Annotated in this window: 54 protein-coding genes (2 of these 54 only partly in view); 33 read left to right on the plus strand and 21 right to left on the minus strand. The window is 65.2% G+C overall.

Annotated features, from left to right (window positions below):
- On the plus strand, positions 1–988 hold the 3' end of the coding sequence (locus M2650_RS13685) for a hypothetical protein (RefSeq protein WP_249475431.1). It extends 1160 nt beyond the left edge of the window; the window shows 988 of its 2148 coding nt (coding positions 1161–2148); the start codon falls outside the window, past its left edge; its stop codon occupies positions 986–988.
- Positions 989–1140: 152 nt separating this feature from the next.
- On the opposite strand, the gene M2650_RS13690 is transcribed toward M2650_RS13685, so the two are convergent.
- On the minus strand, positions 1141–1563 hold the full coding sequence (locus tag M2650_RS13690) for a PepSY domain-containing protein (RefSeq protein ID WP_249475433.1): 423 nt from the start codon (positions 1561–1563) through the stop codon (positions 1141–1143).
- A gap of 187 nt (positions 1564–1750) precedes the next feature.
- Here M2650_RS13690 and M2650_RS13695 point away from each other — a divergent pair, with 187 nt between their 5' ends.
- The 5 genes from M2650_RS13695 to M2650_RS13715 all read left to right on the plus strand — a co-directional run bounded on the left by M2650_RS13695 (position 1751) and on the right by M2650_RS13715 (position 4143).
- Positions 1751–2035 carry a DUF4031 domain-containing protein gene (locus tag M2650_RS13695; protein WP_249475436.1) on the plus strand — a complete coding sequence of 95 codons (285 nt, stop codon included), beginning with the start codon at positions 1751–1753 and terminating at the stop codon, positions 2033–2035.
- Positions 2036–2146: 111 nt separating this feature from the next.
- A complete protein-coding gene (locus M2650_RS13700) occupies positions 2147–2920 on the plus strand; it encodes a HipA family kinase (RefSeq protein ID WP_249475438.1) in 774 nt (257 codons plus the stop codon).
- Positions 2907–3311 (plus strand): DUF3037 domain-containing protein, encoded by a 405-nt coding sequence (locus M2650_RS13705; protein WP_249475440.1) that lies wholly within the window; start codon positions 2907–2909, stop codon positions 3309–3311. Before M2650_RS13700 ends, M2650_RS13705 begins: the two co-directional genes overlap by 14 nt.
- 54 nt (positions 3312–3365) lie before the next feature.
- Positions 3366–3833 (plus strand): peptide-methionine (R)-S-oxide reductase MsrB, encoded by a 468-nt coding sequence (msrB, locus tag M2650_RS13710; RefSeq protein WP_249475441.1) that lies wholly within the window; start codon positions 3366–3368, stop codon positions 3831–3833.
- A 49-nt stretch (positions 3834–3882) separates the two neighbouring features.
- Entirely contained in the window at positions 3883–4143 is a 261-nt protein-coding gene (locus M2650_RS13715) for a DUF3297 family protein (RefSeq protein ID WP_249475442.1), read from the plus strand.
- A 54-nt stretch (positions 4144–4197) separates the two neighbouring features.
- Here M2650_RS13715 and M2650_RS13720 read toward each other — a convergent pair whose 3' ends face one another.
- On the minus strand, positions 4198–4515 hold the full coding sequence (locus M2650_RS13720; protein WP_249475443.1) for a carboxypeptidase-like regulatory domain-containing protein: 318 nt from the start codon (positions 4513–4515) through the stop codon (positions 4198–4200).
- Between the two features lie 170 nt (positions 4516–4685).
- Positions 4686–5120 carry an Lrp/AsnC family transcriptional regulator gene (locus M2650_RS13725; protein WP_249475445.1) on the minus strand — a complete coding sequence of 145 codons (435 nt, stop codon included), beginning with the start codon at positions 5118–5120 and terminating at the stop codon, positions 4686–4688.
- A gap of 120 nt (positions 5121–5240) precedes the next feature.
- Here M2650_RS13725 and M2650_RS13730 point away from each other — a divergent pair, with 120 nt between their 5' ends.
- From M2650_RS13730 to M2650_RS13745, 4 genes are all read left to right on the plus strand, one after another.
- Positions 5241–5591: an antibiotic biosynthesis monooxygenase family protein gene (locus M2650_RS13730; RefSeq protein WP_249475447.1), complete on the plus strand. Its 351-nt coding sequence runs from the start codon at positions 5241–5243 to the stop codon at positions 5589–5591.
- 20 nt (positions 5592–5611) lie between these two features.
- The gene (locus tag M2650_RS13735; protein WP_249475448.1) at positions 5612–6169 is read left to right on the plus strand and encodes a cysteine hydrolase family protein; all 558 of its coding nucleotides are present in this window, start codon (positions 5612–5614) and stop codon (positions 6167–6169) included.
- A 136-nt stretch (positions 6170–6305) separates the two neighbouring features.
- The gene (locus tag M2650_RS13740) at positions 6306–6680 is read left to right on the plus strand and encodes a YciI family protein (RefSeq protein ID WP_249475450.1); all 375 of its coding nucleotides are present in this window, start codon (positions 6306–6308) and stop codon (positions 6678–6680) included.
- Between the two features lie 142 nt (positions 6681–6822).
- Positions 6823–8100, plus strand: coding sequence for an acetamidase/formamidase family protein (locus tag M2650_RS13745; RefSeq protein WP_249475452.1), 1278 nt, complete (start codon positions 6823–6825; stop codon positions 8098–8100).
- A 4-nt stretch (positions 8101–8104) separates the two neighbouring features.
- On the opposite strand, the gene M2650_RS13750 is transcribed toward M2650_RS13745, so the two are convergent.
- Both M2650_RS13750 and M2650_RS13755 read right to left on the minus strand, forming a co-directional pair.
- Positions 8105–8536 (minus strand): hypothetical protein, encoded by a 432-nt coding sequence (locus tag M2650_RS13750; RefSeq protein WP_249475454.1) that lies wholly within the window; start codon positions 8534–8536, stop codon positions 8105–8107.
- A 164-nt stretch (positions 8537–8700) separates the two neighbouring features.
- Positions 8701–8913, minus strand: coding sequence for a DUF2188 domain-containing protein (locus tag M2650_RS13755; protein WP_249475455.1), 213 nt, complete (start codon positions 8911–8913; stop codon positions 8701–8703).
- A gap of 308 nt (positions 8914–9221) precedes the next feature.
- Here M2650_RS13755 and M2650_RS13760 point away from each other — a divergent pair, with 308 nt between their 5' ends.
- On the plus strand, positions 9222–10163 hold the full coding sequence (locus M2650_RS13760) for a tetratricopeptide repeat protein (RefSeq protein WP_249475457.1): 942 nt from the start codon (positions 9222–9224) through the stop codon (positions 10161–10163).
- Positions 10130–11122 (plus strand): hypothetical protein, encoded by a 993-nt coding sequence (locus tag M2650_RS13765; protein ID WP_249475459.1) that lies wholly within the window; start codon positions 10130–10132, stop codon positions 11120–11122. Before M2650_RS13760 ends, M2650_RS13765 begins: the two co-directional genes overlap by 34 nt.
- Here the strand turns inward: M2650_RS13765 and M2650_RS13770 are convergent.
- A complete protein-coding gene (locus M2650_RS13770; RefSeq protein ID WP_249475461.1) occupies positions 11072–11839 on the minus strand; it encodes a DUF72 domain-containing protein in 768 nt (255 codons plus the stop codon). The two genes, M2650_RS13765 and M2650_RS13770, sit on opposite strands and share 51 nt — an antisense overlap.
- 210 nt (positions 11840–12049) lie before the next feature.
- Between M2650_RS13770 and M2650_RS13775 the strand changes: the two genes are divergently transcribed.
- Positions 12050–12274: a hypothetical protein gene (locus M2650_RS13775; RefSeq protein WP_249475464.1), complete on the plus strand. Its 225-nt coding sequence runs from the start codon at positions 12050–12052 to the stop codon at positions 12272–12274.
- Between the two features lie 69 nt (positions 12275–12343).
- On the opposite strand, the gene M2650_RS13780 is transcribed toward M2650_RS13775, so the two are convergent.
- A complete protein-coding gene (locus M2650_RS13780; RefSeq protein WP_249475465.1) occupies positions 12344–13555 on the minus strand; it encodes an MFS transporter in 1212 nt (403 codons plus the stop codon).
- A 224-nt stretch (positions 13556–13779) separates the two neighbouring features.
- On the opposite strand from M2650_RS13780, the gene M2650_RS13785 reads away from it, so the two are divergent.
- Positions 13780–14997: a serine hydrolase domain-containing protein gene (locus tag M2650_RS13785; RefSeq protein ID WP_249475466.1), complete on the plus strand. Its 1218-nt coding sequence runs from the start codon at positions 13780–13782 to the stop codon at positions 14995–14997.
- Between the two features lie 47 nt (positions 14998–15044).
- Here the strand turns inward: M2650_RS13785 and M2650_RS13790 are convergent, their stop codons facing one another.
- The 8 genes from M2650_RS13790 to M2650_RS13825 form a co-directional block, all read right to left on the minus strand.
- Positions 15045–16631 carry a serine hydrolase gene (locus tag M2650_RS13790; RefSeq protein WP_249475468.1) on the minus strand — a complete coding sequence of 529 codons (1587 nt, stop codon included), beginning with the start codon at positions 16629–16631 and terminating at the stop codon, positions 15045–15047.
- Positions 16631–17770, minus strand: a complete 1140-nt coding sequence (locus tag M2650_RS13795; protein ID WP_249475470.1) for a YkvI family membrane protein — start codon at positions 17768–17770, stop codon at positions 16631–16633. The genes M2650_RS13790 and M2650_RS13795 overlap by 1 nt, the downstream gene beginning before the upstream one ends.
- A 19-nt stretch (positions 17771–17789) precedes the next feature.
- Positions 17790–18830, minus strand: coding sequence for an N-acetyltransferase DgcN family protein (locus M2650_RS13800; protein ID WP_249475472.1), 1041 nt, complete (start codon positions 18828–18830; stop codon positions 17790–17792).
- A gap of 61 nt (positions 18831–18891) precedes the next feature.
- On the minus strand, positions 18892–21240 hold the full coding sequence (locus tag M2650_RS13805; RefSeq protein WP_249475475.1) for a TonB-dependent receptor: 2349 nt from the start codon (positions 21238–21240) through the stop codon (positions 18892–18894).
- A 37-nt stretch (positions 21241–21277) separates the two neighbouring features.
- Positions 21278–22429, minus strand: a complete 1152-nt coding sequence (locus M2650_RS13810; protein ID WP_249475477.1) for a dipeptidase — start codon at positions 22427–22429, stop codon at positions 21278–21280.
- A 75-nt stretch (positions 22430–22504) separates the two neighbouring features.
- Positions 22505–23821 (minus strand): peptide MFS transporter, encoded by a 1317-nt coding sequence (locus tag M2650_RS13815; protein WP_249475480.1) that lies wholly within the window; start codon positions 23819–23821, stop codon positions 22505–22507.
- Complete coding sequence (locus M2650_RS13820) at positions 23818–24819, minus strand: dipeptide epimerase (protein WP_249475482.1); 1002 nt, start codon at positions 24817–24819, stop codon at positions 23818–23820. The genes M2650_RS13815 and M2650_RS13820 overlap by 4 nt, the downstream gene beginning before the upstream one ends.
- 74 nt (positions 24820–24893) lie before the next feature.
- Positions 24894–26864, minus strand: coding sequence for a serine hydrolase domain-containing protein (locus M2650_RS13825; RefSeq protein WP_249475484.1), 1971 nt, complete (start codon positions 26862–26864; stop codon positions 24894–24896).
- Positions 26865–27137: 273 nt separating this feature from the next.
- Between M2650_RS13825 and M2650_RS13830 the strand changes: the two genes are divergently transcribed.
- The 6 genes from M2650_RS13830 to M2650_RS13855 all read left to right on the plus strand — a co-directional run bounded on the left by M2650_RS13830 (position 27138) and on the right by M2650_RS13855 (position 33410).
- Positions 27138–27878, plus strand: a complete 741-nt coding sequence (locus M2650_RS13830; RefSeq protein ID WP_249475487.1) for a helix-turn-helix domain-containing protein — start codon at positions 27138–27140, stop codon at positions 27876–27878.
- 77 nt (positions 27879–27955) lie between these two features.
- Positions 27956–28969, plus strand: a complete 1014-nt coding sequence (ltaE, locus tag M2650_RS13835; protein WP_249475491.1) for a low-specificity L-threonine aldolase — start codon at positions 27956–27958, stop codon at positions 28967–28969.
- A gap of 208 nt (positions 28970–29177) precedes the next feature.
- Positions 29178–29615, plus strand: a complete 438-nt coding sequence (locus tag M2650_RS13840) for a VOC family protein (protein ID WP_249475492.1) — start codon at positions 29178–29180, stop codon at positions 29613–29615.
- A 237-nt stretch (positions 29616–29852) separates the two neighbouring features.
- Positions 29853–30200 carry an excalibur calcium-binding domain-containing protein gene (locus M2650_RS13845; RefSeq protein WP_249475493.1) on the plus strand — a complete coding sequence of 116 codons (348 nt, stop codon included), beginning with the start codon at positions 29853–29855 and terminating at the stop codon, positions 30198–30200.
- Entirely contained in the window at positions 30197–31180 is a 984-nt protein-coding gene (locus M2650_RS13850) for a DUF1570 domain-containing protein (protein ID WP_249475494.1), read from the plus strand. The genes M2650_RS13845 and M2650_RS13850 overlap by 4 nt, the downstream gene beginning before the upstream one ends.
- Positions 31181–31238: 58 nt before the next feature.
- Positions 31239–33410 carry an AAA family ATPase gene (locus M2650_RS13855; RefSeq protein WP_249475496.1) on the plus strand — a complete coding sequence of 724 codons (2172 nt, stop codon included), beginning with the start codon at positions 31239–31241 and terminating at the stop codon, positions 33408–33410.
- A 120-nt stretch (positions 33411–33530) separates the two neighbouring features.
- On the opposite strand, the gene M2650_RS13860 is transcribed toward M2650_RS13855, so the two are convergent.
- The gene (locus tag M2650_RS13860) at positions 33531–33779 is read right to left on the minus strand and encodes a hypothetical protein (RefSeq protein ID WP_249475499.1); all 249 of its coding nucleotides are present in this window, start codon (positions 33777–33779) and stop codon (positions 33531–33533) included.
- 417 nt (positions 33780–34196) lie between these two features.
- Here M2650_RS13860 and M2650_RS13865 point away from each other — a divergent pair, with 417 nt between their 5' ends.
- The 3 genes from M2650_RS13865 (at position 34197) to M2650_RS13875 (ending at position 37646) form a co-directional block, all read left to right on the plus strand.
- Positions 34197–35009, plus strand: a complete 813-nt coding sequence (locus tag M2650_RS13865; protein ID WP_249475501.1) for a phytanoyl-CoA dioxygenase family protein — start codon at positions 34197–34199, stop codon at positions 35007–35009.
- 44 nt (positions 35010–35053) lie between these two features.
- Positions 35054–36622, plus strand: coding sequence for an alpha-amylase family glycosyl hydrolase (locus tag M2650_RS13870; RefSeq protein WP_249475502.1), 1569 nt, complete (start codon positions 35054–35056; stop codon positions 36620–36622).
- A gap of 163 nt (positions 36623–36785) precedes the next feature.
- Positions 36786–37646 (plus strand): AraC family transcriptional regulator, encoded by an 861-nt coding sequence (locus tag M2650_RS13875; protein ID WP_249475504.1) that lies wholly within the window; start codon positions 36786–36788, stop codon positions 37644–37646.
- An 84-nt stretch (positions 37647–37730) separates the two neighbouring features.
- Here the strand turns inward: M2650_RS13875 and M2650_RS13880 are convergent, their stop codons facing one another.
- Together M2650_RS13880 and aceE are read right to left on the minus strand one after the other, a co-directional pair.
- Complete coding sequence (locus tag M2650_RS13880; protein ID WP_249475505.1) at positions 37731–38036, minus strand: hypothetical protein; 306 nt, start codon at positions 38034–38036, stop codon at positions 37731–37733.
- 367 nt (positions 38037–38403) lie between these two features.
- A complete protein-coding gene (gene aceE / locus M2650_RS13885; protein ID WP_249475507.1) occupies positions 38404–41094 on the minus strand; it encodes a pyruvate dehydrogenase (acetyl-transferring), homodimeric type in 2691 nt (896 codons plus the stop codon).
- Positions 41095–41428: 334 nt separating this feature from the next.
- Between aceE and M2650_RS13890 the strand changes: the two genes are divergently transcribed.
- From M2650_RS13890 to M2650_RS13905, 4 genes are read left to right on the plus strand one after another with little or no spacing between them, the layout of a single operon-like run.
- Positions 41429–43429: a SpoIIE family protein phosphatase gene (locus M2650_RS13890; RefSeq protein WP_249475509.1), complete on the plus strand. Its 2001-nt coding sequence runs from the start codon at positions 41429–41431 to the stop codon at positions 43427–43429.
- A gap of 2 nt (positions 43430–43431) precedes the next feature.
- Positions 43432–43854: an ATP-binding protein gene (locus M2650_RS13895; protein WP_249475677.1), complete on the plus strand. Its 423-nt coding sequence runs from the start codon at positions 43432–43434 to the stop codon at positions 43852–43854.
- A gap of 15 nt (positions 43855–43869) precedes the next feature.
- On the plus strand, positions 43870–44253 hold the full coding sequence (locus M2650_RS13900) for an STAS domain-containing protein (RefSeq protein ID WP_249475512.1): 384 nt from the start codon (positions 43870–43872) through the stop codon (positions 44251–44253).
- A gap of 15 nt (positions 44254–44268) precedes the next feature.
- The gene (locus M2650_RS13905) at positions 44269–45303 is read left to right on the plus strand and encodes a glycosyltransferase (RefSeq protein ID WP_249475514.1); all 1035 of its coding nucleotides are present in this window, start codon (positions 44269–44271) and stop codon (positions 45301–45303) included.
- A 58-nt stretch (positions 45304–45361) separates the two neighbouring features.
- Here the strand turns inward: M2650_RS13905 and M2650_RS13910 are convergent, their stop codons facing one another.
- The 3 genes from M2650_RS13910 to M2650_RS13920 are packed head-to-tail and all read right to left on the minus strand — an operon-like array spanning position 45362 to position 50610.
- On the minus strand, positions 45362–47182 hold the full coding sequence (locus M2650_RS13910; protein ID WP_249475517.1) for a glycosyltransferase family 2 protein: 1821 nt from the start codon (positions 47180–47182) through the stop codon (positions 45362–45364).
- Positions 47183–47206: 24 nt separating this feature from the next.
- Positions 47207–48238 (minus strand): glycosyltransferase, encoded by a 1032-nt coding sequence (locus tag M2650_RS13915; RefSeq protein ID WP_249475520.1) that lies wholly within the window; start codon positions 48236–48238, stop codon positions 47207–47209.
- A gap of 23 nt (positions 48239–48261) precedes the next feature.
- A complete protein-coding gene (locus M2650_RS13920) occupies positions 48262–50610 on the minus strand; it encodes an NADP-dependent malic enzyme (protein WP_249475522.1) in 2349 nt (782 codons plus the stop codon).
- A gap of 154 nt (positions 50611–50764) precedes the next feature.
- Here M2650_RS13920 and M2650_RS13925 point away from each other — a divergent pair, with 154 nt between their 5' ends.
- The 6 genes from M2650_RS13925 to M2650_RS13950 all read left to right on the plus strand — a co-directional run.
- Positions 50765–52075 carry a hypothetical protein gene (locus tag M2650_RS13925; RefSeq protein ID WP_249475524.1) on the plus strand — a complete coding sequence of 437 codons (1311 nt, stop codon included), beginning with the start codon at positions 50765–50767 and terminating at the stop codon, positions 52073–52075.
- Positions 52076–52231: 156 nt separating this feature from the next.
- The gene (locus M2650_RS13930) at positions 52232–54010 is read left to right on the plus strand and encodes a type IV secretory system conjugative DNA transfer family protein (protein WP_249475527.1); all 1779 of its coding nucleotides are present in this window, start codon (positions 52232–52234) and stop codon (positions 54008–54010) included.
- Positions 54000–54968, plus strand: a complete 969-nt coding sequence (locus M2650_RS13935; RefSeq protein ID WP_249475530.1) for a lysozyme inhibitor LprI family protein — start codon at positions 54000–54002, stop codon at positions 54966–54968. The genes M2650_RS13930 and M2650_RS13935 overlap by 11 nt, the downstream gene beginning before the upstream one ends.
- A complete protein-coding gene (locus tag M2650_RS13940) occupies positions 54958–56043 on the plus strand; it encodes an FG-GAP repeat protein (protein ID WP_249475533.1) in 1086 nt (361 codons plus the stop codon). The genes M2650_RS13935 and M2650_RS13940 overlap by 11 nt, the downstream gene beginning before the upstream one ends.
- Before the next feature lie 46 nt (positions 56044–56089).
- Positions 56090–56614 carry a lysozyme inhibitor LprI family protein gene (locus M2650_RS13945; RefSeq protein ID WP_249475536.1) on the plus strand — a complete coding sequence of 175 codons (525 nt, stop codon included), beginning with the start codon at positions 56090–56092 and terminating at the stop codon, positions 56612–56614.
- A gap of 16 nt (positions 56615–56630) precedes the next feature.
- A protein-coding gene (locus M2650_RS13950) for a peptidoglycan-binding domain-containing protein (RefSeq protein ID WP_249475539.1) crosses the window boundary here: on the plus strand, positions 56631–56755 show its 5' portion. Its footprint extends 1963 nt past the window's final position; only the first 125 of its 2088 coding nucleotides appear in the window; its start codon is at positions 56631–56633; its stop codon lies off the right edge, out of view.

A 56755-nucleotide genomic window follows, 5' to 3' on the forward strand; every position in this document is an offset into this window, starting at 1 on the left:
CTCCGTGCTGATCCGCGGACAGAGCCTGCAGGGTTCGGAATGGGAAGCGGCCTACAAAGCGTTCACCGTCGGCGGCAGCACCACGAATCTGGAGGGCATGGGTTTCGGCGTGCGCCGTCTCGAAGGTTCGGTGGTCGAGGTGTATTCCGGTCCGGTCAAGACGGTCGAGAACGAAATGTTCCTCGGCCTGGGCCGCCAGGGCACGCTCGCGATCGGCCTGGCCACCGAACACAAGTCCGAGACGCAGAACATGTCGGTCGCCCGCATCGACCTGAGCACCAGCGAAGGCCAGGCCGCCTACCAGCAGTTCATGAGCACCGGCCAAGTGCCCGGCTGGAGCCCGCCCGGCGTGCAGCAATCGGGCACCACCAGCATCTACACCGGCGAGCATGCGGCCTTCATCGGCGTGCAGGTCGGCGGACTCGAGCTGGGCGGCAGCAGCGACAGCCAGCTCACCATCGCCCGCACCACTTGGCAGGACGGCACCATCGAGCAGCGCAATACCTATGCGCTGGGCAACAACCACGTCAGCGACGTGAGCTTCAACATCGGGCCGGATGGGAAGCCGATCGATGCGCAGACGCAATGGCGCGTCGTGCTGGGCAATTACGATTCCACGCTGACCTCGTATCTCAACGACGCCTACCATCGCGACCTGTCGAACCCGCAGTCCTCGTACGGCCGCTTCGACGGCGACCAGCACGTGCAACTGACCTTCAGCACCGCCGACCTGATGGCGCTGCGCGACCAGGCCCGCGATTACGTGCGCGGCCTGCAGGGCCAGGAGAAGCTGGACGCGCTCGACCGCGATCCGGTGGTCGCGTTCGGCATGGAGGAATCGCTGGCCGCGGCCAAGACGCCGGAGGACGTGTACCGCATCGTCTCCAACGATTTCTATCAGTTCCACATGGCCGAGGACCTGCTCGGCATGAGCCTGCAGACGGGCCGCACGATTCCCGGGCAGATGGCGATCCGCGACGCGGGCTGACTTGCTTTTTCCTTCTCCCCTCGGGAGAAGGTGCCCGCAGGGCGGATGAGGGTTCGGCGAAGCCACGAACGCTGGAACATTCGCGACTCCGCCGAACCCTCACCCCAACCCCTCTCCCGATGAGAGAGGGGCTAAGAACTTCTGATACGCCGTCAATCCTTTTCCTTGCCGATCACCTTGCCGGTATTGGGATCGATCTTGACTTCCACATCCTTGCCGGCCGGATCGTCCGCCTCGGCGTTCCAGATGCCGTCCTCGTAGTCGACGTCGTGCACGTTGGTGTATCCCGCCGTCGCCAGCGCGGCGCGCACGTCGGCTTCGCTCATGTTGGCGATCTGCTCGTCCGGATAGACCCTACCGGTGGCGGGATCGATGCGTACGTCGACCCGGTTGCCGTTGGCGCTGCGCGCGTCGGCCTTCCATACGCCGTCCTCGAACTTGACGTCGTTGATCTTCGTATAGCCCTGTTCGGTGAGCTTGGCGCGCACCTGCGGCGCCGTCAGCGATTCCTGCGCCCAGGCGGCGCCGGACGCGAATGCCAGCGCCAGGGCGCATGCGGCGAAATGCTTCTTCATCGCAACCTCCTTTCCACTTTGCCGGAGACGGAGTCTTGTCCGCGCAGGAACAATATCGCGTGAATAAAGCGGTTCGCGAACGAGTCCGTTCAGGCGCGCGTTGCGAGCGATGCGCCGCGCGGCATTGTCTCCGTTCATCTTTCGCTATGCTGTGCCCCATGACGCGCAGCACCGCAACGGGTAGGCCATGACCGTCTATGTCGACGACGCCGTCACCTTGTGGCGCGGCGAACGCTGGGCGCACCTGATGGCCGACACGCTGGACGAGCTGCACGCCTTCGCGGCGGCGCTCGGCATCCCGCGCCGCGCATTCCAGGACAAGACCAGCGGCGCGCATTACGACGTCACGGCCGCGTTGCGCGAGCGTGCGATCGCGCTGGGGGCGGTGGCGATCTCGCGGCATACCGACCGGGATCTGGTGCGTGCCGTGATCCGCAAGGCGAAGGCGCAAGGCCGCCACGAAAGCCGCTAGCTTTCGTAGGAGCGGCTTCAGCCGCGAGCTCTTTCCCAAGCTCGCGCGAATTCGGGATCAAGCTCGCGGCTGAAGCCGCTTCTACGAAGAGCAAACGGCTATGCTTGGCCGATGACGCCGCGCACCGTCACCGCCACCCGTTACGTCACGCCGCTGCGCGAAGGCGGCTCGATGCCGGCCGTGGTCGAGGCCGACGACGACGGCCTGTACGTGCTCAAGTTCCGCGGCGCCGGACAGGGCGCGAAAGCGCTCGTGGCCGAATGGGTGGCGGGCGAAATCGCACGCGCCTTGGGCTTGCCCGTGCCGGAAATCGTGTTCGTCGACCTGGATCCCGGATTGGCGCGTACGGAGCCCGATCCTGAAATCCAGCACCTGATCCGCGCCAGCGCCGGCCTCAACCTGGCGCTGGATTACCTGCCCGGCGCGGCCGCCTTCGATCCGGTAGCGGAGCAACCCGACGCAGTGCTGGCCTCGCAGATCGTATGGTTCGACGCCTACGTCAGCAACGTCGACCGCACCGCGCGCAACACCAACCTGCTGGTGTGGCACCGGCGGCTCCAACTGATCGACCACGGCGCCGCGCTGTACTTCCACCATGGCTGGGACGGCAGCGCGGCCAATGCCGGCAATCCTTTTCCGCTGATCAAAGACCATGTGCTGTTGCCGTGGGCGGACAGGATCGACGAAGCCGATGCGGCGCTGGCCGCGAAGCTGACGCCGGAGACCATCGCCGATATCGTCGCGCAGTTGCCCGACACGTGGCTGCAGGACGCGGACGCCTTCGCCGCACCGGATGCGCAACGCGCGGCCTACGCCGATTACCTGGTCCAGAGGCTGGCGCAACGCGAACGTTTCGTCGAGGAGGCCGTCCGTGCGCGCGCATGACACCTACGACTATGCGGTGATCCGCGTGGTGCCGCGCGTGGAGCGCGAGGAGTTCGTCAACGTCGGCATCATCCTGTCGTGCGAATCGAACCAGTATCTGGAAGCGCGGATCGAACTGGATGCCGCACGCGTGTCGGCGCTGGACCCCGGCATCGACATCGAAGCGCTGCGCCGCCATCTCGACACCATCCCGGCGATCTGCCGCGGCGGCGCCGGCAGCGGACCGATCGGCCAGTTGCCGCTGCGCGCGCGCTTCCACTGGCTCACCGCCAAACGCAGCGCGATCATCCAAACTTCGCCCGTGCACATGGGCAAATGCGCGGACATGGCCGCGACCATGGAACACCTGCTGGACCGCATGGTCCGCGTGAAGTCCGCGCCGTCCCCTTGAATCACGGGTCCGCGGTCGCATCTCAGTAACCGAACGAACGCCGAGGAAAGCGCCATGACCGCCTTCGATCTGACCCCGCCCACCGATGCGCAGCGCAGCGATCTGACCGCCGCGCTCAGCGACGAAGAACGCCACGTGCTGCTGGCGCACGGCACCGAGGCGCCGTTCTGCGGCGTATTCCTGGACAACAAGCGCGACGGCGTCTACACCTGCCGCTTCTGCGGCCTGCCGCTGTTCCGCTCCAGCGCCAAGTTCGATTCCGGCACCGGCTGGCCGAGCTTCTTCCAGCCCTACGACGCCGCGCACGTGCGCGAGATCCGCGACACCAGCCACGGCATGATCCGCACCGAAATCGTCTGCGCGCGTTGTGGCAGCCACCTGGGCCACGTGTTCCCGGACGGCCCGCCGCCGACCGGAGAGCGGCACTGCCTCAACTCGGTATCGCTGGGCTTCACGCCGAACGGCGATGCCCTGCCCGATCCGCTGCGGCGCGGCGGCGCGGAAGCGGCGCCTGCGGCTTGATCGCGCGCCAGGCGTTATCCTTTACCAATTCCACCCGACGCGCAGACCGATGTCCGACACGCCGCCCGACCGCCTTTCCAGCGACGAACGCAGCCCCTTCCACGATGCCGCCGCGCTCGAACGCGGCGTCGGCGTGCGCTTCAACGGCGTGGAAAAAACCAATGTCGAGGAGTATTGCGTCAGCGAGGGCTGGGTGCGGTTGCCGGTGGGCAAGACCTTGGACCGCCGCGGCAATCCGATGACGCTCAAAGTGAAGGGAACGGTGGAAGTCTATTTTCGCGATCCTCCCGACGCGAGCACGGACCTGTAACGGACAAGGCCGGCGATCGCCGGCCTTGTCGCATAAGCGTCGGGCTTCAACCGATTATTGGACGCGCGCGGTGGTGCCCGACTGCACGCGGATCTGCTTGGTCGGTACGGTCTGGCTGCCGTCGGCATGCTTGACCGTGACTTCGTAGATGCCGATCGGCACGCGGCGCAGGTTGTACTTGCCGTCCTTCTCGACGCTGATTTCGCGATGGAAGCCGATCGCCGGGTTGTGCACCACGACGGTATCGCCGGCTACGGCTTCGCCCATGATGTTGCCGGAGGCTTGTTGCGCCTGGGCGCCGGCGGTAACGCCCAGAGCCAGGGTCGCGCCTAACGCAAGGCGCTTCAGATGATTGCGGATGGCGGAGTTCATTTCGGTTCTCGACTGGTGTCGCGGTGGGGTGATTCTCTTTCCTGGCGCGTTTGCGGCGCCAGACAGGCAATCGCTCGATCGCCCGCGGCGATTCTAAACAAGCGATGCTTCCGGAAACCGTGCCGAAGGTCACCGCGACAAGGGCGCATCATGAACGGTCCGCTGCAGCTTCAGCGCCGATCGAGCGTAGTGCGCAACACCGTCAACGTGGTGACGTCGTCGACGCCCTTGAGCATCGCGATGGCTTCGCGCAAGTCGGCCAGCTGCCCCGGCGTATCGGCGCATACCAGCACTACCAGATCGATTTCGCCGGCCACGCTGAACGCCTGTTGCACCTGCGGCAACCGCGCGAGCGAAGGCATGACATCGTCGCAGCTGAACCCGTCGGCGTAGCGCAACAGCAGCCAAGCCTGCAGGGGATCGCCGCCGCTGCCCAGACGCACGGTGTATTGCGCGATCACGCCTGCGTTCTCCAGGCGTTGCAGGCGCTCCTGCACGGTGCTGCGCGACAGGCCCACCGCCTTGGCGAGCGCCACCGTGGACAGCCGTGCATTGTCCTGGAGCAGCGCGATGAGCTTGCGGTCGATATCGTCGAGAGCTTTCATGCCGCACCGTTTTCCTGGAGGTGCGCCGGCGGATCGCCGGCGCCGCCGGCATTGTGCCGGGTTGAGACCGGCAGATGCGAACCGGCACAGTGCCGCATCCGCCGACCCGAGCAAAAACCGATGCCCTTCCCCCGCTTCGCGGCGCTGCCGGCGCCGCCGTACTACGCGGTGATCTTCTCTTCGCAACGGAGCGGCGTGGACGCGGCAGGCTACGAAGCCGCCGCGAACCGGATGGTGGAACTGGTGCAGGAACAACCGGGCTTTCTGGGTTTCGAGTCCGCGCGCGACGCCGCCGGTTTCGGCATTACCGTCGCCTATTTCGAAAGCGAAGCGGCGATCGCGCGCTGGCGAGACCACGCCGAACACATCGTCGCGCGCCGCAACGGAAATAACCACTGGTACGAACACTTCGAACAACGCGTCGCCCGCGTCGAGCGCGCCTACGGCGGCGTGCGCCGCGACCACGATTGACGCCCCAGGACGACATCGCCATGACTTTGGACAAGACCACGGTACTGATTCCCATCGATGTGCAACGCGGTTTCGACTATCCGCCGTGGGGCCGGCGCGGCAATCCCGCCATGGAAGCCAACGGCCGGCGCCTGCTCGCCGCTTGGCGCGCCAGCGGACGTTCCTTGATCCACGTGCGGCACGATTCGATCGTCGAGGGTTCTTCGTTGCGTCCGACGCATCAGGGCAACGCGTTCCGCGAAGGCTTCGAACCGCTGGCGGACGAACCGGTCGTCGGCAAATCGGTCAACGCCGCGTTCATCGGCACCGACCTGGACCTGCGGCTGCGTCGCCTCGGCGCGAGCGGCGTGGTGCTGTTCGGCATCAGCACCGACATGTGCGTATCCACGACCGCGCGCGTGGCCAGCAACCTGGGTTACCGCACGACCGTCGTCGGCGACGCCTGCGCCTGCTTCGATCTGCCCGATGGCGAGGGCGGCACCCTGGCCGCGGAAGACATCGGCCGCGCCCACCTGGCCACGTTGCGCGCGGAATTCGCCGACGTGCTCGACACGGACGATCTCATCGCCCGGCTGTAGCGATCGCGGCGTCCCGCCGGCGGGACAATCCCTGCATCGCATGCGTGGCCGTGAACGGCGAATGCGGCACCGGCCACCCGGCACTTGACCGCGGACACGCATCGCTTTACTTGTGTCGGCCTGCCTGGAGGACGCCATGCAATTCCTAGCCCTGATCTACAACGACGATTCGCTGCTCGAAGGCCTGCCGCAAAGCGAGGCCGACACCATGATGCGCAACTGCTTCGCCCATGCCGACGAGTTGCGCGCCAGCGGCCGTCTGCTCGAATCGCAGCAGCTGGAGGCGGCGAAAGCGGCCAAGACCGTGCGCATCCGCAACGGCCGCACGACTGTCGTCGACGGACCGTTCGCCGAAACCAAGGAGATCCTGGGCGGCTTCAACCTGATCGAGGCGGCGAACATGGAAGAGGCCGTCGAGATCGCATCCAAATTCCCGTGGGCCAGCACCGGTTGCGTGGAAGTCCGCGCGGTGAAGGACCTGGATGTGGTCAGGCGCGCCGTCGGCGCCTGATCGCCGCAGAACCGCCCCATTCGATGGGACCGGGCCGTCTGCGACGGTTCGGCGCCCGCAAACATCCATTCGGACTGCTGCCGCTATCGTTGCGGCGATCGCGGGGAATGGAATGCGGGAATTCATCGCTGGATGGCTTTTGTTGGCCGCAGCCGCGGCGCAAGCGCAGGACCATGCGCGCGAAAGCTGGGTCGTCGCCGTCGACCTGTGGGGCAACCCGGTCTACCAGACGCTCGAACTCGCGCAGGACCGCGGCGCACTGACCGGCACGCTGGACGGCGACGCGTTGCGCGGCATGCGCGACGGCAACCGGATCCGTTTCACCGTTACCGATGCCAACCGGGCGAGCGCCACCTATATCGGCAACATCGAAGACGATGCGTTAACCGGCACGGTCGACATGCCGGACACCAACGATCCGAAAGCGCGCGCCAGCCACGCCTTCCGCGCGCAACGCATACCGGCGCGTCCGCCGGGCCCGCCGCGGCGTCACGTCTACGCGCCGGATTCGTATTCCAACGAATTCTCCCCGCACCGCAAGCCGGTGCTGACGATCTGGCCCAAGGACAGCGTGCATACCACCACGCTCGATTCGGGCGGCGTCGACGAGAAAGGCATTACCAAGGCCTTGTTCGGCAATCCGCAGACCGGACCGTTCTTCGTGGCCGGCGCGCAGCCCGGCGACACGCTGGCGATCAGGATCGATCGCTTGCGCCTGAACCGCGGCTACGCCGACAGTCTGGACGGCATCGTCGGGCGCGCGCTCGGCCCGGGGCTCGCCGCCAAGGCCGGCGATCTGGGCAAGCCTGTGCGCTGGACGCTGGATCGCACGCGCGGCGTCGCCTATCCCGCCGGTGCCGCCGGCAAGCTCAAGCAATTCAGCGTACCGCTGCGACCCATGCTCGGCGGATTGGCTGTGGCGCCGGGTTTCGGCTCGGCGCCGATATCCACCGGCGACACCGGCCGCTTCGGCGGCAACATGGACTTCAACGAAGTGATCGAGGGCAATACCGTCTATCTGCCGGTCATGCAGCCCGGCGCGTTGCTGTACCTGGGCGATGCGCATGCGGCGCAGGGCGACGGCGAGACCTCGCAATACGGCTTGGAAACGTCGATGGACGTCGAGTTCACCGTCGACCTGCTGCGCGGCAAGTCGATCGCGATGCCGCGCGTGGAATCGCCGACGCAATGGATGGTGCTGGGCCAGGCCGGCTCGCTGGACGATGCGCTGCGCGCCGCGACCGGCGGCATGGTGCAATGGCTGCAGCAGGATTACGGCCTGACGCTGTCCGAATGCGCGCAGATCCTCGGCAGCGCCGTGCAATACCAGGTCGCCAACCTGGCCGGACGCAGCGTGGGCGTCGTGGCGAAGCTGGACAAGCAGCGTCTGGCCGGACTCGCCAGGATGCCGGCGAAATAGCGCGTTACCGGTAACCCGAATCCGCGTCCTGGCCCGTGCGCAGCGCGGAGTCCGACGGGAATTGCGCGCGGCTGGGCAGCGACGACAGCGCCACCGTGTTCGCCGACTTCGGACCCGACTGGTCCATCGCCGCCGCTGCGCCGCGCTGCGCGGCCTTGTGCGGAATGCGCCACAGCTCGTCGGGATCGTAGTACGAAGGACCGCGCGTCCAGCGCGCATGCCCGGACTTGGCCGCCTCGGGTATCGCCAGGCGATGATCGCCGCGGGTCTGGTACAGCGGCGTCCACAGGCCTGCGTTCGCATCGGCGGACAGACAGACGAAGTAATGCTGCGCGGCGGCAGCGTCGCGCGGCTCGACGGTATGGCTGGCGCCGAACTTCAGCAGGACTTCGGGATACATATGGAGCACCAGCCCGGGGGCATGGGTGTGCGACATGGTTCGGGGACTCGGGGAAGGAGCGACTTGAAGATCGCGGGCGCCGGCACTGGACGGCTGGCGGCGTAGGCGTGCTGCCGCCATGGTAGTCCTTCCGCGCCTGGCGCATGTGACGCCGGCCGCACAGCCGCCTGAATAGAGGACCCTGACACCTTGTCCCGGCGTTACGCCTCGGAACCGACCACGACCGTGCCGCCCCAGCCGTCCGGCATCTTGATCGCCACGGCGCGGCCGGTGGCCTGCTGGCGTTCCGACGCGCGCATGTACGCGGCCATGATGGCCTTGGCCTTGGTGGCGAAAGTTTCGGATGCGGTGCTGTCGTCGGCGACGCGCCAGCCGATTCCCGAAGATTCGATGACGATCAAATGGCGTTCCATCGCGACCCCCTTGCGTGACGGGCATTGCAAGCGGAATCAAGATGCCGTCACAGTTGCCTGGATGGCATAGGCTAAAGACGTGGGCGGCTGTAGGAGAACTCCTACAGGCGGGCAGGCCGCGGCGGCTGTCGACAGGCGCGTTCACCCCTCTTTAGCCAGTCGTCGGACTAGCCGTAAGTGGGTGATCGGTCCTGCATCGGCGGGTGTAACGTTCCCGTGCCGGCTATCGTGGCCGATGCTGTCCGAATCCGGCGAGCGCCCCCGCTCCCCGTCCTTTGTAGTGCCCTCACCTACCGGAGGAAACCGTCATGACTTCCGCACCGAAATTCGCGGGCGCCGCGCTCGGCGCCGCACTGCTGCTGTCCGCGCCGCCCGCACCGGCCGATGGCGGCGGCGGTGGCGGAAACGTGCAGCCCAACAGCGCCCCCAGCATGAGCGCGCGCAGCTACGACCCGACCGCCGAATACAAGAAAGGCCTCGAGGCCCTGCAGGCGCAAAACTACAAGGACGCCGACCGCGCCTTCGGACGCGTGCTGCAATCGCTGCCGCGCGACCCCAACACCAATTACATGGCCGGTCTGGCGCGTGCCGGCCTGGGCGAATTGAAGCAAGCCAGCCGCCTCTTCGAAAAAGCGATCAAGTACGACGACAACCTGATCCCGGCGCACCAGGAACTGGGCATCGCCTGGGCCAAGCTGGAAAAGCCCGACAAGGCCAAGGCCGTACTCGACGATCTCAAACAGCGCGCGGCGGCCTGCGCCGACGCCTGCCCGCAGGCCGCGGACCTGAAAGCCGCCATCCCCGCGGTCGAAGCCGCGCTCGGCGGCCCGCCCACGTCGCAATTGCCCGCAGCGCAGGATGTGCTGGCCGCCGGCGACGAACGCGGCGATCGCGCCTACCTGCAAGCGGTGTCGCTGATCAACGAGAAGAAGTACGAAAGCGCGATCGCCGCGCTGAACGATTCGGCGCGCACCTTCGGCCCGCATCCGGACATCCTCACCTACCTGGGTTACGCCAACCGCAAGCTCGGCCGTTACGCCGTCGCCGAAGACTATTACCGGCAGGCGCTCGCCGCCGCGCCGGATCACCTGGGCGCCACCGAATATTACGGCGAATTGATGGTGGAACGCGGCGACCTGGCAGGCGCGAAACGCATGCTCGCCAAGCTGGAGAACGTCTGCAGCTTCGGCTGCGCGCAGGCGGACGAACTGCGCCGATGGATCGCGGCGGCGAAACCCGACGCTTCCTGACCGGCGCGTTGCTGGCCGCCGCGTGCGCATCCGCGCTAGCGGCGGCGGCGACGCAGGCGCCGCTGCGCGCCGCGCGCTGGCTGCCGCCCGAGCGCCGGCTGCCTGCGCTCGCGCAGGCGCCGAGCGAATGCCTGGCGCCGAACGACGATCCGCAAACCGCGCGCCGCATCGCGATCGGCCGCGCCGCTTTCCGCACGCCTCTGCTGCTCGGCGGACAAGCCGCGCGCGCCGGCCTGTCCTGCGACAGTTGCCATCGCAACGGGCGCGGCAATCCCGATTTCAGTTTCGCCGGCTTGTCGGGCGCACCCGGCACGGCGGACGTGACTTCGTCGCTGATGAGTTCGCACCGCGGCGACGGCGTCGACAATCCGACCGCCATCCCGGACTTGGCCGGCCCCGCGCAAACACTCAAAGTCCCGAAAGCACGCGAGGGACGCGCGCTGGAAACCTTCGTGCGCGGCCTGATCGTCCAGGAATTCGATGGGCCCGAACCCGCCGCCCTGACTCTGGACGGCATCGCCGAATACGTGCGCGCAGTGTCGTCGCAGGCATGTCCGCCGGCGCAGTCGCAACCGATCGCACTGGCGACCTACCTGTCGGACGCGCGCGCCGCTGCGCAAGCCGCGCAATACGCGCTCGACGCGCGCGATCCCGCCACCGCGCACCTGATGCTGTCGGCCGCGCGAACGGCGTTAGGCATGATCGACGAACGCTATGCGGCGCCGGAGTTCGCGCGCGAACGGCGGTTCCTGCGCGACGCGGACCTGGAACTGGCCGCCCTGCAACATGCCGTCGGTGCCGGCCGGCCCGATGCGGCCTCGCGCATCGCGGCGTGGCTGGCGCGCATGCCGCGCTGGGGCGATCCGTTGCGCGATCGGGAACCGGAATCGCTGTTCGACCGGACGCGACTAGCGGCGGCGCTCGGCGGAGCGTCCGCTGCGCGCTCGCCCGGCGAATAACGACTGCAGGCGCAACGCGTCGCCGATCGCATGACCCAATGCGGTGTTGTCGAAGATGATCCAAGGTTCGGTTCCGGACATCGATTCCGCAGCGACGTCCGCGGCCAGCGCGCGCAGCGCCGCGTCCTCGTAAGCGCTGTAGTACATGCGCGGCGAACCATGCCAGCGCCAGTAGCGCCACGTTCCCGTCCCGGCTGCGACTGCGGCTTCATCGCACAGCGCAGGATCGGCTCCGACGCGCGCGATGCGGTAACGCCGCCAGAGCGCTTGCGCCGCATCGGAAAACCAGCTGCGGTGGCGGGGCTCGCAGGCGATTCGCGCGGAAGACCGCCGCCTTAGCATCCCGAAAAAATTCGCCGCGATCCGGGCATCGAACGCCAGGCTCGGCGGCAACTGCACCAGTACGCCGCCGAGCTTGTCCCCCAGGCCGCCGATTTCCTCCACGAAGCGATCCAACGCGGCGCCAGTCCGCTCCAGCCGCAGGTCATGGGTGATCGTCCTGGGCGCTTTGACCGAAAACCGGAAATGCGCCGGCACCGATCGCGCCCAGCGTTCGTAAGTCTTGCGCTGGTGCGGCCGGTAGAAGGATGAATTCACTTCCACCGCGTCGAACCGGGTCGCATAGCAGGCCAGCACGCTGTCGCCGGCGCCGAACAAGGGCCGATGCCGGGCTGGAATGGACCAGCCGGCGCAACCGATGCGCGGCATCGTTTTCATCCCGGCATATTCGGTATCGCCAGCATGGCCGCATGACAGCAGACGGGGTTCGCTGGCGGCGTGAACGGGCCCGATCCCCAGGATCGGCGAGGGCCGGTCGCCGCCGGCGATTTTTCGCAGAAGCTTGTCGATTCCGGCAGGCGCGGTTCGTCGCCCTTACAAAGCCCGACATTCGGCGACGAGCGCCGAGGGGCCCACCGGAGAACCGACATGCTCACCACCACTTTGGCCATCCGCGCCGTGCTGGCGCTATTGCTATCCGCCGCTTCCTTCACCGCCTTGCTGCGCGATCCCGCGGCAGCGGTTCCCGCACCGGCTTCCGCGCAGGAAAGGAGCGACATCGCGCCGCCCCCGGCCTACCGCACCGCCGTCGAGGCCGGCACGGCCTACGCCGTGATCGATGCGCCGGTTTCGGCCGGCCGCATCTGCCGCTGAACGCAGCCGTGCGCAGGCGGGCCGCTTCGATGACGATGACGCGGCAGATAAGGCAGCGCAGGCTGCGTGTCAGCAAGCCTCTTCGGCGATGCGCAGCCGGCGCGCATCGCGCACCGCCCAGGCGTAGATGAGCAATCCGCCGATGGCGGTGGCGGCGCCGACGTAGCCGGTCGATGTCCAACCGTAACCCGCGGTGATCGCCATGCCGCCGAGCCATGGACCCAGCGCGTTGGCGGCATTGAATGCGGAATGGTTGGATGCGGCCGCCAAGGTCTGCGCGCCGCCGGCGACATCCATCAGATGCGCCTGCAGCACCGGCGCCAATGCGCCCATGGTGCCGACCGCGACCACCGCCGGCAGAATCGTCCACATCGAATGCGCGGCGAACGGGAACGCCGCCAGCAGCAACGCCGACCACACCAGCACGATCGCGGCCGCCCGGAACTGGAACCGGTCGAACAACCAGCCGCCGGCGAGATTGCCGATGATGCCGCCCACGCCGAACGCCACCAGCCCGAACGGCGTCCACGACTCCGGTACGCCGGTCACGTGGATCATCGTCGGCGCCAGATAGCTGAACACGCAGAACATGCCGGCGAAGCCGATCGCGCCGATGCCCATCGCCAGCCATACCGGGGTGCGGTTGAAGTCGCGCAGTTCGCGGATCGGATCCTGCCGCGGCTCGTTCGGATCGGGCGGCAGCGTGCGCGCGACGAGCACCACGGTCAGCATCGCGATCATCGCCACCAGCACGAACGCGTAACGCCACTCGAACGTCTGGCCGAGCCAGGTCGCCAAGGGATTGCCGATCAGCAGCGCGATCGCCAATCCCAACAGCACCCGGCTGACGGCCACACCGCGTTGTTCCGGCGGGCTGATCGACGCGGCCACCAATGCGGCCACGCCGAAGTACGCGCCGTGCGGCAGGCCGGCGATGAAGCGGAACAGCAGCATGGCGTGGTAATTCGGCGATAGCGCGCTGGCGATATTGCCCAGCGCATAGAACGCCATCAACGCCAGCAACAACGGCCGCCGCCGCATGCGCGCACCGAGGATCGCCAGCAGCGGCGCGCCGATCACCACGCCCAGCGCATAGGCGCTGATCACGTGGCCGACCTGCGGCTCGCTGACCGCCAGCCCGCGCGCGATGTCGGGCATCAGCCCCATCACCACGAATTCGCTGGTGCCGATGGCGAAACCGCCCATCGCCAATGCGAACAGGATCAGCTGCACGCCGCGCCGGGTGAGGGGTGATGCCGATGCGGTGCCGGTGGCCGCCATGAAGTGTCCATAGAAAGGGGTGACGGTTATTATTGTGCATTGCAGCATCCATTAAAACCGCTATTCGCACACCACTGTGTCGCGTAGCCCGGGTAAGGCCGAAGGCCGCACCCGGGAATCGCGGCGCGACCTGGTCCCCCGGGTGCGCTGCGCTTACCCGGGCTACGAGCGGGCTACGAGCTTGTTCCGGTACGCTCGTTGTCGTCCACACATGAGAATTGACGATGACACGCAACCTGTCATGCCGTTTGTTGGCGGCGGCGATCGCACTTGCCGGCGCCGCCCACGCCGCCGAGCCGGTCGCCACCGTGCGCGTAGCCTTCGATCGCGACGGCATCACCGCGACCCGCGCCTCCGGCCTGGCCGACGTTGCGGCAAAGCGCGAAGTCGATGCCGACGACCCCGTGCGCGTCGCATCGATCTCCAAGCTGGTCACCGCGATCGGCGTGATGCGATTGGTCGAAGCCGGCAAGCTCGACCTCGACGCGGATGTCTCCAAACTTCTGGGCTGGACCTTGCGCCACCCGAACTATCCGGACACGCCGATCACGCTGCGGCTGCTGATGTCGCACCGCTCCAGCCTCACCGATGCGGCCGGCTATTACGCGATACCTCTCGACGGCCAGTTGCAGGACACCTTGAAGGACCCGCGCGCCTGGGACGGCGAGCACGCGCCCGGCAGCTACTTCCGCTACGCCAATCTCAACTTCCCGCTGGTCGCTTCGATCATGGAGAAAGCCACCGGCGAGCGTTTCGACCAGCTGATGGACGGCCTGGTGCTGAAGCCGCTGGATCTGAAGGCCTGCTTCAACTGGGCCATGTGCGATGAGGCCACTGCCGCGCGCGCCGTGGTGCTGTACGACGCCGGCGGCAAACCGGTCCGCGACGATCACCAGGGCCGCAACCCGGGATGCCCGGTCAACAAAGCCACCGATGGCAGCTGCGACCTGTCGCGCTGGCGCGCCGGCGCCAACGGCTCGCTGTTTTCGCCGCAGGGCGGCTTGCGCATTTCCGCGAATGGTTTGGCGAAGATCGGGCGCTTGCTGCTCGGCGACGGCAGCGTCGATGGCGTGCGCCTGCTCACGCCGGCATCGGTACGCACACTGACCCAGCCTGTGTGGACGTATGCGCCCGGCAACGGCATGACGTCGGAAGAAGACCTCGGCGGCGAACCGCCGCGGGGCTTTTTCTGCCGCTACGGCCTGGCCGTGCAAACGTTGGCGACGAAAGGCAAGGAGTGCCACGACGATCCGTTCGGCGACGGCGTGGCGCGCGTCGGCCATTCCGGTTCGGCTTACGGCCTGGTCTCCGGCCTGTGGATCGATCGCAAGTCCGGCACCGGCGTGGCCTATTTCGCTACGGGTCTGCCGGAAGCGCGGACCGGCGAAAAGTCGGCATTCAGCGCGGTGGAGGAATCGCTCGCGAGCGGCAACGCCCGATAGTCGCGGATGCGGCGCACGATCGGCGCCGCCGCCGCAACCACCGTCGCTCACTCATCCCGCTGGGGCGTGAACAACAGGTCGTGGTAGTCGTAGCTGAAGTCCGCCAGCGGCGACGACGCCTTCATCGTGATGCGATCCACCTTGCCTTGCGCATCGAGCGCGAAGGTGACATCGGCCGGCTCGATGCTCGGATCGTCCCAGCGCGTGCGGAAGGTGTCGTACTGCCGATGCTCGAGCGTCCCGGCCATGTCCGGCGTCTGCTTGAAATCGATCCGCAGGCGGCCGTTCTCATGGCGGATGACGATCGGGCCGTACCATGGGTCGGCGTAATTGCCGGCGTAACCGGCAAGCGGCAGCGACGGACGCGACGGCTTTTTCTGCGCATCGCCGCCGCCCGCTGCGGCCAGCATCTTGGCGTCGCGGGCCTTCTTGAAGGCGGCGAAATCGGCGACCCAATCGCGTTTCGGCGCGTCCAGGTAATGGTCGAGCAATTCGAACATCAGCCCGCGCAGCAGCACGCCGTCTTCCGAATTGATCTGCAGCGAGAAGCCGACTTGCCGGTCCGGAACCAGCACGACCATGGTCTGCACGCCGAACACCGCGCCGCCATGCTCGATGATCTTCGCGCCGCGATAGTCGCGCACGCTCCAACCCAACGCATAGGCGGAAAACTGCGGGGTGGCTTCGGCAATCGGCGCCGGGTAAGGCGCGATCGGCACCAACACTTGCGGCAGCCACATCTGACGCGAGGCGTCTTCGCTGAACAAGCGCTTGCCGTCGGGCAACGCGCCGCGCGCGAGCTGGATGGCCAGCCAGCGCCCCATGTCGGCCGCGCTCGAGGAGATGCCGCCGGCCGGCGCCGCATTGCGGCCCAGGCCCTTCCTTTCGTCGAGCACTTCCTGGTTTCCGATGCCGCGGAAACCGCCGTCCATGCGCGCATGCGGCTGCACGCGGTTGGCGGTGGCGAAATAGGCCGCATCCTCCGTGGTGGATGCGCTCATGCCGGCGGGCTTGAGGACGCGTTCGCGCACGAACGCTTCCCAGGTCCGGCCGCTGACTTCTTCGATCAATTGTCCGGCGACGACGTACAGCAGGTTGTCGTACGCGTAGCCGCTGCGGAAGCTGGTGGCGGGCTTGATGTAGCGCAGGCGGCGCACGGTTTCGGCGCGGCTGAGCGAGGATCGCGGCACGAACATCAGGTCGCCTGCGCCCAGGCCCAGGCCGCTGCGATGAACCAGCAGGTCGCGGATCGTCATCTCGCGCGTCACCCACGGGTCGTACATCTGGAAGCCCGGCAGATGGTCGATCACCTTGTCGTCCCAACCGATCTTGCCTTCGTCGACCAGCACCGCCAGCGCGGCGGTGGTAACGGCCTTGCCGGTCGAGCCGGTCGGGAAGATCGTGTCGGCATCGACCGGTTCCGGCGAACCCAACCGGCTCACGCCATAGCCTTTGGCGTGCACGACCTTGCCTTGCTCGACGATGGCCACCGCCATGCCGGGCACGCCGGTCGCGCGCATCGCCTCGGCGACCCGCGCATCCAGGTCCGGCGGCGCCTCGGCCGATGCGGCGAACGCGATCGACAAGCCTGCCGCGATGGCGGCCGCATGCAGCATTTTCGGAATGGAAGGCATCATGATCTCCGGAACGAATCGGAATGCGAGGGAACGACGGTGCGATACGGATGGCGCCACAGCCGCCAGACGCCGAGGGTCAGCAGCGGCAACACGTAGACGATCAGCAACGACCAGGCCAGCGCGCGATAGCCCTGCGCGATCAGCGCGACCAGGCCGAAGCGGTCGGCGATGAAGATCGATCCCACCAACAGGATGCCGGCGATGCCGAAACGGCCGAAATGGGGCAAGGCGCGGCCGCTGCGCGCGCGCCATGCCACCGCCACCCGTTCGTTGAGCGCATGCACGGCGCCGGTGCCGCTTTCCAGCAGCGCCGAGAAGATCATCGCTTGGAACAGCAGATGGAACAGCGGCCGGTCGAGCCGTTGCAGCATGAAATCCGACGGCAGCGTCTGCGCGCCGATCTGCGGATACCAGGCGATCATGCAGACGAAGAACAGCAGCGCCGGCAGCATCGCCAGCGGACCGGCGACCAGGCCGGCGACCAGCGCGTCGCGCCGGCCCAGGAAATGCCGCGCGATCGGCAGGATCACCACCGCTCCGATGATGTTGTAGCCGGCGTAGGTCAGTCCGCCCAGCGCCCAGCCGTCGGTGGCGACCGGCGCCGAGAAATTCTGCGCGACGCGGTCGCCGAACGCAGACAGCGCGAGCGCCACGAACAGCGCGTACACGCCGTACAGGAAAAACGACACCCACTTGAACAACCGCTCGACCGAACTGTTGCCGAACGCGGTGAACAGGCCGATGCCCGCCATCAGGCACAGCGTGCCGGCGATTTCCGGCCAGCCGAACATGGCCTTGACGATGGCGCCGGCCGCCGCGCCGAAGACGGCCAGGATCAGCACCATGAACAACACGTACGCCGCCTCGAACAAGCCCCAGAACGGGCCGAGCAGCTTGCGGAAGAAACTGCGGTAATCGAACGACGCGGTCGCCTGCGCGAACATGAAGGTGGCCGCGCACACCACGCTCCAGATCGCCATGGCGAGCAGCATGCCCATCACGCCGCCCTGCGGCCCGCTGGGCAGGAAGAATTCGGCCAACTCGCGCCCGGTGGCGTAGCCTCCGCCGATGACCACCGCCTTGAACGCGAAGCCCGGCAGCAGGAAACGCTGGAACCATGTCGGCGTCGGGGTCATGGCGATCGGGACGACGATTTCATGCTAGGCAATCCGTGACCAGGCGTTCGAACGCGGCACCGCCGCGCAGCGGATCGGCGACCGCGCAACCCAGGCGCTCGCGCTCCGCTTCGAACAAGCGTAATGCGTCCCGCTCGTCCAGGTGGGAAGTGTTGAGGCTGACGCCTCCGCAGCGGATCGCCGGCTGCGTGCGCCGTCCCAGCCGCAATGCCAGCTCGATGGTTTCCTCGATGCTGGGCAAGAAATAATCCGCATGTCCGAGCACGCGTTCGCGCCCGGGCCGGTGGCAGACGACGACGACATCGGGCTGGCTGCCGTGCAGCAAGGCCAGCGACACGCCGGCATAGGCCGGATGGAACAGCGATCCTTGCCCTTCGATCACGTCCCAGTGATCGGGCGCAGCATCGGGACTCAGCATTTCCGCGGCGCCGGCGGCGAAATCCGAGACCACCGCGTCTATGGGAATGCCTCCGCCGGCGATCAGTATCCCGGTCTGGCCCGTGGCGCGGAAATCGGCGTCGACGCCGCGTGCGGCGAACGCGCGCGCCAGCGCGAGTGCCGTGTATTTTTTTCCCAGCGCGCAATCGGTGCCGACGGTCAGCAGGCGCTTGCCGCTGCGTTTGCGCCCCGACGCGATGGCGATGCCCCGCGGCGGACGCCGGATGTCGATCAACTTTCGGCCCAGCCGCAACGCCGCCGCGCGCAACGCCGGAATCTCGTCCAGCTTCGCGTGCATGCCGCTGACGATGTCCAGGCCGGCGTCCAGCGCCTGCACCAGCCCGGGAATCCATTGCGGCGGAATCACCCCGCCGGCATTCGCCACGCCGATCACCAAGGTTCTGGCGCCTTGCGCATGCGCCTGGACCGGCGTAAGGAACGGCAGACCCGTGGTGACCGTGGCGGCTTCGCAAGCGAACTCGCCGACGCAGCGCTCCCTCGCCCAATCGCGCAGGCCGAACGCGGTCTTGGCGTAGCCGGGTTCGGTGACGTCGCCGAGGAACAGCAGATACGGCTGCGGGAGGACTTCGCTCTCGCTCGGCAGCGGTTGGACGCTCGGCATGCGGTGGCTCGCCATGGAATCGGGATGCGGATGCGCCCGCCCGCAACGGCGGGCGGGCGGTTCAGAAGCGGTAGTCGAATTCGATGCCGAAGGTGCGCGGCTGTATCGGCACCGCGCTCAACTGCACGAGCGCACCGGTCACTGCGCTGCTGGCGCTGCCGATCGAAGAATAGGCACGCTCGTCGGTCACGTTGTTGACGTAGGCGCGCAGCTCCCAGGCACCCTTGCCGATGCCCGCATACAGGTCGAGCGCCCGGTAGGCATCCAGTTCCGTCGGCGCGGTTATTTCTTCCTGCAGGACGGTCGAAGGATCGCCCGGCGCGGTGACGCGCTGGCGCTCGGTGGTGTCGTTGACGCGGTCGCCGACCGAGCGGAACACCGCGCCGACCTGGCCATGCCCGCCGCCGGCGAAGTCGAACGCGTATTCCGCGGTCGCGGACCACGCCAACTCCGGCACGTAAGGCATGCGGTCCCCGGCCAGGCCGGTATTGAGGATCACGTCGAATCCCGGCTGCGGAATCACGGTCGCCTCGAAGTCGTTCTTCACCTCGGCCTTGGTGTACGCGGCGTTGAGGCCGAACCGCAAGTCGTCCGTCGCGCGGAACTGCGCCGACAATTCCAAACCCTTGCTGGTCGCCTCGCCGCCGTTGACCAGGCCGCCGACACCGTTGAACTGGGAGGCCACCTGGATGTCGTCCCAATCGATGCGGAACGCCGCCAGATCCAGCTCAACGCGCCTGTCCGCGAACTGCGACTTCATCCCGATCTCGTAGCTCGCCAGCATCGACGAATCCACGCTCGGCGGCATGCCGGGCAGCGCGACATTGGGCCCGCCGGGCTGATAGCCGGTAGCGGCGCGCGCGTAGACCATCACATCCTTCGTCAACTGGAATTGCGGGCTCAGGCTCCAGGTGAACACGTCTTCTTCGGATGCGCCGGGCGCATTGCCGATCGGCACGAGTATGCCGGCGGTGGTGTTCTGGCTGAAGGCCTGCTCGTTGCGCGCCTGGCGCGCGCCGGCGTCGATCTTGAAGCGCTCGCTCAGGCGCCAGGCGCCGTTGGCGAACAGCGCCGTTTCCTTGTAATCGCTGGGCAATTCGAGCAGCGCCAGGACGCCGAACATGTCGCCCAGCGGCGCCGGCAGCGGCGAGCCGTCGCGCTGCCCCAACCACGCCAGCTGGCGTTGGAGCGCATCTTCCTTGGTGTGGTAGACGCCAAGCAGCCACTCGAAACGGCCGCCGCTTTTCGATGTGAGGCGGAATTCCTGGGTCAGTTTTTCAAGATCCAGGTTGTAGCGCACGAACGAACTTCCCGGCTCCGGCAGCCCCAGCTGCAGGTTCGCGAATTCGCCGAACTGGATCGTCGAATCGAGCTGGTACATCGACTGGGTATCGGACCATCCCGTCGCCGAAACGAAATCGGCCCAGCCCAGGTCCCAGTCCAAGGTCAGCGAATACAGGCTGAGATCCTTGGAAAAAGGCGTCGGCTGCCACTGCTGGTTCACCAGGTCGCCGAACATCGGGTTCCGGGTTGCCGGATCCAAAGCCACGCCGGCGCTGTTGTCGCTGTCGATGCTCTGGCGCAGCGCCGACACCTTCGCGTCGAAGGCGTCGCCATCCCAAACCAGGGCTGCACGCGCGCCGGTCTGGCTGCCGCTGTTGATGTCGTCGCTGCCGTCGACCGCATTGCCGATATAGCCAGGCAGCTCGTTGCGGGCATAGCTGACGCGCAGGCCCAGGCGGTCTTCCTTCAGCGGCAGGCTCGCGCCGAAGCGCACGTTCCAGCCATCGTCGCCATCGCTCACCGAAGACAGGCCGGCGCCGATCCGGAATTCGCTGTCCAGCAAATCCGGCGCGCGGGTTACGTATTTGAGCAGGCCGCCGATCGCGCCGGCGCCGTACAGCGTGCCCTGCGGTCCGCGCAAGACTTCGATGCGCTCGATGTCGTAGGGAAGCAGGTCCAGGTTGAGGATGTTGGCGGCCTGGTAGACGCCACTGGAGCCCACCGGCACTTCGTCGACGTAAGTGGCGACGGTCGCGCCGGACGACAATGCGGCGACGCCGCGCATCGAGATCGAAGTCAGACCCGGCGATCCGTTGTCCTGCACCTGCAGGCCGGGCACCAGGTCGGCGTAATCGGACAGGGAGTTCGCGCCCATGTTCTCCAGCTGCCGCTCGCCGATCACGCTGATCGACGCGGCCACCTCGCGCACGTTCTCGACGCGCTTGTTCGCGGTGACGACGACGGTCTCGAGATCGGTCACGTCCGTAGGACGCGTCTCTTCGCTCGCCGGTCCGGGCTGCGTTTGCTGGGCATGGGCCGCGGCCATGGAGGCGCACGCCAGCACCGCGACGATGGCGGCGGCCAACGGCCTGCGCTGCGCGACGCGGTAGGATCGATCGGTGGTCATATGCCGCACTCCCCGGGTTCGGTTGGAAGCAAGAAGATCAGGTCCAGATGCCGCCGAGCAGGCGGCGGAAATTGCCGCCCAGCACGGCTTCGATGTCGGTATCCGAATAGCCGCGGCGGATCAGCGCTTCGGTCAGGTCGTAGATTTTTTTCGGATGGTCGAAGCCGTCGATGTCGATCTTGTCGCGGAACGCGTAGCTGGCCTTGTAGGAAGCGCGAAGCTCCTTGAGCTGCTTGGGCTCCATGTCGTCGTAGCCGTTGAGATCCGCGTCCGAGCCGATGCCCACGTGCTCGATGCCCACCAGCTTGGCGACGTGGTCGATGTGATCGACCATGTGCTCGACGGTGGTGGGGTCGCGGCCGCGCACGAACATGCGCACGCCGGTGATGCCCATCACCCCGCCCTTGGCGGCGAGCTTGCGGATCGCCTCGTCGGTCTTCAGGCGCGGATGCGCGACCAGCGCGCGGCAGTTGGAATGGGTGATGGCGATCGGGCCCTTCGACAGTTCGATCGCGTCCAGCGTGGTGCGGTCGCCGCAATGCGATGCATCGATCAGCATGCCGGCCTCGTTCATCGCCTTGATGATGTCCGCGCCGTAATCGCTGACGCCGCCGTCGATGCGGTCGGTGCCGCCGGTGCCGACGAAGTTCTGGCTGTTGTAGGTCAGTTGCGCGCAGCGCTGGCCGAGCTGGTGGAATTTCTTGACGTCGTCGGCCTGGCGGAAATGGTCGGCGTTCTGCACGCCCATGATCACCGCGATCTTGCCCTGGGCCTTGGCGCGGTCGAGGTCCTGCGCCTTGTCGACCAGGCAGAACAGCTCGTCGTTGCGGCCGACGTAGCCCTGCCACGCGGCCAGAAAGGCGAGCACGTCCTCGTAGGCCTTCGCCCCGTCGAAGCCGACCGAGTTATGGAAGCCTGTGATGCCGCTGCCGCGGAACATCGCCGTTTCCTGCGTGCTGATGCGACCGGCGTAGGCTTCGGGCCGGAAGTCGAGCTTGAGCGGCGCCAGCATGTCGATCACCAAGGCGCGTTCGACCAGCGCGCGCGCCCGTGCCGAATAGGCGCGCGGATCGGCCGCTTTCGCACGGGCCACGGCGCGGAACGGATAAGGGAGCGAGACCGCCACCGTGGCGCCCGCGGCGGCTTTCAGCAGGCCGCGCCGGGCCGTGCTCGGACGATCGGTTGCCATTCGGCGCTCCTCCAACCCTATTGGGACATAATCGTCCTAATTAGAGAATTGTCAATCTGCACAGCAACATCCTGATTAGGGCGCAACCGCGCCGGAGTTGCCCGCGTGCGCCGCTTCGGCGCGCCGGGTCGGACGATCCAGCCGCCACAGCACCGCGCCCGCGACGATCGCCACGGCCGCCATCAGTGCGAAGAAGTACGACGCGCCGATCACGCTCCACAACGTGCCCAGCGCGCCCGCCAACAAGCTGCCGCCGAACGTGGCGAAGAACCACGCCGCGATCGTGGTGGCGCGATGGCCTTCCGGCGCAAGCCGCGCGAACAGGCCCAGCCCCACCGGCAGGATGAACAACTCGCCCGCGGTCAGCACGACGAAGAACAGCGCCAGCCACAACCAGCTCGCCTGTCCTTGCGGCACGGCGCCGCTGACCGCAGCGAGCATCAGGTACGCCGCGGCCACGCCGAGCGCGCCCATCGACATCTTCTGCGCGGCCGCCGGTTCCCTGCCTTTCCGCGCCTGGCGCGTCCAGTGCGCCACGAACAATGGCGTCAGCACGACCACCATCAGCGGGTTGAGCGCCTGGAACCACGTCATCGGGATCGAGAAGCCGCCGGCGAGCCGGCGGTCGATGCCGCTGTCGGCCCACAACGCGATGGTGTTGCCGACCTGTTCGTAAGCGCCGCGGAACAGCATCACGGTCAATGCGATGGCGAGCAGCACCAGCAGCCTTTGCTTCAGGTCTTGTCCGCGCAATTTCGACGCCGCGCGCGGCAGCGCCGCGGCCTTCGTCGCGCGCGCCGCATCGGGCGGCAGGTAGCGCGCGCCGAATACGTAGACCGTCAATCCGGCCAGCATGCCGATGCCGGCGGCGCCGAATCCCCAGTGCCATCCGTAGAGTTCGCCCAGCGTGCCGCAGACCAGCGGCGCGAGCAATCCGCCCAGATTGATGCCGACGTAATAGAGGTTGTACGCCGATCCGCGGCGCGGATCGTCCTTGGCGTACAGGCCGTCGATCTGGCTCGGCAGGCTGGGCAGGAACAAGCCGTTGCCCAGCGCGATCGCGAGCAAAGCGAAATAGAACAAGCTTTCCGAAGCCATCAGGAAATGGCCCAGCGCCATCACCGTGCCGCCGATGATCACCGCGCGCCGCCGTCCCAGCCAACGGTCGGAAATCACGCCGCCGAGGATCGGCGTGAAGTACACCGCCGCCGTGTACAGCCCGTAGATCAGCGACGCCTGCTGCTGGCCGAGCAGCAACTGCTTGGTCATGTAGTAGACCAGCAGCGCGCGCATGCCGTAGTAGGAAAAGATCTCCCACATCTGGGTCAGGAACAGCACGCTCAAGCCGCGCGGCTGTCCGAACCAGTCGCCGTGCGCCGGCGGTGCGTTCATTCGCGCGGACCGCCCCACACGTCGTCCGCACACTGGATATGGCCGTCGGCGTAGATCGCCGCCGGCGTGCGGTCGTGGGTCAGGAACAGCGCGCCGTCCAGGTCGACGATGTCGCAGTGCTGGCCCAGCACGTAACCCGGCGCCATCGCCCAGCTGGTGCCGACCATGTTGCCGACCATCACTCGCATGCCGAGCGCGCGCGCCTTCTGCGCCATCAGTAGGCCTTCGGTTAAGCCGCCGCATTTGTCGAGCTTGATGTTGACCACGTCGAAGCGGCCGACCAGCGCTTCGATTTCGTCCAGGCCTTGCACGCTTTCGTCGGCGGCGATCGGGACCGCGTGATCGACGCCGTCCAGATCCGATTCGCGGCCGCGCGCGCACGGCTGCTCGAGCAGCGATATCCGCGCCTGCACAAGCACCGGCAGCAATCGTTCGAGCGTCGCCGGCACGTAGCCCTGGTTGGCGTCGACGCCGATCCACGCATCGGGCCGTGCCGCGCGCACTGCGCGTACGCGCTCGGTGTCCAGATCGGCCTCGCCGGTCAGCTTGAGCTTGAGCGCGCGCGCCTGCGTGTAGGCCATCGCGGCTTTCGCCATCGCGGCAGGGTCGTCCGCGCCGATGGTGAACGTGGTGAGCAACGGCCGCGGCGCGGCGATGCCTGCGAGCTTCCACACCGGAACGCCCGCGCGCTGGGCTTCGAGTTCCCACAATGCGCAATCGAGCGCGTTGCGCGCGCCGCCCGGCGGCAGCAGCGTACGCAGCGCGTCGCGCGTCAATCCGGCTTCTATGCGTTCGCGATGCGCTTCGAGCGTGGCGAGCATGCCATCGGGGCGATCGTCGAGGTAATAGACGCCCGCCGCCTCGCCGCGGCCGGCGCAGGCGCCGTCGCGGACTGTCGCGATCACCACCGGCACATCGTGGAAGACATGCCCGGTGATGCGGAACGGCGCCGTCAGCCGCAAATCCTCCTGGCGAAGTTCGAGTTCGATGCGGCTCACGCGATTCTCCGGAGACGAGTGTCGGCAGGCCGCGGCTCCTTCCGGAACCGCAGCATGGCGTTTCGATGGGTGCGTCAGTAGTTGGCGCTATAGCCGATGACGCGGAAGACGACGCAGACCCAGAGGATGCCCAGGCACGACACCGCCAGCACGATGCTCCACAACTTGGCCGGCCAGCGGCGGCCGCTGCGCAGCACGGTCCATGCGTTCCAGACCGCAACCGCGGCGCCCAGCGGCACCACGACCGTTGCCAATAGGCGCAGCAGAGTGATGACGATGTCGTAGCCCGGCGTCATCAGCTCGAAGCTGCTCAGCATCGAAAGCACCATCGCGAACGCCGCGCCCGCCACGATCAGCACCGCCAACGATGCGATCCTGATCCATCGGTGCGCCTTGGCGTCGCGTCCGGACAAGCGATAGCCGACGCCGTAATGACGCCGCACCAGCGCCGACACCGGCCACGCCAGCACGGTCAGCAGCAGCGCAGCCAGTGCCACCACCAGCAATGGCATCAGCCAGCCGGCGGACCGCCACCAGGACGTGCGGTCGAACATCATGAACGCCGAGAAAGGATCGGTGCTGAAACGCTCGACGCGTCCGTTCACCACCTTCGCCGCGAGGCGGTCGTGGCCGGCCACGTCGCGCCAGACGTACGGCGCGATTTCGCGGAATTTCTTCGGCTGGCCGTTGAGCCCGGTCAACATCGGCACGGTGATCGTGCCGTCTTCGTTGGCCACCACTTTCACCTGGCCCATCAGGTAAGCCAGCGAGATGAAACTCGTCTCCGCGCGGCGGCTGTTCTCGTAGCGCCCGGCGATCTGTTGCGCATGCTGCTTGGCCGTTTCCGGGTCGACCTTCCCTTCCGCACGCGGACCGGGCAGGTAGCGGTCGGCGAAGCTCTCGAACAACGCCGTGCGGATCGCACCGGCAGCGCCTTCCTTGCCCGCGCTATTCACAGACACGTACAGGCCGACGTTGCGGTCGAGGAACAGGTGCAGGTAACTATGGAACCATTGCGTGTCGCCGCCATGGGCGATGACGCGATGGCCGTTGATGTTGGTCTCGTAGAAGCCCAGCAGCATGCGGTTGAGCGGCGGCAGGATCGTCAGCGCGGTGCCGTGCATCTGCTCGGCGGTGGCCGGCTGCAGGATGCGCCCGGAACCGTACGCGCCGTTCTGCAGGTGCGCGATCATGAAACGTCCCATGTCCTCGCCCGACGCGGCCAACGCGCCCGCCGGCGCGGAGGTGACGATCTCGTAGGGTTTGGGCTTGTCGTCCGAAGCGAGTTCGTAGCCTTTGGACATCAGCGGCTGCAACGCGGCGGGCAGCGGCTGGCGGAAGCTGGCATGGCGCATGCCCAGCGGCGCGAAGATGTGGCGGTCGAGATAATCGTCGAACGGCTCGCCCGAGACGCGCTCGACGATGTAGCCGGCCAGGCTGGTGGCGTAATTGGAATACGCCGGCGTGACGCCTGCCGGAAAGATGCGGACAGGCACCCAGTGCTTCAGGTAATCGCCGAGCGAGGGGATGTTTTTCGCATCGCTGGTAATCAACGCACGCGCGGTTTCTTCCATGCCCGTGGTGTGGGTCATGATGTTGCGCAGCGTGATCGGCTTGCCGTCGCGCGGCGGGATCTTGAAATCCAGGTATTCGTTGACGTCGCGGTCCAGATCCAGCTTGCCTTGCTCGACCAGCTGCATGACCGCGGTCCAGGTGAACAGCTTGGACACCGAGCCGGGGCGGAACAACGTGCGCTGCGGATCGACCGGCTTGCGCGCCGCGACATCGGCGTAGCCGTAGCCCTTCTGGAACAGGATCCGGCCGTCCTTGACCACGACCACCACCGAACCTGCGACGTCGCCGCGTTCCAGCGCGTACGGCATGAAGCCGTCGAGCCAGGCTTCCAGGTCGGCGCGGGTCAGCGATCCGGTGGCCGCGTCGGTCACGTCGGCGGGCGCTACCGGCGCCTGCGCCTTCGGCCGCTCCACGGTGACCGGCGGGCGCAGATCGGGGCCATCCTGCGCCGCGAGCGGCAAGGTCGACATCGCAATCAAAAGACCGGCCAAGGCTGCAATCGGACGCATAGCGAGGTGTCTCCCCAAGTCTGCCGAGCGGGCAACGCCGCCGCAGGTGCCCAGCGGCGAGGCATGCCGGTGATTGTCTGTTTCGCAATAATGATCCTGATTAGAGAATTGTCAACCCATTCTGGTCAATAGGCCCCCGACGCGGGATCATGTGCCCATCGCCTCAACCGAACCGCACCGACGGGCCGATCGATTCGGCCGGCCGTGCCCTGATCCGCAGGAGCCTGGAACCAGATGACCCCGCAACACCGCACCATCGGCAGCCTGTTGCGCGCCTTGCGCGCGCGCAACGACTGGACGCTCAAGGAAATGAGCGAGCGCTGCGGCATTCCACTGTCGACGCTGTCCAAGGTCGAACACGATCGCCTGACGCTCACCTACGACAAGCTGCTGCAACTCAGCCAGCGGCTCAACATCCGCATGTCCGAACTGTTCGCCGAACAGGACGAAGCGGCCGAGCAACCGGTGACCGCGCGCCGCAGCATCGGCCGGATCGAGGACGCGATCCGCGTCAACACGCCCAACTACGACTACTACTACATGTGCCCGGAACTGCGCCGCAAGCGCATGATTCCCGTGCTGACCCGGGTGCGCGCAAAAAGCATCGGCGAGTTCGGCGACCTGGTCCACCACTCCGGCGAGGAATACATCCACGTGCTCGAAGGCCGGGCCGAGGTGCATACCGAGTTCTACGATCCGATCGTGCTGGAGGCGGGCGAATCGGTCTACATCGATTCCAACATGGGCCACGCCTACATCGCGGCCGAAGGCTGCGAAGAGGTGTTGCTGCTGGGCGTGTGCTCGAGCGCGGACGAGCAGCTGATGGAGTCGCTGATGACCCTGCACGGCGAGGAAAGTCCCGCGCAGAAGGAGGCCGACCGCATCGGCGCGCCCGCTTCGCGCGATGCCAAGCCCGCCCGGCGTGCCGCCTCCAGGACGAGAACCTTGCGGCGCAAGACTGCGCCTGCGAAATGAGGTTTTGCGCGCACCCGCTATCGCCCGCGGACGGGCGCGATAGCCGGACGCGCCGCGCTTTCGCTTAACATCGCGCCATGGACTGGATCGACCTGCGCAGCGACACCGTCACCCTGCCCTCGCCCGCGATGCGCGAGGCGATGGCGCGCGCCGAAGTCGGCGACGACGTCTATGGCGAAGATCCCACCGTCAACGCGCTGCAACAGCGGCTGGCCGGGGATCTGGGCTTCAAAGCGGGCCTGTTCGTGCCCAGCGGCACCCAATCCAACCTGCTGGCGCTGATGTCGCATTGCCAGCGCGGCGACGAATACATCGTCGGCATGGACGCGCACACCTACAAATACGAAGGCGGCGGCGCGGCGGTGCTCGGTTCGATCCAGCCGCAACCGCTGCCGCAGGCGGCCGACGGCACGCTGCCGCTGGACGCGATCGAACGCGCGATCAAACCCGACGACGCGCACTACGCGCGCACCCGCCTGCTGTGCCTGGAAAACACCTGGCACGGCCGCGCGCTGCCGCAAGCGTACCTGGCGCAAGCGCGCGCGCTTTGCGACCGCCGCGGCTTGGCATTGCATCTGGACGGCGCGCGGCTGTTCAACGCCGCGGTATCGCAGGGCGTGGAAGCGCGGACCATCGCGCAGCATTTCGACAGCGTGTCGGTCTGTCTGTCCAAAGGCCTGGGCGCGCCGGTCGGTTCGGTGCTGGTCGGCACGCAAGCGCTGATCGATAAAGCGCGCCGCCTGCGCAAGATGGCCGGCGGCGGCATGCGCCAGGCCGGCATCCTCGCTGCGGCGGGCCTGTACGCGCTGGACTACAACGTCGCGCGTCTCGCCGACGATCACGCCCGCGCCGCGCGCCTGGCCGAAGGTTTGCGCGATCTGCCGGGCCTGCAGGTGACCGCCCAGCACACCAACATGGTGTTCATCGACGTGCCGACTGAGCGCCTGCAGGCGCTGAAGGCGCATATGGACGCCGCCCGCGTGCGGTTGTCGATCGGCTATACGCCCGCCATCCGCATGGTGCTGCACATGGATGTCGACAATGCGGGCGTGCGGCGCGCCGTCGACGCGTTCCAGGCATTTCCCCGCTAGCTCGGCTTTCGCAGTGCCGGCTCTTCGTAGGAGCGGCTTTAGCCGCGAGCTCTTTCCCCAAGCTCGCGCGAACGTGGGAGTAAGAGCTCGCGGCTAAAGCCGCTCCTACGAAAAAGCGGGACAAGGCCGCCTGGCCATGTCGATTCCGCCCCCACCCCTTCGTCTATCCCATGACGCCCGCTTCCGGGCCTTCAAGGAGACGACCCCCATGGTCAGCGTTGTAAATCCCTACCTGAACTTCGACGGCAACGCCCGCGAGGCCTTCGACCACTACCGCTCCATTTTCGGCGGCGAGTTCGCCACGGCCATGCGCTTCCGCGACTTCCCCGGCCACATGGGCGTCGGCGAGGCCGACCTGGACAAGATCGCCCACATCGCGCTGCCGCTGGGCAAGCAGATGCTGATGGCCAGCGACGTCTCCGGCGGCTACGGCGCCAGCTTCAAAGTCGGCACCAACACCTACATCCACGTGGAAGCCGACGGCGCCGACGAAGCGAACCGCATCTTCGACGGCCTCTCCGCCGGCGGCAAAACCGAAATGCCGCTGAGCAAGACCGAATGGGCCGAGCTGTACGGCATCTGCGTCGACAAGTTCGGCGTGCAGTGGATGGTCAGCTACACCGGTTCGGTGACGTTCGCCGGCTAACCGTAGGGCGGGTTTCAACCCGCCTTCCGGTCGATGAGGTGCACGCCAGGATCGGGCGACTGCCAAAGTCGCCCGGAACATCCTGCGCGCACCTGCACGGAAACGAGGCGGGTCGAAACCCGCCCCACCTCATCCATCGCGCCCGCTCGCCGAAACTGCAGCGAGCGGCACATCCCGAGGGTGTCTTGGTACGCAAATTGCATCCTGATTCTCTGATAGCGCCATCGGGGGATCGGCATGGACCGCGTGTTTATTTCGGCAGGGCTGGCGCTGGCGGCGGCGTTGATCCCCGCTGCGGCGGCCCAAGCCCACGGCGGCGGGCTCGATCGCCACGGCTGCCACCACGACCGCAAGCACGGCGGCTACCACTGCCACCGCTCGCCCGGCATCGCCGCCGCTTCCCTGGCGTCCAGCCCTGACCCGGCGCGACGTAACAATCTGACCGGCTACGTCACACCCGCCGCCGCCGGCGCCTACCGCAACTGCACCGAAGCCCGCGCCGCCGGCGCGGCCCCGGTCCGCCGCGGCGACCCCGGCTACGGCCCGCACCTGGACCGCGACAACGACGGCAAGGGCTGCGAATGACCCCGCACTCGCCGATGCAAGTGGGCGCGATCAAGACGCGGGTGCTGATCCTGCTGATCGCGCTGATCGTGTGCGGGGTGGCGGGGACGGTGATCCTGAGCCACTTCATGAAGGCCGACCGCAAGCCGGCCGCGGTAACCGCTACGCAACCCGCAGCGCCGCGCGCCGATCTTCCGCCGGGCGTCCAATCCGCTGCGCTCACGCTCGAAACTACGCATTACGTGATCGTGTCGAACGCGACGCCGGAGCAGACCGCACTCGTCGCCCGTGCCGTCGAAAGCCTGTACGACGCCTACACCACCTTCTTCCGCAACGAAATCGCGCTGGCCCCGCGCCCGCCGAAACTGAAGTTGATGCTGTTCAAGGACCAGGCCGAATTCAAAGCCCACAACACCAGCCAACCCTGGGCCGAAGCCTTCTACCGGGTCCCATGGTCCTACGCCTACTACGACGCGGCCGCCAAAAACCCGTATCACTGGATGCTGCACGAAGCCACGCACCAGCTACGCAACGAAGTCGCGCACTTTCCGAAAGTGAAATGGATTGACGAAGGCATCGCCACCTATTTCAGCACCAGCCGCATTCGTGATGGCAAGTTGATTCCGGGGGATGTGGATCCGGATACCTATCCGATCTGGCATTTGCGTGGCCTGGCGTTGACCGGAGATCTGCAGGGTGACATTCGCAAGGGGCGGATCATTCCGCTGCACGATTTGATGGCCGATACCGGGCCGCCGGTTGGGCAGAACGTTAATTTGTATTACATCGAGTATTGGAGTCTGACGCACTTCTTGCTGCATTACGGCGATGGGCGGTATGCAAGTTTGTTCAAGCGTTTGGCCGCCAGCGGCGATGCCACTCGTGATGGCTTAGTTGGTATCGAGCCAATGGAATCGCTACAGCTCAAATGGTTTGAGTATTTGCAACAAGCAGCATCAAAGAATATGGAGGTTTTTCGTGTAAGAGCTCGGCCGTCGTAGCGATGTACTGCTGGGGTTTCACTCCCAGCCTTCGAGCTGAGCAGATACGGAGATTGCAATGATAACCAAGATAGTGATCCACGGAACTTGCACATTTACGAATCAATCTACCTTAGAAACTACAAAAAAAATCAATCTAATATACGGCCTGAATGGATCAGGAAAATCAACTGTTTGCAGGCTTCTTCGAGACGCAGGCGGGCAGGAATTTGAGAAGTGTTCAATCGAGGGCAATGAAGGCACAAAAGTACTTGTTTTCAATGACGCGTTCATACGTGAGCAGTTCTATGAAGCTGATGCAATCCGTGGAATATTTAGCCTCTCTAAGCAGAATAAGGAAGCGGAACGAAGGATTGCATCAGCGAATGCAACGAAATCGGAAGGTCTAGAACTCAAAGATGGTATCGCCGCAACCTACAAAGAAGCACGTACTCGATTAGAGAGTGAGCGTGCGGAAATCGTCGATGGCATTTTTGGAATTAAACGCAGCCACGCTGGCGGCGACAGGTTGTTGGAGTTCTGCCTAGAAGGTGTAATGGGCAATAAAGAAAAACTCGCCGATCGCCTTTCTGGCACTTCTAAACCTGCAACTGAGCCGTCATACACTGCAAAAGATCTCCAGGAAGAAACTCGGCGCCTTCGCGCATCACAGGGAAAGCCTCCTGAACAAGCAGTTCGTGAAATACATGCTGCAGAATTCTCCGGAGAAGACAGCCCACTCTTGCAAACAGCTATTGTGGGAACTCAGAACAGCACTTTTGCGAGAGCAATAAATGAGCTGGGAAATTCTGACTGGGTTCGACAAGGTTTTGATAGCTACCTGAATAAATCAAACCCCATTCCTCTAGCATGTCCGTTCTGTCAGGAAGCAACAATAACTCAACAGATCCTTGGTTATCTCGGCCAATACTTTGATAAAGCGTACGAAAATCAACTCGCTGACTTGAGGGAACTTCATCGAAGTTATAAGTCGGCACGAGAAGCCGTGCCCCCTATCGTTGAGTATCAAGCTTCGATGTTCTACAGCGATTCGCTCGGCGCTTTATACGCGCAATTAGAATCCACTTTACAGAAAAATCAAGCCGCACTAGACAGAAAATTAGAAAGTCCGTCTACGGTCCTGGGACTGGAGAAAACCTGCGATTTAATTTCAGCCATCAATGCATCAATATCATCCGTTAACAGGCAAGTTGACGCACATAACGCCAAACTGCGCGATGCAACTTCTGCTCTTGATGACATCAAGCGACGCTTCTGGGAGCTAATGCGCTGGCAATACGACGCAAGTATTGTGCTACTGCAATCCACGAATCATAAGCTCGTGGAGCTGGACCGATCATATGCGACTGACATCCAGCAAGTGGATGAAAAGGTCAAGGCCTGCGATGCAGAAATCGTACAAGCCCAGAAAGACGTCATCAATACAGATGAGGCTATTTTAAAGATCAATGCCGAGTTAGTAAAAATGGGGATCGCAGACTTTACCATTGCCAAACATGAGCGATCTGACCACCTATACGAACTGAAGCGCGAAAGCGGCAGAACTGGGGACTTCAAGACGCTTAGTGAAGGCGAGAAGATGGTGATCGCCTTACTTTACTTTTGTGAACTCTGCATGGGAAGACAAGACCCAGAAGAGGCTCCACAGAAACGTATAGTCGTCCTCGACGACCCAATTTCAAGTCTCTCGCATATTTTTGTCTTCAATGTCGGACGACTTGTTTGGAATCATTTCTTTCGCAACAACGGAATAGATCAAATCTTCGTTTTTACTCATAGTTTGTACTTTTTCTATGAGCTAACCGAGATAGATAAAGAAAGGCGGGCAGCTAGCCAATCTCTTTTTCGGATTGTAAAGAACGCTAACGGAAGCCAGATATCCCCTATGAGTTACGAAGAGATTCAGAACGACTATCACTCCTACTGGCAAATAATTAACGACCGCAGTGCACACGCTGCCTTAATCGCGAACTGCATGCGAAATATTCTTGAATACTTCTTTGGATTTGTTGAGAAGACGAGCTTCAATAATGTTTTTCAAAAACCAGTTCTGCAGGCACCACATCTTCAGGCCTTCAGCAGATATATGAATCGTGAATCACACTCCTTTGGACAGAACGTTTTCGATCTGAAAGAGTTTGATTACGAAATATTTCGCGATGGCCTGAAGCAGGTCTTCGAACAGTGTGGTTATCTGGAGCACTACAAGAAGATGGCTCGAATAGAATAAGCCCGCAGGTGGGTTAGTTATATGAACCCAGGTCCGTCGCCTCACCAACGTCACTGGCACACGATTGGTTGGCGAGGCCAATTCACCCACTCTGAGCTCGCTACTTCTCCTGCGGCCCTTTCAACGCATCCCCCAACGTATCCGGAAACGCGGTTCCGATCCGTGGATCCATGATGTTGAGTAGACCAAAGCGTAGTCGCCATCGATCTCGAATTCCGCGGGCGTCGGCACGCCGGCCAGCGTCTTGATCGTGCGCAGCTTTGCGTGCGAACCCTTGACCTCGATGACCTGATACAGGCCGAAGCTTGAGGCTTCGGCGATGACCTGTTTCTGCCAGGGTTCGTCCCAAGTGGTGGCTGAAGCGGCCATGGCGAAAATCGCCAATGGCAAGGCGAAAAGAGAAACGTATCGGTGCTGCAAGGCTCCCCCTGAGCCGGCCCGTCGGGCGGTAAGACGAGAATAAAGGCAATTGCGGCGGATTGGCGGGTGAAGTCGCGCGACGATTTGCTTTGCCCTCTCCCCTTTGCGGGAGAGGGACAGGCCGAAGGCCAGGGAGAGGGGCCGGCTTTTCGATAAAAAGCCAAGTCACTGGATTCCCGCCTTCGCGGGAATGACGGCTTTAAGGCGAAAAGTGCAGTAAGGCGGGTTTTAGCCCGCGTCGGGCCAGGTCAAGAATCCGACATTTTCACTCCGCGACTCGATAGCTGGCGCGGATGCCCTGGCCCAGCGGGCGGCACTAGGATGGCTTCGGATGCAGTGCGCTACCTGTCCGCAAGAGTTGCCGGAATGACGATCGACATCAACCAGCCTTACCCGCTGTTGGAAGCGCAGGTAGCGCAATTCCACCGCGACGGCTTCATCAAGCTCAAAGACGTGTTCGATGCGCGGGCGTTGCGTTATTACGGCAACGAGATCACGTGGCTCACCATCGCGCTCAATACGCAGAAGACGCCGTTGGCCGAGCGCAGCACTTACGACCGGGCGTTTCTGCAGGTGATGAACCTGTGGGAGCAAGGCGGGTTGGCGCAGGAGTTCGTGTTCGGCAAGCGGCTGGCCGGGATCGCGGCGGCGCTGCTGCAGGTGCGGGGCGTGCGGCTGTACCACGACCAGTCGCTGTACAAGGAACCGGGCGGCGGGATCACGCCGGCGCATGCGGACCAATACTACTGGCCGGTCGACAGCGACCGCACCGTCACCGCGTGGGTGCCGCTGCAGGCGGTGCCGGAGGAGATGGGGCCGCTGGCGTTCTTCGCCGGCAGCCAGAGCGTGGAGTTCGGCCGCGACCTGGGCATCTCCGACGATAGCGAGCGGGAGATCACCGCCAACATGCAGGCGCATGGCTTCCGCGTGGTCGACGAGCCGTTCGACCTGGGCGAGGTGAGTTTCCATCTGGGCTGGACTTTCCACCGCGCCGGGCCCAACCGCTCGGCGCAGCCGCGCTCGGTGATGACCGTGATCTACATGGATCGCGACATGAAGCTGAAGGCGCCAGAAAACCACATGCAGCAGGCCGATTGGGAGAAGTGGTGCCCCGGCGCGGAGATCGGCGCGGTGATCGACACGCCGAAGAATCCGGTGCTGTTCGAGACAATGGGGTAAGCGGCCGCAGCGGCACGGACGCGGCAAACGAGGAGGGACGGCGCATGAACATCGCAAAGATCCTGGCCGGATGGATACTACCGGCGGCGCTGGCGTTCATCGCCCCGCTCGCGCAGGCCGCGACGCCCACGCCGGCGCGCGCGCAGGCGGGCGAGGAAGTGTTCTACCACCTGTTCCTGCGCAGCTTCCGCGATGCCGACGGCGACCGCATCGGCGACCTGAAAGGCCTGACCGAAAAACTCGATTATCTGCGCGACCTCGGCGTCACCTCGCTGCTGCTGACGCCGCTGCAGCCCTCGCCGTTCTACCACAACTATTTCGCGACCGATTTCGAAACCATCGAACCCAAGTACGGCACGATGGACGACTACTTCGCCTTCGTCCGCGCCGCGCATGTGCGCGGGCTGAAGGTGTACCTGGACCAGGAAATCCAGTACGTGGCCGAGGGCCATCCCTGGTGGACGCAATCGCTGGGCAAGCCGCAGGCCGAGTTCGCCGACTATCTGCTGTGGCGCGATCCGCAGCACAACGAAGCGGAACCGTTCCTCAACCAGGCGCGATGGGAAGGCTACGACGGCCGCTGGATCGGCATCGCCATGGTCGACATGAACCGGCCGGCAGTGAAGCGCTATTTCGAAAAGACGCTGCTGTTCTGGGCAGACCCGCACGGCGACGGCAGCGGCCGCGACGGCGTCGACGGTTTCCGCATCGACCACATGATGGACGATCTGGACAACAAGGGCCTGGCGAAGAATCTGTTCGCCGGGTTCTGGACGCCGATCTTCAAGGCCTTGAAGGCGCGCCGCCCCGGTTTCCGCATCATCGCCGAGCAGAGCGACTGGGGTTACGGCCAGGATTGGCTGGCGCGCGGCAATGCCGATCTGGTGTTCGCGTTTCCCCTGCGCGGCGCGCTGACCAAGCTCGACAAGCGCGAGATCGTGGAGGCTTTGCGCAAGACCGCCGAGATCACGCCGGCGGGCAAGGGCCAGATCGTGTTCCTGGAGAATCACGACACCGACCGCTTCATGTCGCTGATCGGCGGCGATTCCGCCCGTGCGCGCGCCGGCGCGGCGTTGGCGCTGCTGCTGAAGGGCGAACCGCTGCTCTACTACGGCCAGGAGCTGGGCATGCGCGGGGTCACCCGCAAGGGCACGATGTCCGACTCGGCGCACATCCCGCTGCGCGAGGCGATGCGCTGGAACGCGGACCTCGACGCGCCGGGTTCGGCGATTTGGTACAAGAGCGATAAGCCTTGGTGGAACCAGCGTTACAACCGCTCCGGCGACGGCGTTTCCGTGCAGGAAGAAGGCCAAGCCGGCTCGCTGCACGCTTGGTATCGCCAACTGCTGGCGCTGCGGCGGACGCGGCCGGAATTGCGCAACGGCACGCAACGCATCGTCTGCGGCGACGATTCGCCAGTGATCTGCGTACTGCGCGAATCCGGCGCTGCGCGCAGCTTGCTGTTGGTCAATCTGGGGACGACTACGGCGAAACCGGACTTGGACGCGACGCTCGCTGGTGCTACGTGGACCGACCTGCTCGATGGCGGCATGGTCGACGCGGCGCAGTTGCGGCTGCAGCCGCTGGCGGTGCGGGTGCTTGGCACGCCCTGAAACGCTAGGCGCGCTATCCTGCGCACGGTCGAGAGCTCGCGGCTGAAGCCGCTCCCACAAAAAGATGAATGCGCCGCTTCTGGAACGCTCGATCTACGAGTTCGCCCGCTATCCTTGCGCACGATCAAGAGCTCGCGGCTGAAGCCGCTCCTACAAATACGAAATGAACGTGCCGCATCTGGAACGCCCGATCTGCGAGCCGGTGGAACTGCGCCCGGGCGCGCGGATCCGCGTCGAGCGCGTGCGGCAGGGCGCGGAGGCCGGCGCCAGCGAGCCGTTTCCGCATTACCACGACGTGCACGAGCTGGTGCTGTTCGGCAAGGTCGCCGGCGATTTCGTCGCCGAAGGGCGGCGTTACGCGCTGGCCGGCGGCAGCATCGCCTTCGTGCCGTCGATGCGCCAGCACGACTACGCGCTGGCGCCAGGCCCGCGCGACTGGCTGCTGGTGCAGATCGACGCCACCGCCGGCGAGACGCTGGCGCAAGCGCCGGGACTGGAGCGCCTGGCGCACGCGTTCTGCGCCCGGCCCGGCCGCGCGTTGCAGCGTCGCATCGCGGTGCTCGCGGATTGGCTGACCGAATTGGGCGGCGCCGATCCGCTCGCTGCGACGCTGGTCGAATTGCTGCTGCGCGCCGCGGTGCGCGCGCCGGCGATCGCTGGACATAAGTTGACCGCCGACGCCGATGCGCTGGACCGCCTGCGCCCGGCGATCGAGCGGCTGCGCCGCGACCCGGCGCACGCGCCCAGCGCCGAAGCGGCCGCGGCCTTGTGTGCGCTGGCGCCGGCCTATTTCAGCCGCCGCTTCAAGCAGCAGATCGGGATGACCTGGAGCGATTACGTGCGCACCCATCGTCTGCACCTGGCCAGCCAGCGATTGCTCGACAGCGAGCAGACCGTGGCTGCGATCGCCTACGCGTTGGGTTTTTCCACGCCGTCGCATTTCGGCGAGCTGTTCCATCGCCGCTTCGGGATGACACCGAAGGAATATCGGGATGCGGGTCGTGTACCGCCGCAATCGGCGTGATGATCGGTGGATCATGGCGAACCGCTGTGAAGCGAAGAGCTCGCGGCTGAAGCCGCTCCTACGAAGAGCAGCGACCGATGCGTTTTACGAAGGGCGATGCGGGCGCAGTTCGCGGGCGAAGCCGTCGATGATGCGGCAGACGCGGATCACTTCGAATTCGTAGGGATAGGCGCGCAGCAGCCACGGTATCGGCAGGAAGGCGTGTTCGTTTTTCATGGCCGCAGCGATGCCTTCGGCGGCGGCCTTTTCGAGGGTGGCGCCTTCGTCGCCGGTCAGCGCGGCGGGGGCGTAGACGGTGCCGTCGTTGGCGATGCCGAAGACGCGGGCCCAGGGCGGCGCGGGGATGTTGGGGTCGGGTTTGCCGGCTTCGTACCAAGTTACGTGGAGCATGATGTTCGGGGCCTTTCTTGTGGCGAGCGATGCTAGCTTGGGGTTGCGCGTGCCCTCACCCAACCCTCTCCCGCAAGCGGGAGAGGGCTAAAGCTTTGCCCTCTCCCGCTTGCGGGAGAGGGACAGGCCGAAGGCCAGGGAGAGGGGCCGGCTTTCCGATAAGAGCGAAAGTCACTGGGTTCCCGCCTTCGCGGGAATGACGGCCTCAAAGCGAGAAGCACGCTCGCTTCGCTCACGCACCCCTCCCCTGCCCTTCGGGCATCCCGCTCCGCGCCCCGGCCCTCGCTTACGCGAGGGCGTGCAGGGGCATGCGAAGCTGCGCTTCGCAAGCATGCCCCTTCACCCCGCAAGGGGAGAGGAAACAGCACTACACCGTTACCGGATTCGGTTTGTCGACGTCGATCTTGTACTGCTTGATCGCCCGCGCCACATCCTTAGCCGTCATCTTCCCTTCCGCCGCCAACGCGGCGATGGCCGCATGCGCGATGTGGAAACGATCCACCTCGAAATGCCGGCGCAGATTGGCACGGGTATCCGAGCGGCCGAAGCCGTCCGTGCCCAGCACCGTGTAATGCATCGGCACGAAGGCGCGGATCTGGTCGGCGAAGGCGCGGACGTAATCGGTGGCGGCGATCGCCGGGCCCTGGCGGCCTTCCAGCAGTTCGGTGACGTAAGGCTTGCGCGGCGACTTCGCTTCCGGGTTGAAGCGGTTGTGGCGTTCGGCGTCGTAGCCGTCGCGGCGCAGTTCGGTGAAGCTGGGGCAGGACCAGATGTCGGCGGTGACGCCGAAATCCTTGTCCAGCAGTTCCGCCGCGGCGATCGCTTCGCGCAGGATGGTGCCGCTGCCCAGCAGTTGCACGCGCAGTTCGCCCTTCTTCGGCTTGCCGGCGTCCTTCAGCAGGTACATGCCCTTGATGATGCCGTCGGCCGCGCCCTCGGGCATGTCCGGGTGGGCGTAGTTCTCGTTCATCAGGGTGAGGTAGTAGTACTCGTCCTGCTGCTCGTCGAGCATGCGGTGCATGCCGTGTTGCAGGATCACCGCCACTTCGTAGCCGAAGGTCGGGTCGTAGGCGCGGCAATTGGGAATCGCGCCGGCCAGCAGGTGCGAATGGCCGTCTTCGTGCTGCAGGCCTTCGCCGTTGAGGGTGGTGCGGCCGGCGGTGGCGCCGAGCAGGAAGCCGCGCGCGCGCATGTCGGCGGCTTGCCAGGCGGCGTCGCCGATGCGCTGGAAACCGAACATCGAGTAGTAGATGTAGAACGGCAGCATCGGCAGATCGTTGGTGCTGTAGCTGGTGGCCGCGGCCATCCAGCTGGCGAAGGCGCCGGCTTCGGTGATGCCTTCTTCCAACACTTGGCCTGCGGCGTCTTCGCGGTAGTACATCAATTGGTCGGCATCGACCGGCTTGTACTTCTGCCCCTGCGGCGCATAGATGCCCAGCTGGCGGAACATGCCTTCCATGCCGAAGGTACGCGCTTCGTCGGCCACGATCGGCACGCAGCGCGGGCCGACCTGCTTGTCGCGCAGCACGATGCTGAGCGATTGCACGAAGGCCATGGTGGTGCTGATCTCGCGGTCGCCGGTGGACTTGAGCAGGCGATCGAACACTTCCAGCTTGGGCGCGGTGAGCGATTCCTTGCTCTTGCGGCGGCGCTGCGGCAGGAAGCCGCCGAGCGCGCGGCGGCGCTCCATCAGGTATTCGACTTCCGGCGATTTCTCGCCGGGGTGGAAGAACGGCACGTTGCCGTCCTTCAGTTGCTCGTCCGGGATCGCAATCTTGAAACGGTCGCGGAACGCGCGCACCGCCTCGTCGTCGAGCTTCTTGGTCTGGTGGGTGGGATTGAGCGCCTCGCCAGCCGCGCCCATGCCGTAGCCCTTCACCGTCTTGGCGAGGATGACGGTCGGCTGGCCCTTGGTGTCGACGGCGTTCTGGTAAGCCGCATACACCTTGTGCGGATCGTGGCCGCCGCGGTTCAGGCGCCAGATGTCGTCGTCGGAAAGATTGGCGACCATCGCCAGCGTTTCGGGGTATTTGCCGAAGAAATGCTCGCGCGTGTAGGCGCCGCCGAAGGCCTTGCAGTTCTGGTATTCGCCGTCGACGGTTTCCATCATCAGGCGCTTGAGCATGCCCTGATGGTCCTTGGCGAGCAGCGGATCCCAGTAGCTGCCCCAAACGGTCTTGATCACGTTCCAGCCGGCGCCGCGGAACGCGCCTTCCAGTTCCTGGATGATCTTGCCGTTGCCGCGCACCGGGCCGTCGAGGCGCTGCAGGTTGCAGTTGATGACGAAGACCAGGTTGTCCAAGCCTTCGCGGCCGGCGACGGAAATCGCGCCGAGCGATTCGGGCTCGTCGGTTTCGCCGTCGCCTAGGAAACACCAGACCTTGCGGTCGGATTTGGGCATCAGGCCGCGGCCTTCCAGGTATTTCCAGTTGCGCGCCTGATAGATCGCTGCGATCGGGCCCAAGCCCATCGACACGGTCGGCGTCTGCCAGAAATCGGGCATCAGCCACGGATGCGGATAGCTGCTGATGCCGCGGCCGTCGACTTCCATGCGGAAGTTGTCCAGCTGCGATTCGCTGATCCGGCCTTCCAGGAAGGCGCGCGCATAGATGCCAGGCGAGCTGTGGCCTTGCACATACAGCAGGTCGCCGGGGAATTGATCCGTCGGCGCGCGCCAGAAATGGTTGAAGCCGACGTCGTACAGCGTCGCCGACGAAGCGAAGCTGGCGATGTGGCCGCCCAGATCGCCGGGCTTGCGGTTAGCGCGCACGACCATCGCCATCGCGTTCCAGCGGATGATCGAGCGGATGCGCCATTCCATCGTCGCGTCGCCCGGCGCTTTCGGCTCCAGGTGCGCGGGAATGGTGTTGATGTATTCGGTGGTCGGCGCGAACGGCAGATGCGCACCGGCGCGGCGCGTGAGTTCGACCATGTTCTCGAGCAGCTGATGCGCGCGCTCGGGGCCTTCGGCGTCGATGACGGCCTTGATCGACTCGATCCACTCTTGGGTTTCGGCCGGGTCGGGATCGTTCTGCAGGATTTGTTCGAGCCAGTTCATCGATGCGCTCCGCTGCGGCGCTGGGCCGCGTTTTTGGGGTCGTTTAGAGCTGGGAGTCTAACAGGGGCAAAGGACGAAATAATTTGACCCGGGTTATTTATCGATCTTTTTTATCCGGGTCTTTCTGCTTTTGTAGGAGCGGCTTTAGCCGCGAGCTTTTTGACGGCTGTGAGCGCCTGGCAAAAGCTCGCGGCTAAAGCCGCTCCTACGAAGAGCGGCCGGACTCGCTTTTTTTCAGGCCAAGAGAACGGCGCCTCAGTTTGCCGCGGCGGCGCTTGCGCGATGGAGGCGGCGGCGGGATGCTGCGGAACGGGGGCTGGCCTGAGGGAATCCGGTGGCGCAGCACAGCGAAGGATCGGCGGCCGACGCGCAGACGGATGCCGCGCATGGCATCGCCGACGACGGCGTGCGCTGGCACCGCAGCCTGCGCACGCGGCTATTGCTGTGGACGAGCCTGGGCGCCGCCGCGCTGCTGCTGGCCGGCACCTGGCTGATCTATGCCAATGCCCGCGAACTGCTAGTGGCGCAATCGCGGCACGAAATCCGCAGCCTGGCCGAGCAAGGCGCGCGCACGCTGCAGGCGACGTTGGGATCGGTGACCGTCAGCGCGCAGACGCTGGCGGCCAGCGTGCGCGGCATCGGCTACGCGCCGCGCGAACTCGACGCCGTGCTGCGCGCCGCCGTCGAAGGCGATCCGGACATCGCCGGCGCCATGCTGATCCTCGAACCGGGCGCGTTGGCGGACGCCGATCCCGAGCACAGCTGGTACGTGCGCCGCGACGGCGATAGCTATTACGTGCAGCCGATGCGCTACGAAGGCTACGACTACCACGATCAGCCGTGGTGGCCGCGCACCGTCGGCGGCGGCAAAGCGTGGTGGTCGGAGCCTTATCGCAACAACGCGACCGGCGGCCAGTATTTCGTCACCTACAACCTGCCGCTGCGGCGCACGCCCGGCGGCGCACCGGTCGGCATGGTCAGCCTGGACGTGCCGGTGCAGCGGCTTCGCGACCTGGTCGGCGCATCGGCGACGGACGATGCGATCCAGCGCATGCTGCTCAGCCCCGAGCGCCAGTACGTGCTGCACCCGCAAGCGGCGCTGGAAATGGCTGCGAGCCTGGACGGCCAAGCGCGGCAACCGGCGTACCGCGTCCTGCAGCCGCTGCTCGACGCGGTCCGCGCGCGCCGCGATGGGGAACTGGAATACTTCGACCCGCGCAACGGCGGCAATCGCATGACGCTGGTGCGCCCGGTCGGCGACAGCGGCTGGACCTTGGGCCTGTCCGTGTCGGAAAGCTACGTGCTGGCCGGCCTGAAACGGACCGCGCGCCAGGTGCTGATCGGCGGCCTCGTCGCGATCGCATTGATGTTGCTGCTGTTGCAGCTGGTCGCGCGGCGCATCACCGGGCCGCTGGCGTCGCTGACCGATTCGGCGCGGCACTTCGACGCCGGCGAGTTCGACCGGCCGCTGCCGCACACGGCGCGCCGCGACGAAGTCGGGCTGATGGCGCGCGCCTTCGACCATGCGCGCGGTTCGATCAAGGCGCAGATGGCGCAGATCGAACAGATGGCGATGGCCCGGCAGAAATTGGACAGCGAGTTGTCGATCGCGCGCGAGATCCAGCTGGCGATGCTGCCGCACGACCGCGCCGTGACGCACGGCGGCCGCAGCCTGCGGGCGCAGGCGCTGCTGGAGCCGGCCAAGGCGGTGGGCGGCGATTTCTACTGCCTGTTCGAGCGCGACGACGCCTTGTGGTTCGCGATCGGCGATGTGTCCGACAAGGGCGTGCCTGCCGCGCTGTTCATGGCGCGCAGCATCACCGTGCTGGAGATCGCCGCCGGCCGCGCCGCGACGCCGGCGCAGGCGCTGCGCGAGGCGGGCATGCGCCTGGCCGCGAACAACGACGCCTGCATGTTCGCGACCGTGCTGTGCGGCTGCGTCCTGCTCGACAGCGGCGAATGGTCGATGGCCAGCGCCGGGCACGAACCGCCGCTGCTGCGTCGCGCCGACGGCAGCGCGGAATTCGTCGCGCTGGCGTCGGGGCCGCCGCTGGGCATCGAAACCGATGCGGTTTACGAGGTCTGGCACGGCCTGCTGCAGCCGGGCGACGCGCTGGTCGCCTATACCGACGGCATCACCGAGGCCTTCGATGCGCAGCAGCAGGCCTTCGGCAGCGAAAGGCTGCTGCAGCACGTGCGCGAATGCACGGATCCGGCCCGCTTGTGCGCCTGCGTGGTCGCCGCCGCGCACGCTTTCGCCGGTGGCGCACCGCAATCGGACGACCTGACCGTGCTGGCGCTAAGCTTGTCGGCGACGACGGCGGAGGTCGCTTGAGCATGCATCTGCGGATCGCCATCCCGAACCGGCGCGAGCGCTTGCGCGAGCTGGCCGATACGATCGATGCGGCCTTGCTGGCGCACGGCATCGACCGCGTGCTGCGCGACGACGTGCGGCTGATCGCCGAAGAAGTGGCGGGCAACAGCGTCGGTCACGGTTACCCAGAAGACTGCAGCGGCGAAGTGGTGGTCGAAATCGATCGCCGGCCCGGCGCGCTGGCGCTGGAATTCCGCGACGACGGCCGCCCCTTCGATCCGCTGTCCGCGCCGGCGCCCGCGCTCGACGGCGATATCGATGCGCGTCCGATCGGCGGCCTGGGCCTGCATCTGGTGCGCGAGCTGGCGCACAGCCTGAGCTATGCGCGCGAAGAACCCTATAACGTGCTGCGCGTGACGCTGCGCGACCCCGCCCACGGGCGCTGACCACCGGAGACCGCCATGGACCTGCAGATCCGCATCGACCCGCCGCGCGGCGACAGCCAGCGCGTGGCGCTGGCCGGGCGCCTGGACACGCACAGCTACGACGAACTGGATCGGCGGCTGGCGCCGGTGCTGGCCTCGGACATCCGTTCGCTGGTGCTGGACTTGGGCGGACTGGAATACATCAGTTCGGCCGGCGTGCGCTCGGTATTCAAGGCGCGCAAGGCGCTGGCCGCGCGCGGCGGCAAGGTGGTGGTGGCCAATCCGCAGCCGCAGATCGCCAAGGTATTCGACATCGTCAAGGCGGTGCCGATGAACGAGGTATTCGCTTCGGTCGCCGAAGCCGACGCCTATCTGGACGCGATGCAGCAGAAGGTGCTGCGCGGCGAGGACGACGACTGAAGGCCAAGGCCGTTCATGCCGTCGCAGGCCGGCCACACCGGCTTTCGCTACGATGTGCGCACCCGCAGCAGCGAACCGGCGATGAGCACCCACCCCCCGCAACCTCCGCGCGTGTCCGTGGCGCTTTGCGTCTACAACGGCGAAAAGCACCTGCGCGAGCAGTTGGACACGGTGCTGGCGCAGCGCGGCGTGGACCTGGAAGTGATCGCGGTCGACGACGGCTCGCGCGACGGCAGCGTGGCGCTGCTGCGCGAGGCCGCGGCGCGCGATCCGCGGCTGCAGGTGCACGTCAATCCGGAAAACCTGGGCCCGCTGCGCAGTTTCGAGCGCGCGATGTCGTTGGGCGGCGGCGAGTTCGTCGCGCCCTGCGACCAGGACGACCGCTGGCATCCCGACAAGCTGGCCCAGCTGCTGGCCTGCATCGGCGATGCCGACCTGGCTTATTGCGATTCGGAATACATCGACGACGGCGGCCGGCCCAGCGGTCGCGGCATTTCTTCGGACCTGACCATGATGTCCGGGCGCGAGCCGATGCGGTTCGTGTTTTCCAACTCGGTCTCCGGCCACGCGCTGATCGTGCGGCGCGCGCTGTTCGAAGCGGCGCGGCCGTTCCCGCCCGGACTGTTCCACGATTGGTGGCTGGCGATGTGCGCATCGGCGCGCGGCGGCGTGGCGTATCTAGACGAAGCGCTGGTGCAGTTCCGCCGCCACGATGCCGCGTTCTCGCCGCTCGGCAAGGACGCGGCGCAGGCGCCGCCGAGCCGCAATCGGGTCTGGCTGGAAGAACGGCGCGCCCTGCTGCGCGCGCTGGCCGGCAGCGCCTTCGACCGCGACGGCCGCGCGGCGGCGATGCTGCACGCGTTGGAGCAGGCCGAAGCGGGACGCGGCTACGGACCGTTGTTGCGCAGCGTGTGGCAATCGCGCGCTGCGGCGCCGCCTTGGCGCGGGTCGACGGCGATCAACGCATTGCGTCTGCAGAGCCGCTTCATCCGCAAACTGCGCCGCGCGCGCAAAGAGCCGCCGATCGCCGGACCCCGATTCCGCCTGTAGCCCGGGTGGCGCCGAAGGCGATACCCGGGACCGCGCGATCCCGGAGGTCTATCTCGGCTCAATCTCCGGGTATCGCCTTCGGCGCCACCCGGGCTGCGAACCACGGGTTTCGGTTGTCGATGCGCGGCGGATTGGCCAGCGTGAAGTTGTCGCGCGCCGCGGTGAGGTTGGGGTTGTAGGCCGGATCGCGCGACATCCATTCGGGCCAGGCCGAACGCAGGCGCGCCAGATCGCTTCGGATGCGCTGTCGTTGCCGCCACGCCGCCCATCGCGTCGGCGGGTGGCTGCGCACGTGCAGCGAAGGCACCCAGACATTGCGCAGACCAGCGTCCTGCAGGCGCAGGCATAACGCGACCGCGGCCCCCTGCGCGCTGCGGTAGTCCTGCGGATAGCCGCCGACGCGTTCGAAGGCGCTGCGGGCAATGGCGATGCAGCCGTCGTCGAGCGCGCTGAGGTTCTGCGACAGGCGGGTGCGGCCGTAGTAGCCGATCTCGTCCGCACGGGCGCCGCGGCCGAGCAGGCCGACACCGTCGTGCAGGCCCAGCAGCACGCCGCCGCCGGCGATGCGGCCTTCCGGCGTAACCCGTTTCGGCGCGACCGCGCCCGTGCCCGGACGCGCGGCGAACGACACCAGCTTGCCGAGCCAGCCGGGCTCGGCGATTTCGCAGCGGCTGTCCACGAACACCAGGATGTCTGCGCCGGCCGCATGCGCCGCGGCGTTACGCAGTGCGGCCGGTGTAGCGGCCCGCGGCGATGCGATCCGCCGCACGCCCGCATGCGACCAGCGCTCGGGCAGCGCAGGCCGGTCGCTGCGCGAAGCGACGATCCATTCGCACAAGCCGTAATCGTCATGCGCGAGCAGGCTGTCGACGCAACGCTGCAGGGCTCCTGCATCGCCGTCGTCGACCACGATCACCGTGACCGCCGGCGTCGGATGCGCGAGCGCGTAGTCGACCTGGTACCACCCGGCCGAGTGCGGGACGACCTCGGCTTCCAGCGCGTTGCGCGCCAGGTGTTCCTGCAGCGCGCGGCGGCCGGCGTCGAGCGCGTAAGGCTTGGTGGCGTTGCCGCCCGCGGTGCTCGCCTCGTGGATGCGCCAGTGGTAGAGCACCTGCGGGATGTGCACGATCCGCTGCGCTTCCACGCTTTCGATGCAGCGCAGGGCCAGGTCGTAATCCTGCGCGCCCTCGTAGCCCACGCGGAAACCGCCGGCCGCGCGTATCAGCCCCGTGCGGTAGACGCCCAGGTGCGAGATCAGGTTGTAGCCGCGGAACAGTTCAGGATTCCAATCCGGCTTGAAATAGGCGCCGCAGCGCTGGCCATCGGCGTCGATCTTGTCCTCGTCGGAATAGATCACGGCGGCGTCGGGAAAACGGTCGATGGTTTCGGCGACGCAGAGCAGCGCATGCCGCGGCAGCAGGTCGTCGTGGTCCAGCAGCGCGGCGTATTCGCCTTCGGCCATTTCCAGCGCAGAATTCGATGCGGCCGAGATGTGGCCGTTGCTTTCGCGGAAGGCGACGCGGATGCGCGGATCGAGCGCGGCGTACTCGGACAGGATGCGGCGCACCTCAGGATCGGTGGACCGGTCGTCGGCGACGCACAGCTGCCAGCGCTCGTAGAGTTGCGCGCGCACCGAATCCAACGCTTCTCGCAGCCATTGCGGCCGCGGGTTGTACACCGGCATCAGCACGGAGATCAGCGGTTCGGCGCGCAGGCGCCGCCTGCGTTCGCGCAGCGCGGGCAGGTCGGCGTCGTCCAGCGTGTCGTAGCGCGCCGCCCATTCCGGATAGGTCAGCTCGCCGCGGCGGCGGCGGCGGCGCGCGGCGTCCCAATCGCGCAGCCTGCGCTTCCATCCGGGCGGGTTTTCGTCGGTCGCCATAGTCGTCTTTCGCGGTTCTGGCGATCAGCCGCGCCCGAACCAGCGTCGCGGCAGCAGCAGCTTGAAGGCGCGCTCGAAGCTCTTGCGGCGCAGTCCGGGATGGCGAAAGCCGCGCCACAGCGGACCCAGCCACTGCGCGCGCGGCTTTTCGATCAGCGCTTCGCGCATGTCGGCCTCGAGCCGGTACATCTGCGCGATGCTCAGGCCCAGCTCGCGGCGCTCCCCGGGCAGGTCGGGAAGCGCGGCGACACAGCGTTCCTGGTCGGCGGCGACGTCGCGGTACATGGCCAGCACCCGCCGGTTGCGGCGCTCGTAGATCTCGAAGCCGTTGCCGCTGCGGTCGAACATCCAATCGTTGAGGTTGTTGCCGTGGCGCCGATAGCCGAGCAGCGCCTGCGGCAGGCAGCGGCACTCGCCGATCAGCGCGGCGCGCAAGCTGAGCATGTTGTCCTCGACCACGCCCTGCAGCGGCGGCAATGCGGTCAGCAGTTCGCGGCGCACCGCCATCGACGCGCCGAGCACGGTCTGCAGCTTGCCGCGGCACAGGAACCAGCGCTGGTCGAGCCGCTCGGGCAGGCCGCGCACGCCTTTGTCCATGACGTTGCCGTTAGCGTCGATATCGTCCACGGCCGAGCCGACCGCCTGCAGCGCAGGATGCTCGACGAAGCTGTCCCGCAAGGTCAGGGCGCGATGCGGATAGGCGACGTCGTCGCCGGACTGGAACACCAGGATCTCGCCGCCGGCGATCGCGGCCAGTTCCATCAGGTGCGCGCACAAGCCCAGGTTGCGCTGCGTGCTGCGCACGCTGACGCGATGCGGGCCGTCGTAGCCGCGCACCGCTTCCTGGGCTGCGGCGAAAGTGCCGTCGCCCGAGCTGTCGTCGGAAACGATGATTTCGCAAGGCAGCGTCTGCGCCAGCGCCGACCGCACGGCTTCGGCGACGGTATGCGGCATGCGGTACGCGATCACCAGGATCGTGACCGCCGGCGCGCGCGACGCATCGGCCGCGCTGCCGGCGGCCAGATCGTGCTGCATCGCGTGTCGGGGGGTGTTCATGCGCTCGCGGATCGCGGCCGGGGTCAGCCGGGTTCGTCGCGCATCAGGCGGCCGCTGGCTTCGCCGGCTTCGCGCTGCAGCTTGCGGATCTGGGCCTCGACTGCGGCGATCGCGGTCATGTTGACGATGCGGCGCGCGGTCGAGGCCGGGGTCAGGATGTGCGCGGGCTTTGACACGCCCATCAGGATCGGGCCGATCGCCACGCCGTCGGTCATCACCCGCACCATGTTGTAGGTGATGTTGGCGGCATCCAGGTTGGGCAGCACGAACAGGTTGGCGCGGCCGGTCAGCGTGGTGTTGGGGAACATGCGTTGGCGCAGCGGCTCGTCCCAGGCGGTGTCGCCCTGCATTTCGCCGTCGACTTCGAGCTTGGGCATGCGCGATTTCAGGATCTCGCGCACGCGCCGCATCTTGGCCGCGCTGGGATTGTCGTGGCTGCCGAAGTTGGAATGCGACAGCAGCGCGACTTTCGGTTCGATGCCGAAAAGTTTCAGCCGATAGCTGGCCTGCAGCGTGGCCTCGGCGATCTGCTCGGCGGTGGGGTCCAGCTGCACGTGCGTGTCGAGGAAGAACCAGGCGCCCTGCTGGTTGATCACGCCGGTCATCGCCGAGGTGCTCTGCACGCCGGGATCGAGCGGGATCACGCTGCGCAGGTAACCCAGCTTCTTGTGGTAGCGGCCGACGATGCCGCTGATCAGCGCATCGGCCTCCTCGCGCTGCAGCATCACCGCGCCGATCAGGGTCGGCCGCGAGCGCAACAGGTTCTTGGCCGCCGCCGGCGTCACGCCGCGGCGTTCGGTGAGCGAGTGGTAGTACTGCCAGTAGTCGTTGAAGCGCGGGTCGTCGTTGATGTTGGTCAACTCGAAATCCACGCCGGCGCGCATGCGCAGGCCGAGCCGTTCGATGCGGGTCTCGATCACGTCCGGGCGGCCGATCAGGATCGGGTAAGCCAACTGCTCGTCGATCACGGTCTGCACCGCGCGCAGCACGTTCTCTTCTTCGCCTTCTGCATAGACCACGCGCTGCCGGTCGGCGCGGGCGCGGTCGTAGACCGGCTTCATCAGCAGGCCGGTGCGGTAGATGAACTGGCCCAGTTTTTCCTTGTAGGCCGGCATGTCCTCGATCGGGCGCAGCGCGATGCCCGAATCCATCGCCGCCTGCGCCACGCACGGCGCCAGCATCATCAGCAGGCGCGGGTCGAACGGACGCGGGATGATGTAGTCCGCGCCGAAGGTCGGCACGTCGCCGCCGTAGGCGCTGCCCAGGTCGGACGACTCCATCCGCGCCAGCTTGGCGATGGCGCGCACGCAGGCCAGTTTCATCGCCTCGTTGATTTCGGTGGCGCCGGCATCGAGCGCGCCGCGGAAGATGTAGGGGAAACAAAGCGCGTTGTTGACCTGGTTCGGATAATCCGAACGGCCGGTGGCGATGATGCAGTCCGGGCGCACCGCTTTCGCGTCTTCCGGCAGGATTTCCGGATACGGATTGGCCAGCGCCAGGATGATCGGCTGCGGCGCCATCGTCGCCACCATCTCCGGCTTCAGCACGCCGCCGGCGGACAGGCCCAGGAAAATATCGGCACCGGCGACGATGTCGGCCAGGGTGCGCTTGTCGGTGTCGCGGGCGTAGCGCTGCTTGTCCGGATCCAGGTGGGCGCGGCCGGTGTAGAGCACGCCGTCGCGGTCCACCGCCAGGATGTTCTCCGGCTTCATGCCCAGCGCCACCAGCATGTCCAGGCAGGCGATGCCGGCCGCGCCGGCGCCGGAGGTGGCCAGTTTCACCTCTTCGATCTTCTTGCCGGCGATTTCCAGCGCATTGAGCACGGCGGCGCCGACGATGATCGCAGTGCCGTGCTGGTCGTCGTGGAACACCGGGATGTTCATCCGCTCGCGCAGCTTGCGCTCGACGATGAAGCATTCCGGCGCCTTGATGTCTTCCAGGTTGATGCCGCCGAAGGTCGGCTCCAGGCTGGCGATGATGTCGACCAGCTTGTCCGGATCGCGTTCGTCGATCTCGATGTCGAATACGTCGATGCCGGCGAATTTCTGGAACAGGATGCCCTTGCCTTCCATCACCGGCTTGCCGGCCAGCGGGCCGATGTCGCCCAGGCCGAGCACGGCGGTGCCGTTGCTGATCACCGCGACCAGGTTGCCGCGCGCGGTCAACTCGCTGGCGGCGTTGGGGTCGGCGACGATCGCCTCGCAGGCGTAGGCCACGCCCGGCGAATAGGCCAGCGCCAAGTCCCGCTGGGTGACCATCGGCTTGGTCGGCACCACCTTGATCTTCCCCGGCGGCGACGCGCGGTGGTAATCGAGCGCGGACTGCTTGAACGCGTCGGGCGGCGGGGTGCTGGACGCTGGGGTATCGGACATCGCTGAGGTCTTGCCGCTTGCGGGCTACCGATTCTAGCGGCTTTCGATGCAGGGTCGGCGCCGCAGGCTATGGCGCCGGTCAGCCGGCTTCTTCCACAATGTCGCGATGGGAGATGCGACGACAGCAGACGTACGGGAAAAGTGGCCTGGATGGTTGCTGCCGGCCGGGGTTTTCGTCGCGGTGCTGCTGGCGCAATGGCCTTTGGTGTTCAATCCCGGCTATTTCAGCCACGACGAATTGCAATGGGCGGCCTTCGCGCAACAGCCGGAGGGGCCGTTCTCGGTCGGCCCTCTCTGGGCCGGCGTGCAGTCGTTCCAGTACCGGCCGCTCACGTTTACGCTGTGGTTGTGGCTGTCGCGGCTGCTGTTCGACCATCCCTATGCCTTCCACGGCTTGATGGTGGCGCTCGGCGGCGCCAACGCCGCCCTGTTGGCGGTGTTGCTGCGCCGTTTCGGCGCGACCGCCGCGGCCAGCGCGGCCGGCGCATTGGCGTTCGCGCTGGGCGCTTACGCCGCGCACACGCACGGCTGGGTGGGCACGCTGGCGGATCTGATCTGGGTCGGCTGCGCCTTGTCGATCGCGCTGATCGTGCAACGCGATCGACAGCCGTGGATTTCGATGCTCGCCACCGCGGCGCTCACGTCCCTGGCGCTGTTGGCCAAGGAAGCGGCCGTGGTGATCCCGGCCTTGCTCGCCCTGGCATGGCTGTTCTTGCAGCACCGGACCGCATGGGGGCGGGCCGCATGGGCGGCATTGCTGCCGGTGGCGATCTATCTGGCGCTGCGCATCGGCGTGATCCTGTTTTCGCCGCGACCGGCCGCCAACTACGGCTGGAGCCTAGCCTTCGTTCCGCAGCGCTGGCTCGAATACCAGCTGTTCCCGCCCAACCCGACCAAGATGGAAGCCGGCGGCACCCTGGCGCGCGGCTTCGGCGACGGACGCGTATTGGCCGCGATCGTCTTGTGGCTGGCGCTGGCCTGGGCCTTGTGGCGCGCCGGCCCGCGCTGGCTTTCGGGCTTCCTGCTGGCCGGCGCTGCGGCGCTGGGGCCGGTGCTGATCCTGGCCGAGTCCGCCAACCAGTACGGCTACGGCTTCGCGGCCGTGACCGCGGCGATCTGCGCGGCGGCCTGGCCGCGCATGCGGCGCTTCGGCAAGACCGTGCTGGTGATCCTGGCGCTGCTCGGTCTCTGGCACGGCTTCAACATCGTCCGACGCATGCATAACGCCGGCGAAGTGCAGGCCGTGTTCTCGCCGGCGCTGGCCGAACTCGTCCGCGAACGCGGCGATACCACCATCCGCTTGCGCAGCGCCGATCCGTCGCAACGCTGGCTGTTCGACCGGCTTACGCACGAGATCCCGAGCTATCGCGGGGTGCCGATCGGCAGCCGCGTGCACCTGATGCAAGCCGGCGAGGACGCCGACTACGCGATCGAAACGGACGGACGGCTCACGCCGCTGCCCTGACTTCGGGATAAGCCGCTGAGGCGAGCCACCTTAAGAGCTAAACGCTCGCGTAGGAAACTTCCTACAAACGACTGCGCTAAAGATAAGTGGCCACTTTCCTACCGATTTTCGTCTTGGCTAAACGTGCCAAGCAAACCGGCAAAGGAGAGTGATCGGGTGACCAAGCAAAAGCTCGTTGCGGTGATGGTCGTCACGATTTTCACTCTGGCCGCAGGGCTGTACTTCTCCGGCTACATCACCTTGTGGCTGCTCGAACTCGACATCCCGCTGCAGTGGAACACCTACGTCCGGTATTTCCAGGCGCTGGACCAGGCTTATGTTCGTCCGCACGCTTGGAAGATCAAGCTCGGCGGCGCAATCGGCTTTGGCGTGCCGGCTCTGGTATGGCTGCCGATCGCGTGGGGTCTGCTGCGACGATCTGGCGTTAGCGACTTCCATGGCGGCGCCCGTTTCGCCCACCTGGCCGAGGCCAAGAAAGCGGGGCTCGCCCGGCAGACGCCACAAGGCGTCCTTGTCGGCAGGTTCAAGGGCCATTACCTGTACCTGGGCGGCACGCAGCACATCCTGATGACGGCGCCGACCCGTTCCGGAAAATCGACGTCCGTGGTGATCCCGGTGTTGCTGACCTATCAGGGTTCGGTCGTGGTGGCCGACACGAAGGGAGAGTTGTTTCAGCGGACCAGCGGCCGGCGCGAAGCGATGGGGCAGGCGATATACAAGTTCGACCCCTATAACGAGCGCGGCATCACCCATCGCTTCAATCCGTTCCAGGCGCTTTCCGAGGATCCGCGGATACGCATCAGCCAGGTCCAGTCGATTGCGGCCATTCTGTATCCCGACGGCGCGGGCAAGGATCCGTTCTGGAGTTCGATGGCCAGGAAAGCGTTCATGGCCTTCGCGCTGTACATGCTCGACAGCTGGGACGACATGCTCGAGAAAAAAGTGCCGAACCAAACCAGCGAGGGGTTCGAGCAGCGCGAGATGGACCCCAACACTCACATCCGTTACCCAAGCTTCGAACGCATTTACCGCTTGTCGACAGGCGAGGGCGTTGAGGACGGGGTCAAAGCCTGGATTCAAACCCTGCTCCGACTTAGAACCGGGTCCTTCCTCGGCCGAGAAGCGCGCACCTACTTCTCGGATCTCGTGGGGCTCGCCGACGAGACGTTTTCCAGCGCCCTGGCGACGATGCAGGAGCCGCTGAGTCAATTCTTGAGCCCGATCCTGGCGGCTGCGACCAATGCCAGCGACTTCGACGTGCGCGATCTGCGCAAAAAATCGATGTCGGTCTATGTGGTGATCCCGCCCTCGAAACTGGGCGAATCCAGCAAATTGCTGAACATCTTCTTCAGCACCGCCCTGAACGCCAACCTGGACAAAACCCCGGACGAGGACACCTCGATCCGCAACCAGATGCTGCTGGTGATGGACGAGTTCACCGCCATGGGGCCGCTGAACGCCTTCGCCGACCGCATTTCGCTGATCGCCGGCTATGGGGTGCGGGCGCTGGTCATCATTCAAAGCCAGTCGCAACTACGTTCGGCCTACGGGCCGGACGTGGCCAAGACGCTGGCCACCAATCACGCCATGAGCATCGTCTTTACCCCACGCGAGCAGGACGACGCCGAGGAATACAGCAGACGGCTCGGCACCAGGACCGAGCGCCGCCGCAACCGCACGGTCAGCAACGGCCCCGGCGGCGCGAACGTCTCCTATTCCTACACCGAGGAAAGCCGCCCGCTGATGCGGCCTCAAGAGCTGCAGGAGCTGCCCATGGACGACGAGATCATCTTCTATGAGGGCTGCAAGCCGATCCGTTGCAAGAAGAACTGGTATTTCAAGGACAAGCGCTTCAAGAACCTGCTGATGGACCCGGTGGAGATTCCGGCGCTGGCGGCGCCGCGGGTAAAGAGAGTCCAAGGCGATGGGCGATAAGCGAATCAGCGATTACGTCAATATCGGCGCCCTGCATGACGCAACTCAAGAAATGGGGAGGAGGATGAAACTTTCTCACGTGGGTTTTGTGGCTGCACTTGGTATCTCTGGAACTCTGACGGCGTGTGGGGCCGATAGCACGCTACCCCAAAGTGGCATAAATGACACACAAGGAAGTACTAGTCCGACAACAGCGACACAAGCGAACGATGCAGCAAAAGTAGCGCCTGATGATTTTGTGGATAAGCCCCAAACTTATGGGGGCGACTACGGCATTCGACCTGCTTATGAGGAATGCATTACCCATCAATCCGATGGCACAAGCACTGCTGGTCATCGACAGGGGTGCGCCGAAGAGGAACTAGGGTTCCAAAATGCACGACTCAATCGCGTTCTTGATAGCGCAATGGGCATGTTCCCGGCCCAAGGCGATGACGACATAACTAAGGCTTCGCATCTGCGCAACGCTCAGCATGCGTGGCTTTCTCGAGTAGAAAAAATGTGCGCGGAAGCGACCGACAATGCAGGGTCAATATTTGGTCCAGCAGCACAGGCCACGTGCCTCATGGATCAAATCGCGATGCGCGCGAGTCAGCTGGAGCGCAAGCAGACTGACATGGCGGCAGGAATCTATTTTCGCAACTCCTACGATCAATGCGCTGAGACAAGTCACGGCGTTACTGGGGAGATTTTGGATTGCATCGCCTCGGAGTTCGAATATCAAGATGGAAGATTGAATGAAATGTATCGGAAACTGCTAGCTAAATTATCCGGCTCGCAAAGAAATAGTCTCGTGGGAGAGCAAAGACGCTGGCTATCTAAAAAAGAACAGGAGTGTAAATGGCATCCAGAAACAGAAGGTCAAGGCCAGCTGATTGATGCTATGTCTTGCGAGTTAAATCTCACGACGGCCCGAGCAAATGAGCTTCATAGAAGAGGCCGAGGCGATGGACAATAAACGAAGAACCGACGGCATCAATCTGGGCGCCTTGTACGGCGTATCTCGGCCTGATACCGACTGCCTGCCGCGGCCCGACCCTATACGTGGTCCAGTGTTCGTCTCACGCGAAGAGTCATTGCGACGCGACCTGGAGAACATCAATGTCCGCACGGTGGCCGAGCTTGGGCCAATGCTGCCGGGCGGACTACCGGTGGCGCCGAAACGTAAGCATGTTCCGCCGCAATCAACACCGATGCCTGAGCACGGGCAAGCGAACTTTGGATACCAGGAGGATGAAACCATGAAACTGAGTCATGTTGTTGTGGTTACAGCTGTCGCTGCCGGAATAGTGGCGTGCGATCCTTCAGCGGGAACCGAAGAGACTCCGCCTCCGCAGGCGCTTTCCCTCTCAACATCAGAAGCACAAAAGCTGTCATCAGATATGACAGAAGCACAACAAGAAAGAGCAACAACATCGCCTATTAGCGCCAATGCTGCGATCAATGAGTCAGGAAAGCTAAAAGTTGAAGCAGGTGATACCACATTGCGTCTAGAGGCCTCCGGTTGTAGCAAGCAATCCGGCACCCTAACTATCTGCAATGAAAGGGTAAATCTCTATATCGAAAAAACCGACATCAACTTCAGCCAAAGACTGCTGCTTGAGTCCGTTTATGTCGACAGCAAGGAGACGTTTTATCGCGGTGCACTGGATAAATCGAACTGCCACACATTTATATTGGCGGATGTAAACGGTGATGGTCAGGAAGATCTTATTGTCCAAACCGGAAATGAGGGTGGTTATGGAGGACCATCTTTTAGTGTTTATCTGTTTGATATGAAAGACAAGCTGTTCAAATTCAATAAGCTATTTTCGGACTTGACCATAGGAACTATCAGTTTGTTCATCGTCGAAAAAGGAAAGCTAAAAACATGGGCGAAGAATGGATGCTGCGAGCATTTTTACCTCACATATGAAATTAGGAAAAACCGCCCTGTGCTAACAGAAATGATCACTGAGCGCTCGACCGATAAGGGGGTAGAAACTATAGTTGAGCGCTTGGTTAATGGAGAGATGAAAGAAATCGTCGAGTAAGCGATAGCCATCTGTGGTTTGCCATCGACTGACAAAGGAAATTCCCATGACCGTTATGCGAAATCGCATGTGTTCGCTTCTGGCGCTGACACTGCTGGCGAGCGCTTGCAAGCCCACGGTCGAAGCCACAGCGGAGACCACGAAGTCCCAACTAGCTAACGCACGGCGGGAGCAGGAGCATTCTTTAGCGGCAGATCAAGTCAACCCTGCGCAAGATTCAAATCTCGAAGCACACGCAGGTATTCGCTCATCGTACTTTGATTGCCTAATGAGGCATGAGAGCGAAGCCTTGGAGATCGGTTACTGCATCTCCGAAGAAAAAGAGCATCAGGACAAGCGCCTGAATGATTACTACAAAGAACTTTCAAAAATGCTAACTACAGACCAGAGAGAACAACTTATAGCTTCGCAGCGGGCTTGGCTTGTGTTCTACGGTAAAGAAGGCCAACTTCAAAGCGCGATTTATAACTCTGATCAGGTCAGCAATCTGCAAGTGGGCGAAAACAAACTATTTATGCTTTGCAAACGCGCTAACCAATTAAAGGACTATCTTGATTTTGTCCGAGATTAGCAAAGGAGACTAAAAAATGTCCGAAAAAAGCATTGATCTTCAGGATCCGGACCAAGCAGCCGGTGCCGTATATTTTGTAGTCGGTAGGGGAACAGAGGGCGGAAATGCTTCGTACCACTTGTCAATAACCGGTGTAACCAA

The organism is Luteimonas galliterrae (assembly GCF_023374055.1).
In the GTDB taxonomy this organism is placed as follows: Bacteria; Pseudomonadota; Gammaproteobacteria; order Xanthomonadales; family Xanthomonadaceae; genus Luteimonas_C; species Luteimonas_C galliterrae.

Bases quoted from the DNA above. Each gene is read 5' to 3' on its own strand.
- M2650_RS13690 (WP_249475433.1), bottom strand. From the start codon at position 1,563: ATGAAGAAGCATTTCGCCGCATGCGCCCTGGCGCTGGCATTCGCGTCC.
- M2650_RS13695 (WP_249475436.1), top strand. From the start codon at position 1,751: ATGACCGTCTATGTCGACGACGCCGTCACCTTGTGGCGCGGCGAACGC.
- M2650_RS13700 (WP_249475438.1), top strand. From the start codon at position 2,147: ATGACGCCGCGCACCGTCACCGCCACCCGTTACGTCACGCCGCTGCGC.
- msrB (WP_249475441.1), top strand. From the start codon at position 3,366: ATGACCGCCTTCGATCTGACCCCGCCCACCGATGCGCAGCGCAGCGAT.
- M2650_RS13715 (WP_249475442.1), top strand. From the start codon at position 3,883: ATGTCCGACACGCCGCCCGACCGCCTTTCCAGCGACGAACGCAGCCCC.
- M2650_RS13720 (WP_249475443.1), bottom strand. From the start codon at position 4,515: ATGAACTCCGCCATCCGCAATCATCTGAAGCGCCTTGCGTTAGGCGCG.
- M2650_RS13725 (WP_249475445.1), bottom strand. From the start codon at position 5,120: ATGAAAGCTCTCGACGATATCGACCGCAAGCTCATCGCGCTGCTCCAG.
- M2650_RS13730 (WP_249475447.1), top strand. From the start codon at position 5,241: ATGCCCTTCCCCCGCTTCGCGGCGCTGCCGGCGCCGCCGTACTACGCG.
- M2650_RS13735 (WP_249475448.1), top strand. From the start codon at position 5,612: ATGACTTTGGACAAGACCACGGTACTGATTCCCATCGATGTGCAACGC.
- M2650_RS13740 (WP_249475450.1), top strand. From the start codon at position 6,306: ATGCAATTCCTAGCCCTGATCTACAACGACGATTCGCTGCTCGAAGGC.
- M2650_RS13750 (WP_249475454.1), bottom strand. From the start codon at position 8,536: ATGTCGCACACCCATGCCCCCGGGCTGGTGCTCCATATGTATCCCGAA.
- M2650_RS13755 (WP_249475455.1), bottom strand. From the start codon at position 8,913: ATGGAACGCCATTTGATCGTCATCGAATCTTCGGGAATCGGCTGGCGC.
- M2650_RS13760 (WP_249475457.1), top strand. From the start codon at position 9,222: ATGACTTCCGCACCGAAATTCGCGGGCGCCGCGCTCGGCGCCGCACTG.
- M2650_RS13765 (WP_249475459.1), top strand. From the start codon at position 10,130: ATGGATCGCGGCGGCGAAACCCGACGCTTCCTGACCGGCGCGTTGCTG.
- M2650_RS13770 (WP_249475461.1), bottom strand. From the start codon at position 11,839: ATGAAAACGATGCCGCGCATCGGTTGCGCCGGCTGGTCCATTCCAGCC.
- M2650_RS13775 (WP_249475464.1), top strand. From the start codon at position 12,050: ATGCTCACCACCACTTTGGCCATCCGCGCCGTGCTGGCGCTATTGCTA.
- M2650_RS13780 (WP_249475465.1), bottom strand. From the start codon at position 13,555: ATGGCGGCCACCGGCACCGCATCGGCATCACCCCTCACCCGGCGCGGC.
- M2650_RS13785 (WP_249475466.1), top strand. From the start codon at position 13,780: ATGACACGCAACCTGTCATGCCGTTTGTTGGCGGCGGCGATCGCACTT.
- M2650_RS13790 (WP_249475468.1), bottom strand. From the start codon at position 16,631: ATGCCTTCCATTCCGAAAATGCTGCATGCGGCCGCCATCGCGGCAGGC.
- M2650_RS13795 (WP_249475470.1), bottom strand. From the start codon at position 17,770: ATGACCCCGACGCCGACATGGTTCCAGCGTTTCCTGCTGCCGGGCTTC.
- M2650_RS13800 (WP_249475472.1), bottom strand. From the start codon at position 18,830: ATGCCGAGCGTCCAACCGCTGCCGAGCGAGAGCGAAGTCCTCCCGCAG.
- M2650_RS13805 (WP_249475475.1), bottom strand. From the start codon at position 21,240: ATGACCACCGATCGATCCTACCGCGTCGCGCAGCGCAGGCCGTTGGCC.
- M2650_RS13810 (WP_249475477.1), bottom strand. From the start codon at position 22,429: ATGGCAACCGATCGTCCGAGCACGGCCCGGCGCGGCCTGCTGAAAGCC.
- M2650_RS13815 (WP_249475480.1), bottom strand. From the start codon at position 23,821: ATGAACGCACCGCCGGCGCACGGCGACTGGTTCGGACAGCCGCGCGGC.
- M2650_RS13825 (WP_249475484.1), bottom strand. From the start codon at position 26,864: ATGTCGACCTTGCCGCTCGCGGCGCAGGATGGCCCCGATCTGCGCCCG.
- M2650_RS13830 (WP_249475487.1), top strand. From the start codon at position 27,138: ATGACCCCGCAACACCGCACCATCGGCAGCCTGTTGCGCGCCTTGCGC.
- ltaE (WP_249475491.1), top strand. From the start codon at position 27,956: ATGGACTGGATCGACCTGCGCAGCGACACCGTCACCCTGCCCTCGCCC.
- M2650_RS13840 (WP_249475492.1), top strand. From the start codon at position 29,178: ATGGTCAGCGTTGTAAATCCCTACCTGAACTTCGACGGCAACGCCCGC.
- M2650_RS13845 (WP_249475493.1), top strand. From the start codon at position 29,853: ATGGACCGCGTGTTTATTTCGGCAGGGCTGGCGCTGGCGGCGGCGTTG.
- M2650_RS13850 (WP_249475494.1), top strand. From the start codon at position 30,197: ATGACCCCGCACTCGCCGATGCAAGTGGGCGCGATCAAGACGCGGGTG.
- M2650_RS13855 (WP_249475496.1), top strand. From the start codon at position 31,239: ATGATAACCAAGATAGTGATCCACGGAACTTGCACATTTACGAATCAA.
- M2650_RS13860 (WP_249475499.1), bottom strand. From the start codon at position 33,779: ATGGCCGCTTCAGCCACCACTTGGGACGAACCCTGGCAGAAACAGGTC.
- M2650_RS13865 (WP_249475501.1), top strand. From the start codon at position 34,197: ATGACGATCGACATCAACCAGCCTTACCCGCTGTTGGAAGCGCAGGTA.
- M2650_RS13870 (WP_249475502.1), top strand. From the start codon at position 35,054: ATGAACATCGCAAAGATCCTGGCCGGATGGATACTACCGGCGGCGCTG.
- M2650_RS13875 (WP_249475504.1), top strand. From the start codon at position 36,786: ATGAACGTGCCGCATCTGGAACGCCCGATCTGCGAGCCGGTGGAACTG.
- M2650_RS13880 (WP_249475505.1), bottom strand. From the start codon at position 38,036: ATGCTCCACGTAACTTGGTACGAAGCCGGCAAACCCGACCCCAACATC.
- aceE (WP_249475507.1), bottom strand. From the start codon at position 41,094: ATGAACTGGCTCGAACAAATCCTGCAGAACGATCCCGACCCGGCCGAA.
- M2650_RS13895 (WP_249475677.1), top strand. From the start codon at position 43,432: ATGCATCTGCGGATCGCCATCCCGAACCGGCGCGAGCGCTTGCGCGAG.
- M2650_RS13900 (WP_249475512.1), top strand. From the start codon at position 43,870: ATGGACCTGCAGATCCGCATCGACCCGCCGCGCGGCGACAGCCAGCGC.
- M2650_RS13905 (WP_249475514.1), top strand. From the start codon at position 44,269: ATGCCGTCGCAGGCCGGCCACACCGGCTTTCGCTACGATGTGCGCACC.
- M2650_RS13910 (WP_249475517.1), bottom strand. From the start codon at position 47,182: ATGGCGACCGACGAAAACCCGCCCGGATGGAAGCGCAGGCTGCGCGAT.
- M2650_RS13915 (WP_249475520.1), bottom strand. From the start codon at position 48,238: ATGAACACCCCCCGACACGCGATGCAGCACGATCTGGCCGCCGGCAGC.
- M2650_RS13920 (WP_249475522.1), bottom strand. From the start codon at position 50,610: ATGTCCGATACCCCAGCGTCCAGCACCCCGCCGCCCGACGCGTTCAAG.
- M2650_RS13935 (WP_249475530.1), top strand. From the start codon at position 54,000: ATGGGCGATAAGCGAATCAGCGATTACGTCAATATCGGCGCCCTGCAT.
- M2650_RS13940 (WP_249475533.1), top strand. From the start codon at position 54,958: ATGGACAATAAACGAAGAACCGACGGCATCAATCTGGGCGCCTTGTAC.
- M2650_RS13945 (WP_249475536.1), top strand. From the start codon at position 56,090: ATGACCGTTATGCGAAATCGCATGTGTTCGCTTCTGGCGCTGACACTG.